Origin of the sequence: Bombella favorum (genome assembly GCF_014048475.1) — a bacterium.
GTDB lineage: Bacteria > Pseudomonadota > Alphaproteobacteria > Acetobacterales > Acetobacteraceae > Bombella > Bombella favorum.
Genome location: NZ_NWUS01000001.1, coordinates 1 through 56314 on the forward strand (window position 1 = coordinate 1; position 56314 = coordinate 56314).

Here is a 56314-nt window from a genome sequence, read left to right on the forward strand (position 1 = left end):
CCCTCGCTCACCCTCTCTCTATATATACCACCCACTACCGCGGGGTGGAGCAGCCCGGTAGCTCGTCAGGCTCATAACCTGAAGGTCGTAGGTTCAAATCCTACCCCCGCATCCAAATATACACCCCACACAATCTAAAATAATCCGGTAAAATACCTGAAGCATCAGAGTATTTAGCTTAGAGTTGCTTATGGTAGCTCCGAAAGTCATCCGCTTCCGTTTGCGGCGTAAATCCTTTCCCTTGAGTGGAAGGTATCAAGAAGGGATGGCTTTTTATAAAAATGAGAAAGGTCATAAGTGCGTCCTTTCTCTATTATGCTTTTGTAGCTCTTGTTATGGTTGGCCCTTTCACAAAACTCTCAAGAGTGTCTTGAGGAAGGAGAGACATATCCTGTTCGGGTCAGTCTCAATGTGTCTGCAACACGATACAGGCTCTTCCATAATTCTCTGATTTTATTATCATACTTCAAAGTATTTCTTAAATATAAATAGAATTATCTTATAAAAACAAAGTAAAGTTACAAATTTATCTTCTATTTCAATATAGAAAAATAACAAAATATTTATTTTTTCCTGATATTCACTCTCCGGGTCGAATTTATCGTGTAGTGCCATGCAAGGGGTTCTGACGTCTTGATGGAACCATTTCTAGTTTTGAAGAAGCAGGCGGTCCTAGCCAGTCTCCAGACTGTCCTTTCCATTCTTGTGGAATGGGACGCTGTGGAGAACGGGGATGACGTTCGTCAGTCTTTTTTAAGTCAGCCGCCATATAGTGGGACGGTTGCCCAAGCGGGACGTCTGACGTGGGGCGGGGCATGCAGGATGGTTGGTTCTGTCTTCATGGCGGGTGTGCTGTCATGGAAAGTAGGGGCGGCTACGGCTCAACCGCTGGCCATCAAGGATTTCGGACAGCTTGCCTTGCGCTGTGGGCCAAATGTGGCCCCTGTCACGCTTGCATCGATTGCGCAGACGGAGTCTGGTTTCGAGCCTTTTTTGTTGCATGATAACGATACGCAGAAAGTGTTCAGGGCGGCCGACGATCGGCAGGCTGCTGAAATGGCATCAACCCTGATTGCATCTGGTCATTCGGTCGATCTTGGCCTCATGCAGATCAATTCTCATAATCTGCCACGTCTTGGTCTGCAGGTCCGTGACGTTTTTGATCCATGCGTGTCGATAGGTGCGGCCTCCATCATTCTGTCGGATGCCTATGTGGGTGGACAGACACATGAGGAGCAGCAGGCGGCCCTGCGTGTGACGATCTCCCGGTACAATACGGGGGATGCCCAGCGTGGTTTCACAAATGGTTATGTGAGTAAGGTCGAGGCGTCTGCACGCAGGATAGTACCTGCTCTTGATGTTGGTTCAGTGCCGAGTGGTGTGAAGGTGTCTCCACCAGCTCGGCAGGTTTCGGCTGCCGCCGACCCGGACGCTCCCCCTTCGTGGGATGTGTGGGGCAGCCCCGAATACAGCTCCGCATCTGATGCGAAAAAAAATGCGGACCAGCCGCGTGCGTCTGATGCTGCGTTGTTTGTTCAGGCCACGGACAGTCCTGTGGTCTTCTCTTCTCTCCATTAAGGAATAAGACATGTTGTCACTGTCAAAAGGCGTCGTGCTTCGTGAAAGGTTCATCCGGACAGTCAGGTCCGCATGGGTGATGGGCCTTGTCGCTCTTCCGTCTGTCGCACGTGCAGCTGGCGTTACGGGCGGTCTGTCCCCGGAAACGATGATCAACAACATCTGCTCATTCATCCTTGGGGCATTCGGGCAGAGCCTTGCCATCCTCGGCATTATTGCCATCGGCCTCATGTGGATGTTTGGGCGTGCCTCGCTGATGGCTGTTTCGGGTGTGGTCGGGGGAATTATCATCATGTTCGGTGCTTCCTCCCTCGGGAAGATGCTCACGGGGGGCTGAGACGTGGAAAAGCTGGACGAAGACACTCTGTTCCTGGCTGCTACCCGGCCAGCACTGGTGGCGGGCGTGCCGCTGCCGCTGGCTGGGCTGTTTTTGATGATTGCCGGCTTCATCATCGTTTTTCTCAAGAACCCTCTTTATGAGGTCTTGATGGTGCCGCTGTGGTTCGGAGCAAAAGTGCTCGTCTCCCGTGATTATAATGCCGTCAATGTTGCCTATATTGCGATCAGAACGTCCGGGCGTGCGATCGACAGATCGGTCTGGGGTGGGGCCTCCGTCAGCCCCAATCCCGTCAGGGTTCCGAAGCGTGGAAGAGGGATCGTCTGATGTTCGGGAGGTCCGGGGGTGTCGAGCGGTCTGGTGAAATCTACCTGCCTTATGTGGGGCATATCGCCAAGGATGTCGTGCTGCTGCGTGACGGGTCGGTCATGGCCATGGGGCATGTGCAGGGCGTGCCCTTCGAGCTGGAAGAAATATCGGTAAGGAACGGGCGCAAACGGAACCTTAATACGGTCCTGCGCAACATTGCTGATGACAACGTCACCGTCTACACGCATCTCATCCGGCATCCGGATGTGCCGGAACTGCCTGACACCCAGTTCCGTTCGGAGTTTTCCCGCAACCTACATCGGGCTTTCAACGAACGTGTGCTGAAGGACCGTCTTTACCGGAATGATTATTTCTTTTCGGTAATCGTTTCCCCCCGGAATGTCCTGGGCAAGATGGGCAGCAGGATGATGCGCTTCGGCAAGAAGGCACCAGCCGAGGGGAGCAGTGCAGTCGTAAGACAGCTGGAAGACATCTGGCAGGTCGTGTCGTCTGCGCTGGACAGGTATGGTGTCCGCCGTCTTGGGCTGCGCGAGGCCAACGATGTGGTGTTTACGGAAATTGGCGAGGCCCTGCGCCTCATCATCTCGGCCTTCTGGATGCCCGTCCCACTGGTCTCTGGCTCTCTTGGGGCTTCGCTCTATACGGATCGGGTCATCTGCGGAAAGCGGGGATTTGAGATAAGGTCGCTTGACCACAGCAAGGTGGGTGGCATTTTTTCCTTCCGTGAGTATCCGGCCAAAACCCGGCCGGGAATGCTCAATACGCTTCTGAGCGTCGAGTTTCCCATAGTAATCAGCCAGTCCTTCGGGTTTCTGACACGGGCGCAGGCCGATGAAAGATTGACGCTAAAGACCAACCAGATGGCGAGTTCCGGCGACAAGGCATCCAGCCAGATGGATCAGCTGACGGACGCCGTGGATAGGCTCATTTCCAACGAGTTTGTTTTTGGAACGCATCATTTCTCACTCGCCGTGTATGCGGACAATCTGGCCGACCTGGGTGAAAGAAGTGCCCGGGCACGGGCTCGTCTTACCGATGCAGGGGCCGTGGTCGTGCAGGAGATCATGGCATTGGAGGCGGCTTTCTGGTCGCAGCTGCCGGGAAACTGGGAGTTCAGGACACGGGCCGGAAGCATAAACAGCAGCAATTTTGCCAGCCTTTCCACGTTTGACAACTTCCCGGCTGGTGCCAGGGCAGGGCATTGGGGAACCGCCATTGCCCGGTTTAGAACTGATGGTGCGACGCCGTATGATTACGTCCCACATGTGAAGGATGTTGGGATGACGGCCATTTTCGGCCCGATCGGCTCCGGGAAGACCACCATTCTCATGTACATCATGGCGATGATGGAACAGGCCCTCTCCACTGTGAATGGTGCTGTCGTGTTCTTCGACAAGGATCGAGGCGGACAGCTCCTTGTGTTGGCGACGGGGGGCACATATCTCGTGCTGAAACGGGGCGTGTCCTGCGGCCTTGCCCCGATGCGTGGCCTGAGCGGGGATGCGGACGATGTCGAGTTCCTGCGGCAGTGGATTACCGGTCTCATAGAAAGTGATGGCAAGGGTGGCATATCGTCGGAGGATGCTAAGCGGCTCCAGCGTGGCATTGCCCGCCAGATGAGTTATCCGGTGGAGATGCGGTCTCTGGCAGGGGTGCGTCAGTTCCTCATGCATGGTCCGGCGGAGGGAGCCGGGGCACGGTTGGAACGGTGGTGCCGTGGGGGAGCCCTGGGGTGGCTGTTTGATGGCGATGAGGACAGTGTGGATCTGTCCAGTGCCATCACGGGTTTTGACCTGACCGCTTTCCTTGATCACGAAGAGATATGCGCCCCCACGGCAGCCTATCTGCTCTACAGGATCGAGAAGGTGGTGGATGGACGCCGCTTCCTCATGAGCTGTGACGAGTTCAGGGCCTATCTTCTGGATCCGAAATTTGCGGCGGTCATCGACAAGTTTCTGCTGACGGTCCGGAAGAATAACGGAATGCTGATTCTGGCAACGCAGCAACCGGAGCATGTGCTGGAATCAAAGCTAGGTGCGTCTCTAGTAGCGCAGTGCATGACCAAGATCCTGTACCCATCTCCGACGGCAGACAGGGCGGCCTATATGACGGGGCTGAGCTGTACAGAAGGTGAGTACGCTGCCATCCGTGAGGGAATGGTGGGAGACCCCAAACGCTTTCTCATGAAGCGTGAGAATGGCAGCGTCATATGCGAGTTCGACCTGTCTGCCATGCCGGAATATATCGCCGTGCTTTCAGGGCGGGCGAACAGGGCCAATTTTGCCGAGCAGCTACGCATGAAATACGGCAACGATCCAAGCCAGTGGCTTGAGCATTTCATGACCCGTTATCACGAGGCCAGAGACTAAGGAGAATAAGGTGATGGGAAAGATTGTCTGTCTGGCTGCGGTCATGCTGGCCACGGTCATGGTTCTGACCGTCAATGTGCGTTCTGCCAGGGCACAGATCATGGTGATGGATCATGGCAGCATCACACAGAGTATCGCCAATACGGCTAGGGAGGTTGCTCAGCTAACCCAGCAGTATAATGAGATGGTCGATCAGTATAACCAGATGGTCGATCAGTATAAGATGTTCAAGAATGTACCGGATGTTTTCAATGGTATGCTCAGGGATTTCAAGGAGCAAATCCTGCGGCATCCGCTTCCGGGTGTTGAGAATATTGTTGATCAGATTACTGCGGATGCCGGCAAGGTGAGTGAGTATGGTCAGCGTTTTGCACGTCTGAATCGCTATGTGGTGCCAGATCAGAACAAGGACCCGATCAGCCAGTTTCTGAAGCAGGGAACAGCGTCTCTTGCCAATATTCGAGGTCTTGCAATGCAGAACCTGACATCACTCGACGAGCGGCTGGATAAGCTGACTGAGATGCAGGAGACATTGAGTGACGCCACAGATATCACACAAATTTCGGCCATAAATGGGCGGATTGCCGTCGAATCTCAGGCCGTTCAGGCGCAGCTGGCGGCGGCGCAGAACCTGCAAATACTCTCCCAGGCGCAGATAGCAAATCAGCAGATGCAGGAGAGGGCAGAGGGGCGTGCCGATGAACTCAAGGCGGCCGACTGGTGGAAGAAGGGGAACTAGCCACCAGGGAAAGGAACATGATGCCGCATATGGCGCAGGCATGTCGGTCTAGGCGAGATGTGCCTAGGTGAAGAGGGTGATGGGCCAGACGGTGAGAAGGTTCTGTCTGGGGGCGTTGGGGGAGTGAATGGTCGATGAGGATATACGCAAGAGACGTTTTTGAAGCTGTCAATGATCAGATCGTGCAGGATTTCGACAACAAGATGAATGCGCTTGTCAGCAACATACTGGGAGCACTTTCTGCACCTTTTAGTGCGCTGATTGTCCTGTGGGTGATCGTGACGGGCATTCTTGTCATGCGTGGGGATATAGACGTGCGGCGTGGCATCACGCGGATCCTTCGTGTTGCCCTTGTGTCGGCCTTCATCCTAGAGGCCGGTGTGTATAACACTTATGTCGTCCAGTTCTTTCGCAATGGACTGCCAACTTGGATTGCTTCCACCATCACGTCCGGCCAGGCCCTGAGCACGCCAGAACTGCTTGATGATATCATGGCCAGTCTCTCGGGAAATTCGGCTGCGATCAAGGCTGTTCTCTCCATCTGGCAGGTCTCCGATCATCAGAAGCTGGCCATAATTGATACCTGCAATGGTCTCATGCTCGGTGAGGTCTTTACCATCTATCTCTGCGCACAGGTGGTGATGGATGTCGTGTTGACCATTGGACCATTCGTGATTGCTGGTTTCCTTTTCGAGGCAACGCGTGGTTTTGCGGAAAAATGGATCGGGCAGATGGTCGGTCTGATTCTCCTGTCGGCCATGGTGGACATCTCCGTGGTGGTCTTTGCGCAGGGCATCAAGCATTACCTTAACAAGATCGCTGTGGAAGAGCTCGTTGAGCAGGGACTGGGAGCCGTTGCGACCGGCGCCATGTTCAATGCGACGATTTTCGTGATGATCTGCGCGTCCATCGTCAATCTTCTTCCTGCCGTCGCCGCTATCATTGGTGGTGGGATAGAAGTCAGGTCGGCTGGGTCAGCAATGGGTAGTGTTGTTGGAGGTTCGTCTTCAGGAAGCAGGACGGCGAACAATATTGCCCGCAGGATGTTTAAGTAAAGCAAACTGGATACTTGTAGATCGGGAAGGGAGTTATCCTGATGGTGAACATCAGAACAGGGTCTGTCGTTCTCATGTTGTTGGCTCTGGCGGCCTGTAGCGGACATGATCCGGTTTCGAAATGTAAGGGGCCCGTTTTCCAGCTCAATACGGAGCATTGGAAAGCGCAGCCGGCAGATCTGACGAAACAGGAAAGGGTGAGCCGCTGATGAGCAAGGACCTGTTTGTCCCGCCCGTCCCGAAAGAGAGGCTCGCCGAATATTATGAAAAGGTCGAGACGTTCCAAGAGGCACGTGCACGGGCTGTCACCCGCATCAACAAGTTTCTTGTTGTCGGCCTGACACTCTCGATGCTCGCCAATCTTGGTCTGGTCTGGTCCGTGGTGGCTCTTTTCCCGCTGGAGAAGCTTGTTCCGATGCCGCTCTGGGTCCGCCCGGATGGAACCGTGGACAGCGAGATCTCTATGTCACGCCTGCCGAAGACCATGGATGATGCGGTCGTCAACGCTGCCGTCTGGCAGTATGTGCGCCTTCGTGAAGGATACACTTATGCGACTGCCCAGTATGCCTATGACACCGTATCACTCATGAGCACGGATGCAGTGCGGGATGCCTATCAGAACTGGTTCAATTTCCCCAACCCGAAAAGCCCCCAAGTCACGGTGGGGCAGAGGGGCCAGATTGATGTCGAGGAGCTGTCGATGGCGCCGATTGGCGGAAATGTCATTCAGGTGCGTTTCCGGCGGCGGGTGTCGATGGAGGGTGCCAAACCGGTGGAAACAACCTGGATCGCGACGGTGCAGATCATGAAGGTGCAGGACATTCCCCCAAAGGCCCGCCTGAGCAACCCGGGTGGTGTGATCATCTCGTCCTATCAGTCGTCAGAGGATGGCGTACAATGAAGAGTCTTGCTGTTGTTGTTCTGGGTCTTGTGGCTGGCCTGTCTGTCGTCCCGGCCCATGCGGAGCAGGACCCACTGCCCAGCCGTCATGATACCAGAATGCGGTACGTGCCGTATGTCCCGGATCAGGTGGTGCATCTCTCGACGTCGGTCGGTGCGACGCTGGTCGTCGGTTTCGGAGCGCACGAGACTGTTGACCGGGTTGCCGTTAGTGACAGCATCCATCTGAAGGCGGCTCCGGCCGGCAGCTATCTGTTCTTCAAGGCGACAAACGGGCTGAGTCTCCAGCCGGTCATTGTCCTGACACGCAATGATCAGGGCCGTGCCCGCCGTTATGTTTTTGAGGTGGCCACCGTCCCGGCCGAAACACTCGCCAATTCGACGGATGGCATCTATTACAGCGTCCAGTTCACTTATCCGGGGGATGCCGCCGCCGCACGTCGGGCCGAGGCCGCCGCCCGTGAGAAGCGGGAGCAGGAAGAGGTCGAAGCCCGTACCCGTCAGCTTGAGATGCAGCTGGCGCATGAACGGATGGAGCGGGAAACCAAAGACCCCGACTTTGGTATAAAGAACTGGAAGTATGTGGGGCAGGGTGACCGTTCTCTGCTCCCGTTCGAGATGTGGGACAACGGCAATGTCACCGTGTTCCATTTTCCTGGCAATGTCCGGCTGCCCTCCATCTTCTTCATCGGTCCTGACGGGCATGAGGCCACGGCAAATTACAGCGTGAAGAATGATCCGGCGGGCTGGGGCACCCTGGTTATTGCGGATCATGTTGCGCCCCGGTGGCGTCTGCGTGATGGCAATACCGTCCTGTGCCTTTTCAACAAGGCATTCGACCCTGTTGGTCATAATCCTGGAACAAACACGATCAGCCCGAATGTCAGGCGGGTGCTGAAGGAGGGGGCACAATGAGCGACAGGCAAGACAATCATGACAGCCCTGAATCCATCAATCAGGGTGGCTCCATGGTTTCCGACGAGACCCGTCGGGAACTAACGTCGTTGCAGAAGGTGGGCATCGCCGCCTTGGTGGCGGTGGTTATGCTGGGTTTCGTCTGGCTGCGAGCTGGCGATGGACCGAAGAAGACTGAGCAGGTGGCCGTTCAGCGTGCCACGGTGTCGCCCGGGTACCACCTGCGTAGTGCCCCACCAGCACCGCCGCCGCCGCCACCCATGCCCATGCCCGTTCAGCCCCAGTTGCAGCGGATGCCTCTGGTAACTCCCCGCTCGACCCGTCATGAAATGAACCCAGCTGAAAGTCCGATTTTTGCGGCATCAGGCGAAGCGGGAGGGGCCGCTTCTGCGCCTGCTGCTGCTCCGCCGGCCGTGGGTGGACAGCAGGGGCCGGTTTCAGGTGGACAATTCCCGAAACCGGCGGGTGAAACCGAGGGTAGCCCCTTGGCCGCCAATCTGAAGCCGACCCTTCTTGCGGGCTCGCAGGCGCACATGCTTCCGCATCCGGATTTTCTCATCACGAAGGGGACGATCATTCCCTGCATTCTGCAGACCCGCTTGAATACTCAGCTGGCAGGCTATGCGAAATGCGTGGTTCCGATGGATATTCGTAGCACGACGGGCAATGTCGTATTGCTTGATAAGGGAACTCTTGTGACGGGCGAGATGCAGCATGGCCTGCTGCAGGGTGAGGATCGGGTTTTCATCGTATGGGATCGTGCCGAAACACCTGAACATAGCGTCATCGAGCTTGATTCACCGGCTACGGATGAGCTCGGGCAGAGTGGTATCGGCGTGACGGTGAACAATCACTGGTGGAAGCGTTTTGGCAGTGCCATTCTCCTCAGCGTGATTCAGGGTGCGCTGGATGTCGGTGTGGAGGCGGCGTCACGCATTGGTGCCTCCGGCAATAACGGCGGCTCTTATTTCAATTCGTTCCAGTCGAACGGGCAGACGGTTGCGAATTCCGCACTTCAGGCCGGTCTCAATATCCAGCCCACGGGTGAGAAGTCTCAGGGCAAGACCGTGGCGATCTTTGTGGCGCGTGACCTGGATTTCTCGGGAATTTACGAGCTGCGGACAACGGTAGGTGGCTATGGTCAGTGAGGCGGCAGTCCAGCTCCGCTGGCTGATGAAGCCACTAGCGGTATGGCTCGAGGACCCCGCAACGGAGGAGATCTGCATTAACCGGCCGGGTGAGGTGTTCGTCCGCCAGAGGGGTACGTTCACCCAGTATGAGATTCCACTTTCATATGAGGATTTGGAAGACATCGCCATTCTGGCCGGGGCCCTGCGCAAACAGGATGTAGGGGAGCGGCACCCGTTGTGCTCGACAGAACTGCCCGGTGGTGAACGTCTTCAGATATGCCTGCCTCCATCGGTACCGGCCAGGACGGTCAGTCTGACCATCCGCCGGCCAAGCAACAAGGTGGCCGAACTCGCCTCGGTGACGAAACGGTATGACATTTCACGATGGAACCGCTGGCAGAACAGGACGGAAGCCGAAGAAAAACGGCATGAGGAAGTTCTGGGCTATTATGACAGTGGAGATTTGGAGGCCTTTCTAGCGGCCTGCGTACGCAACCGCCTGACCATGCTGCTGTGTGGGGCTACGGGCTCTGGCAAGACCACGATGAGCCGGACGCTCATCTCGGCAATACCACTTCATGAACGGCCGATCACGATTGAGGATACACCGGAACTCATCATTCCGCATCCGAACCATGTGCGGCTGCTTTATTCAAAATCAGGGACAGGCATCAATTCCGTCAGTGCAGAAGACCTTCTGCATGCCAGTCTCCGTATGAGGCCTGACCGTATCCTGCTGGGCGAAATGCGTGATGATGCGGCTTGGACATACCTCAATGAGGTCGTTTCTGGTCATCCGGGCTCCATCTCCACCATTCACGGGGCCAATCCGGTTCAGGCCTTCAAGAAGCTGTTTTCACTCATCAAGGGGTCGCCGCAGGGGGCGGCCCTTGAGGATAAGACCCTCGTGGACATGCTGTCATCCGCCATTGATGTGATCGTGCCATTTGAAACGACGGGTGAGGTCTATTCCATCGGGGAGGTCTGGCTTGCTGCTGATGCACGCCGCAACAAAGAGACCGTGGCTGATCTGCTGACACGGTACTGAAGAGGGGGGATAGGGCATGGCTTTCGCAAACTGGTCTCCTATAATGACCGTCCGGCTCATAGCTGGCATCGTGCTGGTATTTGCGGGATGGACGGTTGTCGCTTCCCTTGTTTTCCTTGCAGGGACGGGGCTGTTCAGCTCGTTTGATTATCCATTCTATCAATGGTGGCTCTACCTTTATTATGGGCGGGACAATCCGGTCGTCGTGCATTGGCTGAAGATCGGGGCGGGAGCAGGCTGCGCCGCCATCTTGGTGATGGCCGTGATCATCGCCGCCGCTGCCCGCCGTAGTATGGCCCAGCTGTTTCGGCGGTCTTCCCTGCCTGGCGGTGGCGTGCGGGCGTCGGTCAGGGGCGTGACAGGGAATCATGGCCATGCGGAATGGATGACCATGAAATTCGCCCGGATGCTCTTCCCGGGGCCATCTCCTGAATATGGTGGTGTCGTCGTCGGGGAAGCCTACCGTGTGGATGAGGACAGGGGAGCACGGCTGCCGTTTATGCCCAAGGATTCCAAGACGTGGGGGATGGGGGGACGTGCACCGCTTCTGATTGATCCATGTGAGAGTGGTTCGACACACAGTCTGGTTTTCGCCGGGCCGGGGTCCTTCAAGTCCACGTCGGCAGTTACTACGTTGACGACGTGGACCGGGTCTGTGGTCGTGCTTGATCCCAGTACGGAATTGGGGCCGATGCTGAGGCCATTCAGGGAGTCGCTCGGCCATCAGGTTCATGAGCTGAACTTGGGTGGGGGAATAGGTTTCAATGTTCTGGGCTGGATTGATATCAATTCTCCGGAGGCCATCACGAACATTCAGGATGTTGTGTCCTGGATATGCCGGGAGAGTGGTGGAGGTAAAAAGGATTCCAGCAGCGATTTCTTCGACCGGCAGGGGCGCAACCTGATAACATGCCTTCTAGCGCACATGCTGTATGACCCGGACCTACCAGCGGAGCAGAAAACGCTGCGTACGCTTCGCAGTGGCCTCAGCATGCCACAGGATGACGTGCGGGCCCTTCTGAGGATCATTCATGAGACCAGTGTTTCCACCTACGCCCGTCAGATAGCAGGGGCTATCATGGGGCTTGTGGAAGAGACATTTTCAGGGGTGTATGGCAGTGCGGATGACAAGACGTCGTGGCTGTCGAACCCGGCGTTTGCCGAGCTGGTATCTGGTAGCAGTTTCCGGTCGTCAGATATCATGCATGGCGGGATGGATGTTTTTGTTCAGCTGCCCCTGCGTGCGCTGGAAAACACGCCGGAAATTGGCCGTACCATCATAGGGGCGTTGCTCAATTCTGTTTATGAGGCGGATGGCCGGATCCAAAACCGTGTGCTGTTTCTGCTGGATGAAGTAGCCCGCCTTGGGCCCATGCGCATCATGGCGACAGCCCGTGATGCGGGGCGGAAATATGGCATAACGCTGCGTCTCCTGTACCAGTCCGTCGGCCAGCTTGAAGAACAGTGGGGACGTGAAGGGAAACGGGCCTGGTATGATGCGGCAGTACACCGCACGTATGTGGCCATTTCTGACCTTGAAACAGCCAAGGAACTGGAAGAGACGTTCGGGAATTATGGCGTCGTGGCGACATCAGGCGGCAGCAACAAGGGCAGCTCCGGCAAAGGGCTGGGGGGTGGCAGCAGGTCTCATGGAACGAATGTCAGTTACAGTGAAATGAGCCGCCCGCTCATTCGTCGTGAGGAGCTGCTGAACAATACCCGTGTTGATGAGGCGTTTGTTGTTGTGCGGGGGGCCAGTCCCCTGCGGTGTGGCGTGCCCATCTATTTTAGGCGTCCGGAAATCGAGGAAAAGATTGCGGCCAGCAGGTTTGGAAAGTCTTTAGGGTGACATGGTGGAAACCGGTACGTTACCGGAGGAAAATATCTTTCCCGATAGCGTGGCCGGCTTCCGTTGTGGTGGTGCTCAGATGTGGTTTCGTGGTTGGTCAATCCGAGATATCATGCACATCAAGGATTGTCGTTTCGCTGTTTTGCCTGAAATAAGGAACGGCATCTTCGATGAAGCTGCGTAGTCCTGGTGTCTCATACCCCTTGCGGATGAATATCCAGGCCTCAAGGGGGAAATAAAGAATTGAATGCTTGCCCCTCAGCACGTCGGCGATAGCCTGTCCCGCTGCTCCGCCTTCGGCGTCGGATGGATATTGGTAGAGGATCACGCTGACCATGTTCCCATCCTTGTCGAAGATATCGGTATGGACATTGGTGACACAGGCGTGAGGCTGGCATGATGAGAACATGAGGAAATCACCCTTGCGGAAATCGCCTCCTTCAATATTGACGCCGGAGATTGATGCTTTGTAGTTTTCTATCAGATATGATTGAAGCTTCTTGTTGAGGGCACGGAATCTGGAAGAATTTTTGAAGCTCTCCTCGCATTTCATGAATTTCATGGCGTTTTTTTTGTCATAACGTCTTAGCGCACGTACATATTCGGGATAATCCAAAGCTTCTGTCCAGTCGGAGCCCGGCTCTTTAGCAAGTCTATCAAGCATGCGGTCCGGATGCTCAAAGCGGCATGAAGCCTGTGTATCTGCGGCTTTTGCCGTGACATTGGCCAGAGCGAGAAGGGTGGCTATCACAAGGAGCGTTTGGGAGCGATGGATGGTGTGATGCATGCGTTTTCTCCTGATTCTTTGTATAGAAGACTGATGTCGCCTCTGAGGACCTGTGCGTCGTTCTTGGCCCTTTGCCTCCCGATGATGTTCGGGAAGTAACGTTCTATGTCGTCGGCCGCTTTGGAGACCTTCCCTTCAAGAAATTCCTGATAGAGATGCCGCTTTATTTGGTTGTCGCCGGGGTGTCCGAAGTTTGGTCCCATGACATAAGACAGATCTACTAGGACCGTCTTGACAGGTTCAGACAGATTATCGAAAGCGTGAGGGACCTGACTGTTTCTTTCAAAGCGTTTTTGAGTATGGTTCGTAATCTGATTGAAGGTGATATTGGACAGACAGTCCACTTCATCCTTTCTAAGACGGACGGGGTGTTGTTGGATGGCTAAATAGTCATATGCTTTCTGCCCATGCAGGCCTTTGTGATTATGGTCTGTCGCGAAAAGGATATCTGGTATTCTGTCGAGTGTTTTCTCTACTCTCGTACGCAACTCCTCAGGTACATCTTTTGCAGCTCTGACGGCTCTTTTGAATTCTTCCCGTGTATGCTGCGCCAGATCCACACCATGGCCGACTGTTACGCCGGAGGATGGGCCGCCAGGGTAATAACCATGCAACTGCATACGTGGCTTCCCACCTTCGTTGAGATACACAAAGGCACGATCCCTCGTGGTCAGGCCATTTTTAGGTTCTGGAGCTAGGGAGCATGACGGTCGAGTGGACAGTTCCTGTCGAGGGTTTTCTTCCAGATGACGTTTATTTTCCGGCTGTTGGCTTCTGGCTCTTACTTGTTTTAAGAAGTAATCATGTTGCGTGTGGTCTGACATCTGAGCCTTGCCTCATCCGAAGAGAGGCAGCTTAGGTTCTATTTCGTTAAAATAGAGATAACAGGGCGTTGCTTTGGCCGTTACTTGGGACGATCGAGGCATTTTTTCGAATTCATCGATCTCCGATTTAATTTCATGGAACGTCGTAATATTAGTTAAACAAAACTGTTTCATTTAAGCTGATGTTATTTTTAATTTTATGTTTTTGGGAATTATTATTGTATAGATTGTCTCATCTATGATGAATGGATAGGGACTACCCTTTTTTGTCAGGAAGTTAATTGGGCTGGTCGGCCATGGAGGTTTGTTTTTACTGCCCTGAAAACCATGTCCCACGGCATCATATCCAGACCACGGCTCAAATACTCTGATATTGAAATACATCTGATTAGGACAGGGAAAAGATTGCGGCCAGCAGGTTTGGAAACTTTTTAGGGTGACATGGTGGAAGCCGGTCCGCCATGGTGGTGCTCAGATGTGCTTTCGTGGTTGGTCAGTTCGAGATGTTGTGAATATCAAGGAGTGTCGTGCGGCTGTTTTGCCTGAAGTAAGGAATGGCCTCTTCGATGAAGTCACGCAGTCCTGGTGTGTCATATCCCCTGCGGATGAAGACCCAGGCTTCAAGAGGATAGTAGTTTATGGAATGTCTGCCCCTCAGCACGTCGGCGATAGCCTGTCCCGCTGCTCCGCCTTCGGCGTCGGATGGATATTGGTAGAGGATCACGCTGACCATGTTCCCATCCTTGTCGAAGATATCGGTATGGACATTGGTAACACAGGCGTGAGGCTGGCATGATGAGAACATGAGGAAATCACCCTTGCGGAAATCGCCTCCTTCAATATTGACGCCGGAGATTGATGCTTTGTAGTTTTCTATCAGATATGACTGAAGCTTCTTGTTGAGAGCACGGAATCTGGCGGAATTTTTGAAGCTCTCCTCGCATTTCATGAATTTCATGGCGTTTTTTTTGTCATGATGTTCTAGTGCATAGACATATTCGGGATAATCCAAAGTTTCTGTCCAGTCGGAAACCCCTTGTTCCTTGGCAAGTTTGTCACGCATGCGGTCCGGATGCTCAAAGCGGCATGAAGCCTGTGTATCTGCGGCTTTTGCCGTGACATTGGCCAGAGCGAGAAGGGCGGCTATTACAAGGAGCGTTTGGGAGCGTTTGGGAGCGATGGATGGTGTGATGCATGCGTTTTCTCCTGATTCTTTGTATAAAAGACTGATGTCGCCTCGTAGGACTTGTGCATCGTTTTGGGCCCTTTGCTTCCCGATGATGTTCGGGAAGTAACTTTCTATGTCGTCGGCCGCTTTGGAGACCTTCCCTTCAAGAAATTCCTGATAGAGATGCCGCTTTATTTGGTTGTCGCCGGGGTGCCCGAAGTTTGGTCCCATGACATAAGACAGATCTACTAGGACCGTCTTGACAGGTTCAGACAGGTTATCGAAAGCGTGAGGGACCTGACTGTTTCTTTCAAAGCGTTTTTGAGTATGGTTCGTAATCTGGTTGAAAGTGATATTGGACAGACAGTCCACTTCATCCTTTCTGAGCTGGAGGCGGTGTTTTTTAATGGATAGATAGTCCTTTGTTTCCTGTCCATGCAGGCCTTTGTGATTATGGTCTGTCGCGAAAAGGATATCTGGTATTCTGTCGAGTGTTTTCTCTACTCTCGTACGCAACTCCTCAGGTACATCTTTTGCAGCTCTGATGGTTCTTTTGAATTCTTCCCGTGTATGCTGTGCCAGATCCACACCATGGCCGACTGTTACACCGGAGTTGCCGCCTCCAGGGTAATAACCATTCAACTGTATATGTGGCTTCCCACCTTCGTGGTCATAGACGAATCCACGATCCCCTGTAGTCAGGCCGTGCTTAGGTTGCGGGGATGAAGAACATGGATATTCGGCAAGCTGTTCCTGCTGAGGCTTTTCTCTTACATGGAGCCCATCTTCTTCTGATTGTTGGTCTTTGGCTTTTACCTGTTTTAAGAAGTAGTCTTGCGTGTGGTCTGACATCTGAGCCTTGCCTCATCCGAAGAGAAGGCAGCTTAGGTTCTATTTCGTTAAAATAGAGATAATAGGGTGTTGCTGTTGTCGTTACTTGGGATGATTAAGGAATTTTTCGAATTCATCGTTCTGCCATTTTAATTTCATGGGACGTCGTAATGTTAATTAAACAAAAATGTTTCATTTAAATTTATGCTATTTTGATTTTTTCTGTTTTTGAAAATTATTATTGTATAGATTGCATTGTTTATGACATTATAAAAAGACTGTCATTTGTCGTCAGGCCTTTAATTGGGTTGTTCGGTCATGGTAGTTTGTTTCTACTGCCCTGAAAACCATGTTCCCACGGCATCATTCTCACTCCTGGCTAGAGCTGCATTTTCTGTATCAGGGCACGTTTGCAGATAGGCACCGCGCACAGCCTTTGTTAGATCGGCATCATATCCAGACCACGGATCAAAGACTCTGATATTGAAATATATCTGATTAGGACCCACACAGGCGGGGCCACCAGACGTTCCCATACCGACGTAGGGAGCAAGGCACAGAATGGTCGAGCAAGCTGGCGAGCTGCCCCCCATTTTATTGATGTTATCCAACATCTTTCCAACTTTTTTTCGCATGTGTTTTCTTACGTACGGAAAACCATCGGGAAAGGCGTGAGCTGTCTGGAGGGTGGATACAAATAAAAGAGGTAGTAAAATAATTACCTTAATTATGTTTTTCTGATGGTATCTCATCGTATTTCTCCAGATTGACGCAAGAGACCATTTTTTCTGCCGTGCGTGGGTAATTTGTAGAGAAAAAATGTTAAATAATTTATAATTCTGATTAATATAATCGGTGAACTAATTGTAACTATAAGAGAAAATTGATTCTATTATTGAGGTTGCACGCTCTGGCGAGCGGAAAAGCAGATTATCATGGAGTTGCATGACGGCTATCTGCGTTAATTCATGAGGCATACTCAGACGGGATTGAGGGTGTATTCTTCGGGCTTCAAGAGGGCCGTTACTTGTTGTTGGTCTGGAAAATTCAAAATGTCGTCGCCTAGGAGAGGGAGGGCTTTCGTAGAAGGGGACGACATCTTGTGTGAGTCGCTCAAGAAAACCACAGGATATTGTGTCTTCTGCGCCTCAGAGTCGACGGCTTATAAAAAACTTTAATAACTCCAATAATTGGCTGTTTTCTCGACTCTTTATGCGTCCCGTTAGGGAAAGGGCGGCATTGTTCATGATCTTTCTATTGAAAGTGAGAAGAGTTCTCATCTAACGTCATTCGTGAAGCAACTCGCAGAGAGAGGGAGACGCCTCATGAATATCATTCAGATTGCAGACCGGCGTAACGGCTATGGCGCATCCATGAAGACACTGGCCCGGGAAGAGCAGACGGCCCTGTGGGCACTGCGGTATCTTTTGGGGCCAAGCTGCTGGCGGCGTTCCATGTCTCTGTCCGGGTTGTTAGGGCAGGAGGCAGAACGCCTTCAAGAGCGGTTTAAGGCGCTTTTCCTGCATGCTGTCTGCGGGACGGCTTCGTTGGAATATTCAGCAACGGAAGAGCATCTTCTTAATATTCTAGCCGATATGCAGAATGCACCAGAGGAACAAGTATTACATTCTGAGCTGGGAGAGGCTCTGATGCATCTTGGTTCGGCATTGGCTGCTTATGGGTATTGGCTGCCTGTGCGTGGGAAGGTACAGGCAGTTGCAGAGAAGATGCCGATGCCTGCGCTGGCACAGGATAATTATCCAGAGATGATGGAAGCAGCAGAATAAGTAAATTTCAGGGTACTATCTGTTGTCTCGTGCTTATTCTGCCTTGAAACTGTGGGTGTGGCAGTGTTTGTATATGGGCTTCTTATTACAAACAGCCGGAGCCAGCGGTGGAAGTTCAGTCCATAACCTTTCCTGAAGGTATAACCCTTCAATGTGGGGAGAAGGTTGCTCCGTTACGGGTTGCCCATCAGACATATGGCACTTTGTCGCCCAAGCGGGATAATGTCATTGTTATATGCCACGCCTTTACGGGAGATCAGTATGTTGCCAGCCCACATCCCGTTACTGGGAAGCCGGGCTGGTGGTCTCGTATGGTGGGGCCGGGCTTGCCGATTGATACGGACCGTTTCTTTGTCATCTGCACGAATGTGTTGGGCGGATGTATGGGAACGACAGGGCCGACAAGTGAGCGAGCTGGTACAGGGCGACCATGGGGGAAGGACTTTCCACCCGTCACCATGCACGACATCGTTGCGGCTCAGGTGAAACTTATTGATCATTTTGGCATTGATAGGCTGTTTGCCGTTATCGGTGGGTCGATGGGTGGCATGCAGGTGCTGACGTGGGCGACAGATTACCCAGACCGGGTTTTTGCCGCCATGCCGATTGCGACATCACCGTTTCAGTCTGCACAGAATATTGCGTTTAATGAAGTTAGCCGTCAGGCTATTTATGGCGACCCGAACTGGCATGGTGGAGACTATCAGGCTCATGGTGTCATTCCGGCTCGTGGGCTGGCAGTGGCTCGGATGGTCGGCCATATCACCTATCTTTCTGAAGAAGCCTTAACCAGAAAATTCGGTCGGGAGATCAGGCCCGGAACCGTGCCATCTTCTGGTGATCCATTATCGGCCCTGCCATTTGGTGGAATGTTTCAGGTGGAGAGTTATCTGCGGTATCAGGGCTCCAATTTCACACGGCGTTTTGATGCTCATTCTTACCTGACGATTTCGAGGGCTATGGATTTTTTTGACCTGGGCAGTGAACATGAGGGCAATCTCTCAGCTGCATTTCGGGGCGTAAAAACCCGTTTTTGTGTCGTGTCTTTTAGTTCGGACTGGTTGTTTCCAACGTCTCGCTCTCGCACTTTGGTGCGGGCGATTAATCAGGCCGGGGGGCATGTCTCCTTTGTGGAGATAGATAGTGACCGAGGTCACGATGCTTTTCTGCTGGAAGAGCCGGACTTTGATAGAACTATTCGGGGATTTCTAAACGGAATGGCGCGGCAGGCAGGTTTGCCGGCAGGGGAGTGCGATAATGCGGTTTGATCAAGAACTGATCGCCAGCATGGTGGCACCGCATAGTCGGGTTCTGGATATTGGCTGCGGTGATGGAAGCTTGATTGGCTATCTCTCGCGGGAAAAAGACTGCGATGCTCAAGGGCTGGAGCTGGATATGAAAGCGGTCACGCAGTCTGTGGCGCATGGTCTGCCTGTCATGCATGGGGATGCTGATGACATGCTGGCCGATTATCCCGATGGAACTTTCGACTACGTTGTGCTGCAACGCACGCTTCAGGCCGTTGATTGCCCACGGGATGTCTTACGGCATATGCTAAGGATTGGTCGCTCTGCTTTGGTTTCTTTTCCCAACTTCGGACATTGGCGGCTACGTTGGCATCTGTTGCGGACAGGGCGAATGCCAATGACGTCCGTTTGGCCGACACCGTGGTACGAGACGCCCAATATTCATCCTTGCACAATTTATGATTTTTTTGCGTTGTGCGAAGAAGACGGGTACGAGGTCTGCAAGTGGATGGTGGTTAATGGCAATCGTCAATCCCGTTTGGCAGGAGCTTCACCACATTTAGCCAATCTTTTCGGTGAACAAGGACTGTTTCTTCTACGCCGCAAAAGGTAAGGTAAGCTTGGAATTTACAGAGACGTTAATAAGGTAGAACACCAAAAAATAACATTCTGTTTTCCTTTGCTTTTTTCGAGATGGAAGAAAATTGCTCCTGTCACTAAATGAGGCGATAGAAGGGCAGTGCGTTTTTCCTCTTGTTATAAGACAAATAGAGTCCTATTTTCGGACGAGGCGAGCGGAGCCCATCGTTAGGGAGAGGCTCAAACGTCCATTTTATGCGGTGTTGCCAGATGGATTTGCTGGAATAACGCCGGTTTTGAGGAAGAATCATGAGCAGTTTTAAAGCTCTCGGTCTGGCGGCCCCCATTTTGCAGGCCCTGGATGGAGAAGGCTACACGACGCCAACCCCCATTCAGGCCGGGGCAATTCCCCATCTCATGGAGGGGAAGGACCTTCTCGGTCTGGCACAGACAGGGACAGGGAAAACAGCAGCATTCGCTCTGCCTATCCTTCACTACCTGCTGGAACATCCCCGCAAGGCTGCCCCCCGCAGTGCTCGTGTTCTGGTTTTGGCTCCGACAAGGGAGCTTGTGGCACAGATTGGTGACAATTTTGCTGCCTATGCCCGCCATATGAAATTCTCTCACGCCGTGATTTTTGGTGGTGTGGGGCAGAATCGACAGGTCGAGGCTATGAAGCGTGGCGTCGATGTTATGGTTGCTGCGCCTGGTCGTCTGCTAGACCTCGTAGGACAGGGGCATATTGACCTTTCCACGCTGGAAATTGTTGTGCTGGATGAAGCCGACCGTATGCTGGATATGGGCTTTGTCCATGATATCCGCCGGATTGTGGCTCGCCTGCCAGAGAAGCGGCAGACGCTGCTATTTTCTGCAACTATGCCATCTTCCATCCGTGAGTTGGCACATTCCTTGTTGAAGGACCCGGAGACAGTACAGGTTACGCCGGAGTCCAGCACAGTGGATCGCATCCGTCAGGCTGTTTTGTTTGTAGACTCGACCCAGAAAAAAGAAGCCCTGATGATGCTGGTTAATAGTGACCGTGTCGTGCGGGCTGTTGTTTTCACGCTCATGAAGCATGAAGCCAACAAGGTTGCAGAGTATCTCAGTAAAAATGGGATCCCGGCGGCTGCCATTCATGGCAACAAATCGCAGGGTGCTCGTGAGCGGGCCATGCAGGGTTTCCGTGATGGTAGCGTGCGTGTGCTGGTAGCTACAGATATCGCTGCCCGTGGCATTGATGTTGACGAAGTGTCCCACGTTTTCAATTACGACCTGCCTAACGTGCCAGAGGCTTACGTCCATCGTATTGGGCGGACGGCTCGTGCCGGGCGGGACGGTTGGGCGGTGTCCCTTTGTGATGCCGAACAGCGTGCATGGCTACGGGATATTGAGAAACGTATCGGTAAGGCTGTGCCGGTCATCACCGATCATCCGTATCATTCTGCCGATGCGCAGAATTCTACCCTACCGCCGCCCGTCCTCGGCGGTGGCCGTGGCGGACGTGGTGGTCGCAATGGTGGTGGTCGTGCAGGCGGCGGGCGGGGACGGTCTCCCCAGCAGTCCGGGTCTCGTTCGGCAGGGGCCGGACAGGGTGGTGCTAGGAACAGGCGGCGGCGTTCTTCCTAAAGATTCAGCTGTCATGTTTGCACGGATAAGCAGCCTCGCATTTTGCGGGGCTGTTTCTGTATGGGGCTATGCCTACATAAAATAGCGGAAAAGCCATGATGGAGGAGCTGTTACCCCATGAGTATTACGAAAATCACAAAGCCAGCTGACTTGATCTGGGGGCATGGCCCTCGGGACGTAACGTTCTTTCTGGAACCGACATGTCCTTTCAGCGTCCGTGCTTCTCGCAAACTTATGCCGTTTTTAGAGCACGTAGGGGAAGATGTACTGACCCTTCAGGTCGTGCTGCACTCTCAGCCGTGGCATTTGTTTTCTGGTGTATTGATGCGGTGCATCTTGGCAGCGGCGGCGTTACCGGATGGCCGGGACAAGGCATGGCAGACTTTACGAGCGATTGGGGACCACCGGGAAGAATTTGAGTTTTTTCATCATTGTGAGGGGGCGAATATGCAGACCACACCAGATGAGCTGATAGCCCGTCTGGAAGTTTATACTCGTCTTGCTCTGGCAAAGCCTTTTCATCTGGCAAGTGTAACAGATGCCATGAAGGCCCACACCCGCTATGCCAGAGAGAACAGCATCCATGTATCTCCGACTGTCATTTTGGATGGCAAAGTAGATGACCGTTTTCAGAGCGGGCAGTCCATTGAGGAATGGGCGACTCTTCTGAGGTGAGGGAGACCTTCCTCAGGAATAGTAAAAGAATATGTAAGTATTACCATGTCTTCATGAGTGTGTAACATGTTGGCCATGGAAGATGATGTAATGGTGACCGCACGCGGGAAGCTATTTACTTGGAAGGATATATGATGAAACGCACTGGCATTTTGATGGGCATTGCATGGCTGGGGACAATTGGTCTTGGTGCCTCGAATCCGACAGCGGTGCAGGCGGCTCCTTACGATGGGCAGATCAGGCAGGTTAGTGATGTTCGTGACCGGAACGGCTCCTATGTCGGCAGTATAGACGGGTATGGCATCATGCGGGACCGTAACGGTTCTTCCATCGGCAGCTTGGAACGGGATGGTACTATCCGTGATCGGAATGGTTCTGCTTTTGGGAGTATGGATCAGGATGGCATCGTGCGTGATCGCAATGGCTCTTCTGTTGGCAGTCTGGATAGGGACGGTACTGTCCGAGACCGCAACGGCTCTGCCGTTGGGAGCATAGATAGGGATGGTATCCTGCGTGACCGAAACGGCTCTTCTGTGGGGAGTATAGATCAGGGCAGCATGGGGGGATCGCTTTCTGGAAGTGATCGGACAACGGGAGCCCTTATCCTGCTGAACCGTCTTCCCCGATAATTCTGATCGCTATCGTGTGATAGTGGGGAGTGTTTCATGAGGTGTTTCGGAATTTTGATGATGACCGCTTGGCTCGGCATCATGGGCATGTCGTTTCATGATGCGACAGCGACGCCGTATGACTATCAGAACCCGGCAGGGTCTGGGCAGGACCGGGTAGGGGATGTGTATGGTGTTGGTGGGCAAGCGGCTGGGCGTGTAGGTCGGGACGGATACCTCACAGATGCTCACGGTATGACGGTTGGCCATATGGATAGCGACGGTTTTCTGTATGATCTACATGGAGGGCGTGTAGGGCGTATCAGTCAGGGCGGCTACCTGTCTGATGACCAAGGTTCCACTATCGGTAATGTTGATCAGGATGGGGCAGTTTATGGTCCTAACGGGGTGCCGGCTGGGCGCATTCTTCAGGATGGGACGCTGCTGGATGCATCCGGCTCTTTTCGGGGCCGTGTTCCGCCTGCGGATCGTACGGCAGGGATGTTGATGCTGCTTGGTCATATGCCGAGCTGATATGCAGGCCAGCCTTGCATGAAGTGCGCTTGTTATCTGCATGGTGGGCTTTCACCGTGGAGACGAGGCGTATGACGTCTCTCTCCAACAGGGGATAACGGCCCTGTTTAGGACAGGGTCTGTCATTCAGAGTGAAAGGCCAGAAAAATGCCGACAACAGCATCACATGAGCATAAAGCACCGCGCGCCAGCAGTTCTTTGCATGAGTTGGCCCGTAAGGCCGTTCATACGCCGAAGTTGCTGACAAAGGAGGAGATCATTCGTCTGGCGGATCATGTCCTGAAAAGCGGTGAGCATGCCACCGAAGAAGAGCATAAAATCGCCAAGAAGGCCCATCACAATCCCGAAGGGTTAGAGGCTACCCAGATTACGGCCCTTGGCAAGCGTGCCGAGCATGACCACCGGGGCTGACTGATTCTATAGGCATACGGTTTTAGGTCTGCCGTCTCCGGTGGGGAGGGCAGGCCTTTTTTACTGTTTTATTGCAGGCGCGTGCGCGCACGTACTGCTCACTTAAGTATGTGATGCCCGGTTCTAAGGCGCGCATGGGCTTATTGGTTTTGTCGGATGTAGGCACTGCTACTTGATAAAAAATCATCAACAATCAAAAGGTGGTCTGGTCTTGCGCATGTGTGGACGTGTCCATTCTGTCCAGATAAGCGGATAGATTACCGGCCTTGTAAAAGGCAGTCTTTCCCCCTTATTGTTACATGTAACGGGAGGAAGCTATGGCATCGACAACCAGAAGTTATGACCGTGTCCGCAAGCATCGGGAAGCGATGAAGCGGGCCGGTATGCGCCCTGTTCAACTTTGGGTACCCGATACAAGGCGTCCTGATTTCACCCGCGAGGCCTCGCGACAGGCGCGGCTGATACGGGCTTGCGATGAAAAGCAGGGCGATGAATTGGCTTTCTCTGAGCTGGCCGCTGCCCAGATTGAGGGCTGGGAGTGAGGCGGGGCGATCTGGTCACGGTTGCCTGGCAGGGAGACCTTGGCAAACCCCGTCCGGCTTTAATTATACAGGCAGACAGCTACCATGAGACGGCCAGTGTCGTTATTCTGCCCGTAACAGGCACCATACAGGACGCCCCCTTATTGCGGCTGACAGTGGAGCCCGATGGCATCAATGGCTTGAAGAAGACATCCAGCATCATGATTGATAAACCATCGACCATACAGCGCGGGAAAATAGGCCCTGCGTTTGGGCGGCTTCATGATTATCAGATGGTGGAGATTACGCGTCTGTTAGCTGTGTTTCTGGGAATGGCCTAGGGCAGTTCCCGCGTGGTGCTCTCAAATGTGGGGGGCGGTTATGTTGCGGGGAAAGAATCGGAAATAGCCACGCGTTTGCGTGAAGTATGGACGAAAGTAAGGACTGGAAAAGGGGTTCACCTGAAAGGTGGCAGAAAACTGCCCTTTTTAAGGGTACTTATGGCGGATGGGGTGGGATTCGAACCCACGGTACGCTTCCACGCACGCTGGTTTTCAAGACCAGTTCCTTAAACCGCTCGGACACCCATCCGTTTTATTTTTTCCCCTAACAGGGATGGCCTTCTGATACTGATTCAGCTTCGGCCCGTCAAGCTGTGAAGCAGGATATTGGTACTTGTGGCGGAGCAGGCAGAGGAAAGGCCGCTCCATTGTAGAACGGCCTTCCTTAATCCCCGCATAGGCGGGGAACAACTTATGGTGAACCAATCGATATAGTGAGCTAGCGGTTCATCCCCGCTAGGGCGGGGAACTGATAGTTTTGTTTATTTTTTGCCTTTTCTTTTGTGGGTAGGATCAAGAGTTACTGCTACAGAAATATTAATGTGTAGATTGGGATGCCTGCCCCAAATGGGAAGGAAGATAAAACTGGCATGTGACCAGCACTGTATGGTAGAATGCACGATATCATGGAGCATGATACGTCTCCTTAGTTGAGGGGATCGAGAGGGACAGAGGCGGGGGTTTCTGTCCCTTTCTGTGTTTGTATGTATCTTAGTTTGCGCTGTCAATCGATTTAATGCGCTAGCATGATGATTGTTCTCTTCTGGTTGCATCAAGAGCCTCAAACTTCGCCTTCATCGTCGCATTGCCCCGGGTGAGACGCTTGATCGTGACGTCCTGTGCTTTGTCGTTGGCTAGGCGCAGATTGTTACCTGAACTCAGCAGGTTGTCCTTGATCTTCTGTAGGTGGGAGATGGACCTGTCGATCTCCTCAATCGCCTTGCCGAACTGCCGCTGGGCAAGGTCATAATTGCGGGAAAAGCCGTTTTTGAACGTCTCCAGCTTTTCCTCGAAGTTGGTCACATCGATATTTTGCTGGCGTGTCAGTTCCAGTTCCCGCTTATAAGCCAGTGCCTTTGTGGACGCATTGCGGAGTAAAGAGATGATCTGAAGGAAGAACTGCGGGCGGATGACGTACATCTTCGGGTAGCGGTAGGAGACGTCCACGATGCCCGTATTGTATAGCTCATGCTCGGGCTCCAGGAGAGAGACGAGCACGGCGTATTCGCATTTTTTCTCCGTGCGGTCTTTGTCCAGTTCCTTCAGGAAGTCTTCATTTTTCTTTTTGGTAGCGGTGCTGTCATTCTCGTTCTTCATCTCGAACATGATGGAGATGATTTCCGTTCCGCTTTCGTCTGTATCCCGAAAGATATAGTCGCCTTTGCTGCCAGAGCGGGCGTCATTATCCTTCTCAAAATAAGCCCGTGGGAAAGCCATGGCACGAGCACGATTGAACTCCACTTCGCAATGTTGTTCCAGCGTTTCACCAACCATCTTGGTAGAGAGGCGGGCTTTCATGTCTTTCAGCCGTTCGATGTGGTCATCACGGTCCTTTAGTTGGAGTTCGTAACGCTCTTTCAGCTGGTTGGCGGCGATGCTGTTTCTCAGTTCGGTCTCTTTGAGAGTGCTTTGCAGGGCATCACGTTCTTTTTGTACGGCATCAACTGCTTTGGTGATGGCGAGCTCATTCTCTACGGCATTGGCGGAGAGCTTTGCCTGTAAAGCCTGAATGTCCCGCTCTTTTGCTTGTAATGCTTCCTGTAGCTGTGCCTTCCCTTCGGCTTCGGCGAGGCGGGCAGCTGTCTGGCGGTCAGATTCATGCCGTTCAAGCTGGCTCTTCAGAGTTTGTATTTCAGTATCACGCTCATGAAGGGCTCGGTGCATTTCTTGTTCTTGAACGAATTTGGCCTTTTCTGCAGCAAGTCGCTCTTCCTGCGCTGCCGCTTCTAACTTTTCATGCAGTTGCTTGAAAAATTCCTTGTCCCGTACTTGTTTGGCGATATCGGCATAGCCCGCATTATCCAGCGAGAATGTTTTGTGGCAGTGGGGACAGGTGATGTCATGTGTGGTCATGTCGGTGCCTTTCAAGAAGAAACGAGAAGGGAGGAATGGCTTTGGGGAAGGGTAAGCTGATTTATGGAGTTATTTTCAGATGTAGTCTGAATCCGTTCGTATTCGGGGCTTCCAGGCCGGGGCGTAGCTCTCTCGTCTTGGGAGCGTAATCGCCACTAGTGGCTGAACGGAATGGAATGGGGGCTGTTGTCTCCAGCGTGGCAAGACGCTCCCGGTAGCGGTCCACAAGTTCTGAAAAACCTTCGCCACGTTCTTCCAGCCGGTCGGCACTGTACACGAGGAAAGAGGGTAGGGTGGCAAAGCCAGTGTAGAAGAGTGTTCCGTGTGTGAGGGGGAAGAGGAGGTCATCAATGGGGCCACAGATGCCTCGGGCGGAGTAGTCATGCTCTGTACCGCCGATCGTTACGCTCAGCATGGCCCGTTTGCCCTTCATGCAGCCATCGCCGTAGCTTTTGCCTGTGCCGTAGGCAAATCCGGCAGAGAAGACACGTTCAATCCAACCTTTTAGGATAGCCGGGGCCGAGAACCACCAAAGAGGAAACTGGAAGATGACGGTATCGGCCCAACGGAGTTTTTCCTGCTCCGCCTTCACATCCTCTGTTAGCTGTCCCGCCCCATAGGCTTGTGCGGAAGCTGCTGCGACATTCAGTGGGGTGGTCGCACTATGAGGAAAATCAGCCTGATCAACGGTGGTCTTCCAGTCCATTCGGTACAGATCAGACAGCTGAACTTCATGACCAAAGGAGGTCAGTTCACGGGTGGCGATATCCACCAGGGCCCCATTGAGGGAGTGGCGTTCAGGATGGGCAAGGACGAGAAGGACATTCACGGCACAGACTTTTCTGCTTTATGCGGGGAAACTATCTCTCGGCAGGCTACGCTCCCATGCAGGGGGAGGCAACGGCTCTGGAGCAGAGCCCGTGTTCTTACAATCTTCTTGACGGAGGGCGGTGGAGGCCGTAAAGGCGTAGGAAGTTTACGGACACGTCACTCCGCGAGGGTTCGCGCAGTGGCGCGTTTGTCATGGAATTAAGGATAGCCCGTGTTCGAGCAGCTCTCTGGTAGAATGTCGAAAGTTTTCGAAGGTCTCTCCCGTGGGGAGAAGCTTTCGGAGGGTGACGTCACCGAGGCCATGCGCGAGGTCCGTCTGGCCATGCTGGAGGCCGACGTGGCCCTGCCCGTGGTGCGCAGCTTCGTCAGCAAGGTGAAGGAGCGTGCCGTTGGCGGTGAGGTGCTGGATGGCGTCTCTCCCGGCCAGGCTGTGGCGAAGATCGTCAATGATGCGCTGATTGAGGCTCTGGGTGGTGCCGGTGCGGTGCCGTTGAACCTGTCGGCCCCGGCTCCTATTCCTTATCTTCTGGTCGGTCTTCAGGGTGCTGGTAAGACCACAACCGCCGGTAAGTTGGCTCTGCGTCTTGCCAACCGTGAGCGGAAGAAAGTGCTGCTCGCCAGCTTGGACGTGCAGCGACCGGCAGCCCAGCTCCAGCTCCAGCAGATTGCCGAGCAGGTGGGCGGACGCACGAACGGGTTAGTCGCTTCCTTGCCGATCGAGCAGGGGCAGGGGCCTGTCGATATCGCCCGCCGTGCGCTGGATGCAGGGCGTCGTGAAGGGTTTGACATCGTCATTCTCGACACCGCAGGGCGCCTAGCCATTGATGAGGCCCTGATGGATGAAGTCCGTCAGGTCCGTGATGTGGCGAAGCCGGTAGAAACACTGCTGGTTGTCGATGCCATGACAGGTCAGGATGCCGTCAATACCGCACAGTCCTTTAAGGACCAGATCGGCCTGACTGGCGTCATCATGAGTCGCATGGATGGTGATGCCCGTGGTGGTGCTGCCCTCTCCATGAAGGCTGTAACGGGAGAACCCATTAAGTTCACCGGCTCCGGTGAGAAGATGGAGGCTCTCGAAGAGTTTCATCCCGAGCGTGTTGCTGGGCGTATTCTGGGGCTTGGCGATGTCGCCGGGCTGGTGGAAAAAGCGTCCGAGCAGCTCGATCAGGAAGAAGGTGAGCGTGTTGCCAAGCGGATGCTCGCCGGTAAGTTTGATCTGAATGACTATGTCTCGCAGATCAATCAGATCAATCGCCTTGGCTCTATTTCCGGCATTCTAGGTATGCTGCCGGGTATGGGTAAGCTGAAGGATAAGCTGGCGGGGAAGGATCTGGATACGTCCATTTTTAACCGTCACAAGGCGATCATTTCCTCCATGACAGCACAGGAGCGCAGCACACCGGAGATCATCAAGGCGTCACGTAAGAAGCGTATCGCTCTTGGTTCTGGTACGAGCGTTCCGGAAGTCAACCGGCTGCTGAAGCAGTTCAGTGAGATGTCCACCATGATGAAGCGTCTCAATAAAATGGGCGGTCTGACTGGTCTGATGCGTGGCATGGGGGGTGCCGGTGGTCTGGGCGATATGTTCAAGGGGATGGGAGGTCCGGGAGGACGTCCACCTTTTGGCTGAGTGTCCTCTTGGCTGTCTGTCTTTTTGTAATGTTCTGATGATGCAGGAGTTATTATGAGCCTGAAGATCCGTCTGTCCCGCGCAGGTGCGAAGAAGCGTCCGTACTACCACATCGTGGTTGCCGACAGCCGCAGCCCGCGCGATGGTCGCTTTGTTGAGAAGGTGGGTGCCTACAACCCGATGCTGCCGTCCGATCACGCTGACCGCGTGCGCCTGAATGATGAGCGCATCAAGCACTGGCTGGAGAATGGCGCACAGGCAACCGACCGTGTCGCTCGTTTCCTCGGCCATGCTGGTCTGGCACCGAAGCCGGCTTTCCGTGAGCAGCCCAAGAAGTCCGCTCCGAAGAAGAAGGCTCAGGAGCGTGCAGCTAAGGCCGCTGAAGCCGCTAAAGAAGCCGAGGCCTAATCAGGCCTAAGCGGGAGATTTCTTCTTGTCACACCGTCCTTCACAGTCGGATGTTTTGGTCGCTACGATAGGCCGTCCGCATGGCGTGCGGGGACTCGTGCGTCTGCATCCGGCAACAGAACATCCTGAAACACTTGAAGAACTCGGGTGCCTTCATGATGAGACGGGCACCGTGTGGCAAATACGCTGGAAGGCCCCGGGTATTGCTGCCGTTCTAGGACAGGACGGACAGCCTTTGCCAGACCGGACAGCGGCAGAAAAGCTGGTGAACCGCAAGCTCTATGTGCCTCGTGAGGCTCTGCCGGAAGTAGAAGAGGATGAGTTTTACCATATCGATCTGATCGGTATGGAGGCTGTCCTTACTTCTGGGGAAACTGTGGGGCGTGTTGTCAGTGTCCATGATTATGGGGCTGGCACTAGTCTGGAGCTGGAAGCAGGGCAGTTGATTCCTTTTACTATGGCTTGCGTGCCGGAAGTGGACATGAAGGCAAAACGCCTCGTGGTCGTTCCGCCGGAAGCTGTGGAGGTAGAAGGGGATCTAACTGGTGAGGTGGAAGTCCGGTCATGACATGGCAGGCCGACATCCTGACCCTCTTCCCGGAGATCTTCCCCGGCCCGCTGGGCTGCTCCCTTGCGGGGCGTGCTCTGGAGCGGAATCTGTGGGCCTGCAGAACGCATGACCTCCGTCCCTTTGGGCGGGGTGTTCATAAGGCTCTGGATGATGCCCCATTCGGCGGGGGCGCAGGGATGGTCATGCGGCCGGATGTGCTGGATGACGCTCTGACCAGCGTAAGGCAGGCAGATGATGGACGCCCGGTGATCTATCCGACACCACGAGGCCATCGTCTGGAGCAGAAGGATATTGCACGCTACGTTCAGGGAGAGGGCGTTGTCATTCTCTGTGGGCGGTTTGAAGGAGTCGATGAGCGGGTGCTGGAGAAACATGCGATCGAACAGGTCTGCATGGGGGATTTTGTCCTTTCTGGGGGAGAAATACCGGCACTGGCACTTCTTGATGGCTGTGTAAGGCTTCTGCCGGGTGTCATGGGGTCCGCTTTGAGCGGCGAGGAGGAAAGCTTCTCTGCTGGTCTGCTGGAATATCCCCAGTACACACGGCCTGCCACATGGGAGGGGAGGGATGTCCCACCCGTCCTGCTTTCTGGCAATCATGGGGAAATCGCCCGTTGGCGAGATGAGAAATCCATCGCTGTAACCCGTACACGCCGCCCGGACCTCTGGGCCGTTTACGAGCAGCAGCAACAGAGTTGAGTTTTTTTCAGGAGTTTGAAGCATGAACATCATTCAGCAGTATGAGGCGCGCGAAATGGAGCGTCTTTCCGCTATTCGTAGCGTTCCTGAATTCGCCGCCGGTGACACTGTACGTGTCGGCGTGCGCGTTGTTGAAGGTACACGTGAACGTGTACAGGTCTTCGAAGGTGTCGTGATTGCCCGCTCAAACCGCGGTCTGGGCAGCAGCTTCACGGTGCGTAAGGTGTCCAACGGCGAGGGTGTGGAGCGTGTTTTCCCGCTTTTCTCCCCGGCAATTGCTGATATTACGGTTGTTCGCCGTGGTAAGGTTCGTCGTGCGAAGCTATACTACCTCCGTGGCCGCTCTGGTAAGTCCGCTCGTATTGCCGAGCGTCCGCGCGATATCAAGAAGGAGGGCTGATTTTTCAGCTCTCATAAGGAGATGAGAGAGAATGCAGAATCCGGTTACCCCTAGAACTTTGTATGACAAGATCTGGGACGATCATGTGGTGAAAACCCTTGAGGACGGAACGAGCCTTCTCTACATCGACCGCCACCTCCTTCATGAGGTGACCAGTCCGCAGGCTTTTGAAAGTCTGCGGGCTGCTGGCCGCCCTGTACGGCGTCCTGATGCCACGATGGCCGTGGCAGACCACAATGTCCCGACTTCTGATCGCTCCCAGCCGGTAGAAGACCCGCAGAGCCGCCTCCAGATCGAAACGCTGGAAGCGAACGTCAAGGAGTTCGGCGTCCCTTATTTCCCATTACGTTCCCGCCAGCAGGGCATTGTGCATGTTGTTGGGCCAGAGCAGGGCGTTTCCCTGCCGGGCATGACAATCGTCTGCGGTGATAGCCATACGTCCACGCACGGAGCTTTCGGCTCTTTGGCGTTCGGTATTGGTACGTCCGAAGTGGAGCATGTGCTGGCCACCCAGACCCTACTTCAGAAGCGCAGCAAGAATATGCGTGTGCGGGTGGAGGGTGATGTTGCTCCGGGCGTGACCGCAAAGGATATTATGCTCAGCATCATCGGTCGTATTGGTACGGCCGGAGGCACCGGTCATGTGATCGAATTTGCCGGTTCAGCCATTCGTAAGCTGGATATGGCTGGGCGCATGACGCTTTGTAACATGTCCATCGAAGCCGGTGCCCGTGCGGGCATGGTGGCCCCGGATGAAACGACCTTCAATTACGTCAAAGGCCGTCCCTTTGCACCGCAGGGTGAAGCCTTCGAGCAGGCCGTTGCGTATTGGAAGACGCTGGCTACGGATGAAGGTGCCCATTTTGATGAAGAAGTGGTGCTGGATGCTGCCGAAATCAGCCCGTCAGTGACATGGGGTACAAGCCCTGAGGATGTGCTGCCCATTACCGGTACAGTGCCCCGCCCCGAGGATTTTGCAGACCCCGCCAAGGCTGAGCGCATCCGCCGCACGTTGGCTTATATGGGGCTGGAAGCTGGGCAGAAAATTGCTGGTACGCCGGTTGATGTCGTTTTTATTGGCTCCTGCACGAACAGCCGTATTGAAGACCTCCGGGCTGCCGCAGCCGTGCTGAAAGGCCGCAAGGTAGCAGAAGGCGTGCGCGCTATGGTTGTGCCGGGGTCTGGTCTTGTTCGCTATGCGGCGGAGCAGGAGGGGCTGGACAAGATTTTCCGTGATGCAGGGTTTGAATGGCGTGAGGCTGGCTGCTCCATGTGTCTGGGTATGAATCCCGACAAGCTGAGTGCCGGGCAGCGTTCAGCTTCTACATCCAATCGTAACTTTGAGGGACGGCAGGGGCCGGATGGCCGTACCCATCTCTGTTCCCCCACTATGGCCGCCGCTGCAGCCGTGACGGGGACACTGTGCGATGCACGGGACCTGCTGGAACCGACAATGGCAGAAGGAGCCGCCTGATCATGGAAAAATTCACCCGTCTGACAAGCGTTGCTGCCGCTCTGCCACAGGAAAATGTGGATACGGACCAGATCATTCCGGCTCGCTTCCTCAAGACCATTCAACGTACCGGCTTGGGTAAGCACCTCTTTGCTGGTCAGCGTTACGATGCCGAGGGGAATGAGAATCCTGATTTCGTGCTGAACAAGCCAGCCTATCGCAAGGCTGGTATCCTGATCACGCTGGACAACCTTGGCTGTGGTTCATCCCGTGAGCATGCACCTTGGGCGTTGTTGGATTTCGGTATACGTTGCGTGATTGCCCCGAGTTTTGCAGATATTTTCTATAATAACTGCTTCAAGAACGGCATCCTGCCGATCCGTTTGCCTCGTGAGCAGTGCCTTGCTTTGATGGAAGACGCCAGTCGTGGCGAAAATGCCCGCCTGACGGTTGATCTGGAAAAGCAGGAAATTCATCGCCCGGATGGTGAGGTCATTTCTTTCGAGATGGACCCATTCCGCCGTCAGGTTCTTCTGGAAGGGCTGGATGATGTGGCCCAGACATTGAAGAATCACGAGCAGTCTATTCGTGAGTTCGAGGCCCGGCCATCTCGTGCATGGGTGCCGTCCACAAAACAGTCGGGACGTCCGCAGAGCGTCATCGGTGCCAAAGGAGAGCAGGCATGAGCGCAAAACAGAAAATCCTGCTGCTGCCGGGGGATGGTATTGGCCCGGAGATCATGGAACAGGCCGTTAGGATCATCGACTGGCTGAAGGCTAAACGTGGTCTTGAGGTCGAGCTGTCCGAGGACGTAGTTGGTGGGGCCTCGCTGGCGAAGTATGATGTGCCCATCCGGGATGAGGTCATCGCTAAGGCGAAGGCCGCTGATGCCGTGTTGTTTGGCTCTGTCGGTGATCCAGCATGGAAGGACGTGCCGTTCGATCGCCGCCCGGAGGTGGCTATCCTGCGTCTCCGCAAGGAGCTTAACCTGTACGCTAACTTGCGTCCTGCCAAGCTGTTCGACCCGCTGCTCTCGGCCTCTGCGCTGAAGCCGGACGTCGTGCGTGGTTTGGACCTGATGATCGTGCGGGAGACGGTGGGTGGCGTCTATTTCGGTGAGCCTCGAGGAATCGAGACTCTACCAGACGGCACAAAGCGTGGCGTGAACACGGAAGTTTATACGACGGCTGAGATCGAGCGTGTGGCCCGTGTGGCGTTCGACCTTGCTCGCTTGCGTAGTGGTCGTGTCTGTTCCGTGGAGAAGGGCAACGTCATGGAGAGTGGCCTGCTCTGGCGTGAGGTGGTCACAGACTTGCATAAGCGTGAGTACTCCGATGTGACGCTGACGCACATGCTGGCGGATAACTGCGCCATGCAGCTCGTGCGGGACCCTCGCCAGTTTGATGTGATGGTCACGGGGAATCTGTTTGGTGATCTGCTGTCAGACCTCGCCTCCATGCTGACTGGCTCTTTGGGAATGCTACCATCCGCCACGCTGGGTACGCCGGAAGGAACGGACAAGCAGGCCGCCCTGTACGAGCCGATTCATGGTAGTGCGCCGGATATTGCCGGGAAGGGCATTGCTAATCCGTTGGCGCAGATCCTGTCTCTGGCTATGATGCTGCGTTACTCGCTGGATCGTGGTGCGGATTCCGAGCTGATCGAGCGGGCCGTTTCCAATGTTCTGGCCTCCGGGCTGCGGACGGCAGATATCGCTGCTGCCGGTGAGAGCCGTGTCAGCACGGCGGAGATGGGCGAAGCTGTGCTGAAGGAACTTCAGAAACTCGCCTGATCTCCGGGTGATTGTGCTATGAATTGCCATGCGCCCGCCTGTGTCTCACGGGCGGGCGTTTTTTTGAGATGTAAGAGGAACGACATGTCACTCGCTGCCGAACGGATGGGGCGTATCCTGCCAAGCCAGACCATTGCCATCACGCAGAAGGCCAGAGCCCTGAAAGCGGAGGGGCGGGACATCATCAGCCTCTCTGCTGGTGAGCCGGATTTTGATACGCCTGATTTCATCAAGAAAGCAGCGATCGAGGCCATCCAGCGTGGCGAGACGAAATATACCGATGTTGCCGGTACGCCTGCTCTTCGCAAGGCTGTGGCAGAACGGCTGAATGCTGATTTCGGTCTGGATTACCGGCCAGAGGAGGTCTGCGTGTCCACGGGGGGCAAGCAGGTCATCTATAATGCGATGGTGGCAACGCTGAATGCGGGGGATGAGGTTGTCATCCCCGCTCCAGCGTGGGTCTCTTATCCGGATATCGTGCAGTTGGCGGATGGTAAGCCGGTCATCGTGCCGACCTCTCCAGAAACAGGGTTCCGTCTGACAGCGGAACAGCTGCGGGAGGCGATCACGCCCCGCACACGCTGGCTTGTGCTGAACTCCCCCTGCAATCCAACAGGTAGTGCTTACTCCCGTGAGGAACTGAAGGCGCTGACAGATGTTCTGCTGGAGCATCCACAGGTCTGGATTCTGACGGACGATATTTATGCCAAACTGACCTACGAGGGGCGGGAAGCCTGTACGGTCGTGCAGGTAGAACCTCGCTTGCGAGAGCGGGCCCTGACGATGAATGGCGTCAGCAAAGCCTATGCCATGACGGGCTGGCGCATCGGCTTTTCTGCCGCCCCGGTATCCCTGACAAAGGAGCTGATCAAGCTACAGGGGCAGAGCACGAGCAATGCTTGTTCCATCGCTCAGGCGGCAGCCTTGGCAGCGGTATCTGGCCCGCAGGATTTTATTGGGGAGATGGTCGCCGTTTATCAGAAGCGACGTGACCTTGTGGTGGATGCTTTATCTGCCGTTTCGGGGTTGTCCTGCGCTCGGCCGGAGGGGGCTTTTTATGTGTTCGTGTCTGTGCAGCAGTTGCTAGGCAAGCGCACGGCGGGCGGGCATGTGCTGGAAAGTGACGAAGACTTCGTTAAGGCCATGCTGGAAGATGTCGGAGTGGCCGCTGTTCATGGCACGGCCTTTCTGCTGCCGGGTTATTTCCGGGTGTCCTACGCCACCAGCACAGAGCTTTTGGAAGAAGCCTGCCGTCGCATCGCTCGCTTCTGTGAAGGGTTGGTCTAATGTTTAAGCCATCTCAACGTCTCGCCACATTGCCTACGCCAGCGACGATTGCCATGGCGGCCCGTGCCCGTGAGTTGAAAGCACAAGGCAAGCCGGTCATTTCTCTAGCTCTGGGGCAGCCTGATTTTCCCTCCCCTGCGGCGGCTCTTGATGGGGCCGTGGCTGAGGTAAAGGCTGGTCATACTGGCTATCCACCCATTCCTGGGCAAAAGCCGCTGCTGGAGGCGATTGCCGAAAAGTTCCGGCGGGATAACGGGCTGGATGTATCGCTTGATCAGCTGATGGTCTGTAATGGCGGTAAACAGGCTATTTTCAATGCCTTCATGGCGTCGCTGGATGAAGGAGATGAGGTGATCGTCCCGGCACCATATTGGGTTAGCTATCCGCTCATTGCCCGGATGTTTGGTGGTATACCGGTGGAGGTAGCCTGCCAGGAGGAGGATGGATTCCGCCCGCAGGCTGAGGCCATCCGGAAGGTCATCACCCCCCGGACCCGCTGGCTCGTGTTGAATTTCCCCAATAATCCGACCGGTGCCATTTTGGAGCGGGCTGATCTGGAGGCCATTGCTGCTGTCCTACGGGATGCTCCGCATGTCATGGTGATGAGTGACGAGATTTATGAGCATCTGACATTCGATGGCAGGCATCATCTCTCCCTATTGAATGTGGCACCGGATCTGGCGGATCGTATCCTCATCATCAATGGCATGAGCAAGGCTTATGCCATGACCGGCTGGCGGGTCGGCTTTGCCTGTGGCCCTGTGCCGCTCATCAAGGCGATGATCAAGGTTCAGGGAAACACGACATCGGGTATCTGCACGCTAGCGCAGGGTGGTTCTGTGGCGGCGCTTCAAGAAGATATTGCCGGTGTGCGGGCCATGAGGGAGACCTACGAGCGGCGGCGTGCTCTCGTAGTCGGTGCGTTACGGCAGATTAAAGGGCTGAGCTGTGCCATGCCGCAGGGGGCTTTTTACGCTTACCCTGGTCTGTCAGCTCTGATCGGCAGAAAGTCCGCCGGTGGGCGTGTGTTAAACGATGATGTGGCCTTTGCGGAGGCTCTTCTAGAAGAAGCCCATGTAGCAACCGTACCGGGCTCAGCCTTTGGTTATGGGCCGCATCTGCGGCTCTCTTTTGCGGCATCGGATGCAGAGTTGGAAGAAGCCTGCCAAAGGCTGGCACACTTCGTACAGGGGATCACGGATTGATCCAAAAGGCCATTCCTTCCAACTAAGAAGGAATGGCCTTTTCATTTTAGGGACGCTGGTTCCATTCATTCAGCAGTGTGATGACGGATTGTGGGGCCATCTGGCGGGCGGAGCCAAGGGCGAGGGTGCCATCAGGATTCAGCAGGCGTCCTTGTGGGGTGAGCAGCAGAACGGTCGGCACGGCTTTGATGGTTACCCCGTACTGTTGGGCTAGGTCCATGTTGGTATCAAGATGCCCAACATTGACGGGAACGATCACGAAGTGCTCGTCTAGCCATTGGCTGACGGAAGGCACAGCAAAAATGCCAGCAAGAATACGGCAGTCTGGGCACCAATTGCCGCCGAAATCCAGAAGGACACGCCGGTTTGTTTTGGCGGCTGTTATAAAGGCCTCATGCACCTGTTTGCTGGCGAGTTCGGCAGGGGGGTAGGGCTCACGAGCTGGAGTGATGGTAGTGATTTTTCGGATATCCGGTAAAGGTGCCTGTGCCTGTGCCTGTGCCTGTGCCTGTGCCTGTGCCTGTGCCTGCGTTATGTAGGCAGAAAGTGTGATGCATAAACAGGCAATTACCCGAACAGAATGATGAAAACGCATAATGATGTCTCCTTAGTGGAAAGAGATTATGGAGAATTCGCCTCTTATTGTTAGCGTAAAGGTAACAACAGGACGTTAAATAGAGCCATAGGGGACGGGCTGTTCTTGATAACTCACGATCTCCTGATTAGGGTGGGAGGCCGAGTATGATAAGGACGGTATGCTTGTGGTGAAACGGAAACGGCCAATTTTTTCTACCTCTCCTCGGAAGGAGGTTTCGGTCCTCTCGACATTGGGGAGGATGGTCGTTTTGTTAGGGCTTACGTTCTGTTTGTTGTTGTTGGTAAGGTTCTATCAGCCGGCGACACATCTCATGCAGCATATTGTTGGGACCTCGCTCTGGCAGCAGCTTTATGGTTTCTTTCATGTTGAAACAGCATTGGGGCGGGAGCAGCTGATCCTAATGGGGATTGTCCTGTGCTGCTTCCTGTTGGCTCTGTTCATTCAGCTGGTAGGGTTGTGGATCATAAGCCGGTTCCGTCGCCGTTAGGAGTGTTTTCCGGTAGAGCGGGTGAAGGGCGCAGAAGCTACACAGAGCCATGAGAGGATAAGCAGCGTTCCTCCAGTCGGTGCTAGTCGTGCTGGAAAGAGAATTCCGAAACCGTGTAGTGTGACGGGGATGCTGAACAGAGCTGTTCCAAGTGCTAAGCCGGTACAACCAATGGTAAGACGCAGCGGATGAAGGTACTTGTTGCCTAGTGTCAAAGCGCAGAGGGCAATGCCGTGCCAGAGTGCGATATCAGCAGCCATATGCATCATGCTTCTGCCATTCGGCACGGGGAAGGCCGTATCGGGCAAGTGTGTCGCTGCAGCCTGACAGGCAACAGCTAAACTGGCATAAATGGCCCCTAGGCTGAAAAGGATTTTTAAGAAAGGGCTTGTTTGGGGCGAAAGTGGCCTGTCATGGTGCAGCATATTTATTATAACCCAGCTGGATGAGGATAAGGGTATTGTTTCAGGTACCCGGGAAGATGAGAAGAGGGACGCTGTATGAAATTTCGTTTTATGATCTGTGCGGCACTTCTGTCTCTGGGGGGCTGTGGCCTTACGCCACCTCCGGCTCCACCGGTGCCCCCTTTACCAAAAGGGCCTATGGCACCGCCGACACTGGCTGTTGATGATATCGTGCTTTTAAAGAAGATTAGCCTCCGTTCCATTTATATGAAGACGGCTACTGATTTGGCAGCAACGCATAGTAAGGATGAACTCATCAAGGGTTTTGCAGTGCAGCAGGTCAAAGATTACGATGCGCTTCGCACGGCGGCACAGAAAGTAGCCGATACCCATATGCTTACACTGGCCGGGGCATTGCCCGTGGCCCAGCAGAGCCGGTTGAGCAGGCTGGGAAAATCATATGGACGACCTTTTGACAGGGCATTGCTGTATATTCTGACTCATTCATTCACAGCACAGGAGCGGGCAGCTCTGACACGAGCGAAGAAGAATGGCAGCACAGCGGATATGAAGAGTCTGGCAGGGGCTGCGTTGGATCTTTTGGACCGTAGTCAGCAGCAAGGCGCTGGTTTAATTCGCCGGTAAGTTTCGTTGGAGGGGGAGAGCGGGCGGCCTGTCGGAGAATAGCAATATTATAACATAATTTTGACGTTTTCTTAGTGGTGTGTTACGGTGTGCAATGATCAAGAGTAAAAGACCCGTTCTGATAGTTTCTGCACAAATATCCTAGTGGTCTCATCTTTCCGTTGGGAAAGGCTGTAATGATATGAGCAGAAAATAGGGTGGTCTTTGTTGTGTCGTATTATCAAGATTGACGAATTATAGAAATGAAGAACGATTCGCCTTTAACAGAGAGTTCCATTCGTAAGGCTTTGGAGCGTATGGGGGGCGGGCAGGCGGCTGATAATGCTGACGGGCCGCAGCCTCATGGGCATGGTTTTGGTGGACGTTCGGCTGCCCGTGCCCGGCCAGCCCAGCAGGTGACCCGCCGCCGTCGCCTCCCCGGGGATGATACAGTTGTTGTAGAGCATCAGTCCCTTGGTCGTTCTTCGCAAAAGCGGGCTGCAAATCGTGTGTCTGCTGCTTCCGAAGCGGGGCAGGAGCAGGAAAGACTCAAGCAGAGTTTGCTCAGGGAAAGGCGCCGTGTCCATGATATGGAAGCGGAGCTTTTGATGTTGAATGAGCGGATCCGCGCTGTGAATACTCAGATGACACATCTGCGCCTTCAGGTGGAAGAGGGCAAAAAGGTTATCCAGCAGCGTGATGAAAATATTCTGCGCCTTCGGGCCGAGTTGCATCAGGCTCGGGAACAGCAAGTGCGCCGCGCTGCTACCACGGCCAAGGTGCAGGCTGCCTCTGCCGAGAGTGATGACGAAGGTCAGCAACCTGTGCAATGGTGGAGGGACTGATCGACCTGCCATGATGCCCGCACGTTTTACTGCCATGCTTGGGCTATCTGGTAGTAAAAAATAGGGTTGCGGAGATGGCGGATAGAATCTGGTATGGGAGTGAGTGGCAGGCTTCCCGCCCATTGAAGATCGTTCATGTCGGGGATTTTTTCTTTAGCCTGAAGAAGAAGGCACCATGTCAGTTCAGTGTGGGGGGTAAGCTCTCCAATGGGTTGATACGGAATGGCCACCATGTCATCGACTTTTCTTATAGAGATGTGGCTCGCTCCAGCGGCTGGTTTGGTAGCCGTAGAATGGGGCGGCGGCATCTCTTCCGTGCGCTGAAGGAGTTTCTGGCGTTTAGTGCGCCGGATATTCTTTTGCTGGGGCATGGTTACATGATTCCCCCTTCCGTTATCGAAGAGATACGCCAGCAACAGCCTGGTATGACGGTAGTGCAGTGGAACATTGATGCCTTGTTTGTAGAGGCCAATGCCAAAGATTTTGCAGCTCGACATCAGGTTGTGGATGCTAGTTTCATCTCTACGGCGGGGCCGATCGTGCGGCAGTTGATCGGGGATAAAGGGCATGTCGGGTATTTGCCCAATCCGGTGGACCGCAGCGTGGAAAGGGGGCGGGCTTTTGCTTTGGCCTACCCGGAGGCAGATATTTTCTATTCCTGCGGTAATCCTGCCCGGCTACGAACCATATGCGGGCGGGACTGGGATATGAACGAGTTCTGCGAGACGTTGGAAGAAAGGCTGCCACCATCAGTCCGTTTCGCCTACGCTGGTGTGCGGGGGCAACCTTATGTCAGCGGGGCGGCATATGCCCCTCTGCTGGAGCAGACAGCCATGGGGCTGAACATCAGCCGCCGGGCTGATTATTATCTGTATAGTTCAGATCGTTTGGCCCAGATGATCGGCAACGGCCAGCTTGTTTTTATGGAACGTCAGACCGGGTTCGACAGGATATTCTCTGATCAGGAGATGGCCTTCTTTAGCAGTCTGGATGAGTTGGTGGAGTTGATGGGCCAGTATCACAGTGCCCCGGAATATCGTAAGGATGTCGCCCGGGCGGGGTGGCAGCGTTATTATGCGCTTTTTAATGAATGCGCTGTGGCCGATTACATCATCGGCCAGACTTTGGGAACCCTGCCAGAAGAGGCCCACGCGTGGCGTTATCTGGTGAACCTATAAAAGCAGGGTTCTCCCGTCTTTAGGAAGACAAGGCGATTTTGTGGGCGGAGAACATGGCATTCCATCCTGCCAGTTCTTCGTCTTTGGAGCAGACATCTGGTGTTTGTGTATTGGCGAAGATCATGCGCTTGTCAGCAGTGCTGGCATCGCCGAAATTGACAAACAGGATTTTGAAATCAAGTGCAGGATAGCGGGCGGCGATAGCCTCCACCAAGGCCGTGAAATTGGCTTGGGCCGTGTGGGCAGGGCGGTGCTGCCCAGCATAGAAGAGGTTGTCCCGCCAGCTGCGAACAAAGAGAACACGCTGGGACGTATGGCAGAGCGTGTCGATCTCTTGGATCATGCTGTGGAAGCGATGCCGTAGGATGGGGAGCTGTTCGTGGAACATCTCCACGCTGGCATGTTCTCCAGCCGATTTTTCCAGACAATTATGGTAGGTAATCAGCGTGTCACGGCAGCGCAGGGCATTATGGAGCCCATAAAGGCAATTTGTTGAAAGTAGTCCTGCGAAGTCATGCTGCAATAGGGAAACCAGCGTGTGGAATGGTGCCATAAACTGGCCGAACAGGCCCGGACCGGGGCGGCCGAAGCTGCTTTCGATTGCCTGATTGACAACCTCATCACCACCTAGTGAGATGATGTTATCGAACTGCTGTGCCTCTTCCTGTGGTCCGGGAGAGGGGCGGGATAGGGCCGCAGCGATTTCTTCACGGAACTCGAACATCTGTTCATCAGTCCGCCAAGGGTGCCGATAAAGCGGGTCATGGCGGATGGCCTCGTGGATGGCCTGATTCCGCATGGCCAGCTCATGGTTGCCGTGGCTGTGAGAGGGCAGGGTGTCTAGCCCACCTCTCAGATAGAAGAGCTGTCCACGCTCCGGGCTAAGATGCTGAGCCAGCCCGCCATAGCCAGCACGGAGAAAACGCTGAGTATGTTCGACATGCTCTTCACCATACCGTTCGAACCGGACATCCAGATACCCAACATAGGAGAGGGCCTTGGCATGATAACCGATACAGAACGCCTGATGCATAGGGGCGATATAGGGGTCCTCTGGCGTGCCCTTGCCAGAGGAAATGTCATTATCAATCTCTATGGTGATCTCTGGCATGAAATTGATATGGCCATAGCGTTCAATGGCATCAATCCAAGGGCGTTCCCAGCCGAAGAAGGTGGGGAAGCAGTCATCTTCCAGAATGATCATCCAGTCGCACTGTTTTTCCTCTTTTAGGTACCAGAGGATGCGGTTGCGATTCCACGAGATGCCTTTATTCCGCCCAGTAACGCAGGGGATATTCATCTGTTTCAGCATATCTGGCGTGCCATCGCTGGACCCGTCATCAGCCACAACGAACTCGAATGACGTGCGGGTGTAACGCTGGACGCTAGCGATGACCTCTTTGAGCGTATCCCTGCGATTATAGGTAATGATGCCGATACCCAGTTTCCCAGCCATGAAACGCCTCACCAGTTTGTCTGTATTCAAGGAAAATATGCTACGGAATTTTACTGAAATGCTCTCATGACATCAGCAATTAGCCGCCGGAAATCTTCCGTATACGGGCCATCCCAGCCTGTCCACGGTTTTGGGAAACCCGTAAAGTGGACAGCAAAGGGATTAGACAGCCCTTCGTCATAGATTTTCTTCCACTCCGCCGGAAGTGCCTCACTGGCTTCAACACAACCCGGCCCCCAGCAGACATTCCAGTTTTGATGGATGAAATGGACCTTACCGAAGAAAATACGGTTGAGAATATCTTGGTCGTTCATCCAGAAGAGCGTGTTGCAGAGCTGGCCACATTCCTCTGCTTGGGCAGAGCTGATTTGTGCGAGGTTGAAGACCAGAACACCATTCTGGAAATAATTGTTCGAATCCAAGACCCCGAGTGCGCCGCGGTGATAATCGATCAGTGGAGGGGCACCAGCAATAGCTTGCGGCAGACGGAACCCGTTGGTTTGTGCTGGAATGAGGAGTAGGTCCCGTGTAGCCCCGATCTGGGCCGTAGCAGGGATGCTGTAATAAAGCAGGCTAGGGCAGGCCCGAAGCAATATATCGTCGGTCAGATAAACGAGACGCTGGAACTCGGCAAAAAGGGTTGGTACAGCGAGGCGATAGAAAGTTTTGCGGTCTGTTGTTTCGAGGTGGGTCGGGCTGTAAGCTTGCATCCACTCCGAAACATCCACAAAGTGGATTTGTGAGTGTCTGCCATCAAAAAGACGTCGACCTGCGGTTATGGTCTCGTCCGGCAAGCCCTCATGCAGCATGTAGAGGGCGAGCTTCACCCCCGGGAGAAGGTTGTTAAGCCCTGAAAGAATGGAAGCATAGGCGTTAGGGGCGCTATGTGCCGTCAAAGCGAGGGCAACCGGTATGAATTCTGCGGGTGGAGGGAGAACGGTTTGCATAGACAGGCCAAGTTATTTAACAGAGTCCTGCGGACTATAAGGGCATCATGAAGGGTAGGCAACATGATGCCAGGAGGGCATGTGGTGGCTGAGGTGGTTTTTCATTATCTGGAAACGTCACATCAGGGCTGGTTGGCAGTCCGGCGGGTTGGGGGTGGTATTTGCCATCTCAGGTCTGATGAAATGACCCGTCGGGATGAGAATGGTGTTCCCCTCTACTGCCCTTTATTGGCGATGACACTACCAGACTACCCCGACTACGTGTTTCTTGTCGTAGATTTTGGGGAGAGAGCGGCACCACTTCTTTGGATAAAGCATTTTCCCTATCGGGGGGCCGTTCTGCCTTTCCTCCGTGTTGAGAGTAGAAAGAATGAGGGGCGTGTCGGGCTGCGCAATCTTTTTCGTCCCAGCCAGTGTTGCACAGCCCAACCTTGGAACAGCCAAGGGGGTGTTAATGAGCTCCTCGGGGACTGTAACCAGATGTTCGACTGGGAGGAGTTCCAGCTTCGTGCAGTAGCGGCGACGGATAGGTTGCAGCGTCTTGGTGAGGAAATGGTCACTCACTTCAAGGCGTTTCCGTCGGCTGACTATTTGGAGCAGTTGATTATTACATATGCTGGCAGTCATCTGACGTGGCTGCTGGATGCTATGATTCCTGTGGCGTCTTGGTCTGTTGTCCGTGAAATAGGTCAGCGGCTGCTGAACCAGCCTCCGCTCCGTGAAGCTTTTTTCCGTCAGGTGGGGGAAAGCCCGTGGCGGGACGGCTGGCAGTATCTCGCCCGTTGGCTTGATGATAGGGAGAGCTATCCTGCCGCAGAACGGGGCTGCCCGCTAAGTGATGCCATACTGGCTTATGGTCAGATTGATGCATTGGCTGGTTTTGCCCAAGCGACATTGCATACGGCTCGGGCCAGCGTGGTGCCGCGTAAGCGTGTTTGCATGATGTCCACCATCCGGAATGAGGGAATCTATATTCTGGAGTGGATCGCCTATCATCGGAGCATAGGGGTCGAGCACTTCTTTATTTACAGCAATGACAATAATGATCGCTCTGACCTTCTGTTGAAGGCCTTGCATGATGAAGGGATCATCACCTTTATCGAGAACCCCGTTCAGCCGGGTATGTCTGCCCAGATGAAGGCTTATGGACACGGGTTGAATGTTCTGCCGAATATTCTGGACTATGAATGGTGTTTCATTCTCGATGGTGATGAATTTATTACTTTGTCACCATCTTATCGAACCGTTGGTGAGTATCTGGAGAGTGCTTCCCGGTGGGAGAGTGATGCCATCGCTGTGAACTGGAGATTTGTGGCTTCTGAGGTCAATCAGGACGGATTGGCTGACTTGACAAAGCCACTGACACAGCGGAACCGCAACATTGTCTCTCGTGGGGGGATCGGAGAAGGCTGGCGGCTTGTTAAATCTGCCGTTCGTCCGGGGCGAGCCATTCACTCCCGGCCTCATCATCCGATCTGGGTACAGGCAGAAAAATTTGCCTATAGGCTGTCTGATGGCTCCATCCATAGCTATCGCAATCCGCCGCCTGGTATCGGAGCGGACCCGGCTTTTGCTGATTATGATAGCTGTGCAGATATTTATATCTCGCACTATTATTATAAGTCGATCATTGAATGGGTCTGGAAATATGCCCGGAATAGCGGGCTAGATGGTGCCATGTCTTTTGGTGTGGAACGTTATGCCGATTATTGGGCTAATGCCTTTATCTGCCAGTTGAATGACCCGTATGACGGAGAGAATGAGAATATCCTGATTCGTCTTGATGGTCTGCTGGAAGAGCTGGCGAGCTTAAGGAGCATCACAGCGATTGCTCAGGCTGAAAATATTGTGCGTGAAGCGTGGCAGGAGCGGCTTCTTGCTCTGTTGGATATGATAGAGGAGGCTGATGTTGCGTCCCGCCTGAAAGAAGAGTGGCGCTATGTTCTGGATCCTCTGGTGGAGGAACGGCGCGGCAGCATTCCATTGCATCAGATATGACAAAGAAAAAGCCCTCCAGATGTAAGGAGGGCTTTTTCTTTAAGGTCTGCTAAATGGTAAGATTATTTACTGCACATGCTCATGGAACTGGGCTGTGCGCAGGTGGCTGCGGTTATAGTCCAGTTCGGCATGGCTCAGTTGTAGTCCGATTTCCATGGAGTAGGGGCTGATCTGCGGGTTATTGCCTGTTGGAACGTCGATGAAACGCAGCGGCGTGCTGCTGTGGCTGATGGAGACAGCCGGAGGCAGTTTGACCGTTTCGGTGAAGACTTTTTTGTCCACAATGGCACCATCCTGAAGGATGGCGACAAAATAGGGGACTGTCACCGTATTGTTGTTAGCAGCCGGGCCGCGTTCTAGCTGAAGGTTCAAGCTGACACGGACACGGGTCATGGGGCGTTTCTGCTCATCTTGCGGGCCGGTGCGGCAGTCGCCCTGAACACCCAGAATATGGGTGGAGGTCAGACGGTGGGCGGCATCAAGCCCTTTTCCATCATAAGTGATACGGTCTGCCACTTGGCCCGGCACATCGAACCTGGGGCAGGCCGGAGCGAAGGTATTAGTAGTATCTACATCTTCACATCCGCTGAGGAAACCAACCAGCATGAGGGAGCCGAGGCCCGCAGCAAGGCGGGAAAAGATGCGGGAAGAGGGGGAGAATGCAGGCATCGGACTCAGAAAACTCCACAAGAAAATGGTGCAGGACATTGCAGCAGACGGCAATACGGACGATATAAGGGCCCAGAGTGGTGGTGCAGGGTAGCCCATAATCTTGTATGGAGCACCACCGGACCATTCAATATCGTATCGTTCATCGCCTGCCTGGGGAAGATTATGTCAGAACAGACGACGCCTGTAACCTCCAACTCTGCCGTCCCCGGAGCAGATTCAGCGGCGGTTAAGCCATCGCTGAAGATTCTGCTGGCTGGGCCACGCGGTTTCTGTGCCGGGGTCGACCGCGCCATCCGGGTGGTTGAGGAGGCTTTGCGCCGTTATGGGGCTCCTGTCTATGTCCGCCATGAGATTGTGCATAACCGCACAGTCGTGGAAGGGCTGGAAGCTAAGGGTGCCATTTTTGTCGAGGAGCTGGATGAGGTTCCGGAGGACGGCCATGTTGTATTTTCGGCTCATGGTGTGCCCAAATCCGTCCCGGCAGAAGCACAGCGGCGCAATTTGCTCTATTTGGATGCGACATGTCCGCTTGTGTCTAAGGTCCATCGGGAGGCAGAGCGTCATTTCGCCGGTGGCGGGCCAGAGCAGCGTCATATTCTGATGATTGGTCACGCTGGCCATCCGGAAGTTGTTGGTACCATGGGGCAGTTGCCTCCGGGTGCTGTAACGCTGATCAATGATGCAAAAGAAGCCGCCGAGGTCCAACCTAAGGATGTGGACCGTCTGGCCTTTATTACGCAGACGACGCTCTCGGTAGATGATACGGCAGAGATCGTGGATATTCTGCGCTCCCGCTTCCCCAATATCGTGGGGCCGCGCCGGGAAGATATCTGTTACGCCACGACGAACCGACAGATGGCCGTAAAGGAACTGGCTGCAGAATGTGATTTGGTCATCGTCATAGGCTCGCCGAATTCGTCCAATTCGCAGCGGCTGCGTGAGGTGGCAGAGCGTTCCCTCGCAAAGCGGGCTCTGCTGGTTCCGAAGGTCTCTGATATGGACTGGAATGAACTGGAAGGCGTGAAGACGCTGGGCATGAGCGCTGGTGCCTCTGCGCCGGAAAGCCTCGTGCAGGAAATGATCGAACAGTTGTCTGTTCGCTATGATGTTACCATTGAAGAGCGTATCGTGAAGGAGGAGAACATTAATTTCCGACTTCCTCATCCGCTCTCTGATGCGGTCTGATACCTCATGGCGGTTTATACGGAACTGCACGAAGAGGATATGCGGGGCTTCCTATCCCTTTATGAGGTAGGGGAGCTCCGTTCTTTCATCGGAATTGCGGAAGGGATTGAGAACAGCAATTTTCTGGTGGAGACCACTCAAGGCCGTTTTATCCTTACATTGTTTGAAAAACGCATGAAACCGGAGGAACTACCCTGGTTTCTGGGCTTGATGACCCATCTGGCTGAACAGGGCATTGCATGTCCTCAGCCTATCGTGGCGAAGGATGGGGCTTCCCTCCGTCAACTGGCAGGGCGGCCGGCTGTTCTGGTCAGTTTTCTGGAGGGGCGGTCTCTTGAGGCTGTGACGCCGCAGGCTTGCGAGCAGGTCGGGCGGGGGCTGGCTCGTCTGCATGAAGCGGGGCGGGGCTACAAGGCCGAAAGGGCCAATGCTCTGGCCCCGGAAGGGTGGGTGAAGCTTTTCTCCCGCTGCACGGATGGCGGGGATAAAGCAGTAGCGGCTTTGATTGCCGAGACCCGCACGGCACTTTCCTCTATCGTAGAGTCATGGCCGGTGGCTGATGCTCTGCCACGTGGGCAGATTCATGCCGATCTGTTCATGGATAATGTTTTTTTTCGGGAAGATCAGCTTTCTGGCGTTATTGATTTTTATTTCGCCTGCACGGATTTTCTCGCTTACGACCTGGCCATTTGCCTGAATGCGTGGTGCTTTGAAGATGAGCGTCATTATAGGCAGGATTGGGCAGAGGCTCTTCTGCGGGGGTATGAGCAGGTCCGCCCATTGACTGCGGCAGAACATCAGATGTTGCCGGTTTTGTGTCAGGGGGCTTCCATGCGCTTTTTGCTAACCCGCCTGTATGACTGGGTGCATACGCCGGCGGGTGCTCTGGTGACCAAGAAGGATCCGTGGGCTTATCAGCGGCGGCTTCATCATTTCCAGAAGGTATCCGATGTCTGAGAGAGCGGATGAGGGGACGCCAGCTCCCACAACACAGGTGGAAATCTGGACAGATGGCGGGTGCAAGCCGAACCCGGGGCCTGGCGGGTGGGGGGTTTTGTTCCGTTGTCAGGGGCATGAACGCACTATGAAAGGCGGGGAGGCGGAAACGACCAATAACCGCATGGAGCTCACAGCTGCTGCTGTTGCGTTGGAAACCCTCACACGCCCCTGTGTAGTCAATCTTTATACAGATAGCGAATATCTACGGAATGGCATTACCCGTTGGCATACGGGTTGGGTACGGCGTAACTGGCGTAATGCATCAGGGGACCCTGTAGCCAATATGGATCTGTGGCGTCGTATTTTGGAGGCTGCTAAACGGCATAAGGTGGAATGGCACTGGGTGAAAGGCCATTCCGGACACGCTGAAAATGACCGTGTGGACCAGCTTGCGACCGAGGGGCGGGAAGAGTTGGATGTTTAATGGAAGATTTTTGCCGATAAATGTGTTCGGAGGGCTTTACCTGCCGGAAGAGATTGGCTAGATAGACCTCAGCTGATCCCGAATAGCTCAGTTGGTAGAGCAAGCGACTGTTAATCGCTGGGTCGTAGGTTCGAGTCCTACTTCGGGAGCCAGCCTTTTTCTTAGGTCCGACCGTGAGGGTGCGGGCCTTTTTTTATGTCTGATTATTTTCCAATCTATTGAAAAAAAGGGCTTTACCTGCCGGAGGAGATTGGCTAGATAGACCTCAGCTGATCCCGAATAGCTCAGTTGGTAGAGCAAGCGACTGTTAATCGCTGGGTCGTAGGTTCGAGTCCTACTTCGGGAGCCAGCTTTTTTCTCAGGTCCAACCGTAAAGGTGTGGGCCTTTTTTTATGCCTTTTGCATATAAAGATCAGCATGTTGTGGTTCTGCTTTTTCATGCCTTATCGTATGGAGAGATACGATTAAAACACGCGTGAAGGGCAAGAGCAGACCATGACAGGTGGCGTAGAGACACAGGGCTCACAGAGTATCAATTATGCGACGGTAACGTGGGATCAGCTGCACCGGGATGCTCGGTTTTTGGCTGCGGAACTGATGCGTAAATATAGGCCGTTTCGTGGCATTGTTGCTATCACACGGGGTGGATTGATTCCTGCGGCCATTTTGGGGCGGGAGTTGGGGTGCCGCCTGATAGAGAGTGTGTCCGTTGCCAGTTACGCAGGGGAGGAAGGGACCCAGCAGGAACCCAAATTGTTGAAGGCTCCTGAAGCCGCCGGAGATGGAGAAGGCTTCCTGATCGTGGATGATCTGGTGGATTCAGGGGTAACGGCTCGTTACGTACGGGAGATGCTGCCCAAAGCTGTATTTGCCTGCCTATATGCCAAACCGGATGGGCGGCCTTATACGGACCATTTTGTTACAGAAGTGCCGCAAGATACGTGGGTTTTGTTCCCGTGGGATATGGCACCGCAGTTTGTTGCTCCTCTAAATCGTAGCCATAAAGCGTAATTTTTTGAAAAAACACTTTTTTTAGGCAAGAAAGTCTCTTGCTTGTAAGAGGAAGTCCCTTTAAGAAGGGCTCCACGTCGTCGGGGCGTGGCGCAGCCTGGTAGCGCGCCTGTTTTGGGTACAGGAGGCCCCCGGTTCGAGTCCGGGCGCCCCGACCACGTTGCACAGCAAGGCGAGAGCGCCCTTAGCTCAGCTGGATAGAGCAACAGCCTTCTAAGCTGTGGGTCGCTGGTTCGAATCCAGCAGGGCGCACCATGCAATCCCATATTATTTCTAATAGAACTGTTCGTCCTGCGAGGGTATTGTCTCTTTTCGAGGCGCTCTTTCTTTCTATCTTCGGTTAGAAGAGAGTATATCTATTTTGTGAAGAAAAACATTCAAGAGACAGACCTTAAAGGTGAGTGTTCAATTCGTATCTGAATCGAGTATTTATTTTGGTGCAAATAACTTTGCCTAAATTTTGTTTCACTTCTTTATTTTTTAACTTTATAAATTAAATTTATTATTTTTATTTGTAAATTTCTCTCTCGTGAGGGGATGTTTACATTCCCTCTATCCTGTTATAACGCAGCTTATACCCTGATGTAATGAGGTGTTACCATGAGCGAGAATCGTTTGCAGCGTCTTTGGGTCATGGACTGGTTTGGTCATGTGATCGAGCAGCCTTCTGAAGATGGTCCTCTGATCCGTAGTTATTTGTCCCCTGGCTCTTACCCGGATACGTTCGTACTGGCTTCGTGGCCGTTTAAGACGCCAACTCGTGTTATGTTCCGTCATACCTCGAGTGTTGCGCATAACCTGCCAGATGCCCAGTTTGTGGATGCAGGTGCGAATCTTGTGGCTCTTGAAGATCAGGATTCCGGGACGTATTTCTCGATCAATCCACGGAACCAGGATACGCATTGGAACTCTCCAGCCGTATATGATTGGGAGCGTTTCATTCTCTTGACTAAGGAAATGCTGGACGGTCTGTCTGTCCTGCAGGATCACTCTTACGGTGAGGTGGAGATGAACGGACAGCCTGTCCCGACTCTTACCTGGCCTTCTGTGGTCGAGAATATTGGCAATTTTGCGTGGCTGGGTGGTTTTGCCTTCTCCATTACCCGCAATCTGGAGAATTTGGCCAAGATTGGTGCGACGGCACCGGGTGCATCCGTGGAGGTAACGCTGGTCAGCTCTCATGGCGATGTGGCCGAGCTGGTTATCGTTCGCTCAGAGAAAGAATTGTAAGACTTTTGCCCCATCCTTCTTCAAGAGGGATGGGATTTTTTCTGTTACATAGACCTGTCATCTGCACACCAATAACTCTCAGGCGAAGAGGTTTCAGGTGACCTGATATTGTTTTTTAGGAAATGGGTGATGCCCGGGGAAGTTTTACCTTACTCGTTTGATAAAGTCTGGTTCATGGACTGTTTTGGGCATGTCTTATGCTACACGCCCCATCGTAAGGCACTGGCCCGGGTACCGCTTCAGGGGGCTTTTGTTAGTGGCTTTGTGGCTAGCCCTTATCCTTTCCCACAGAATTTTGTGCCGCAATGGCGTAATATTTTCAATATGATGGTTGAGTTGGCCCCCCTTAGAATATGTCCGCAGGATAGGGGGCTGGTAGCTTTGTGTAGTGAGGAAACCGGCGACTATCTCAGCATCAACCCCTCGAATAATAAGACCACTTTTGCTGGAGGTATAGCAGACTGGGAGTTGTTCTGCCCCCTTCCTTATGATGTTTATATGGGGCTTCTAGCGATTACAGACCCTGGTGTAAGTCATATTGTCTGTCATAATGATAATGCGGAAATATCTGGTCTGCAATTTCTCTCCCCGGGAGAGAATAAGCCTTTTGTTGCCTCTTTGGACAGGAAGCGTATTAGTTTTCTGGATAATCTAGATAATTTTGCGAAAATAGGCCGTATGAAGAAAGGCGATATGGCGACTTTTGCTTTCGCAGGTTTTGTATCCGACAAGCAATATAATATACGCATTAAGCGTCTTAAAGATATAGCGTTTTGAGGGCTGCATGTTCGTCTCTTGTTATAATACCTATCTAGCCCTTGTTGATTGCAAGATTGTACAGAAGTTTCTTTGTGAATATTATGAGGATGATGCCCCAGCACCGGCGACAGAAGATGATCTCATCGCTGCGGGGTTTGAGATACATCGTCAGGTTGTTACCCGTGTAGGGGTCTTTAAGGCGGGTGAGGGTTATCTTTCTGCGTCTCCTGCTCTTTCTGATGCTTATCATCCTCATATGGAGCGGTGCGAAACATTCCGTGTTATCGAGCTTGACATGCTGCCGCCCCCAGTACCGAAATTTCCCGAGCAGGAACATATTGCTCATCAAATCCATCAAATCGGTATTTTCCCTAAATCACCGGGCGTTTATCCGAATGCTTTTATAGAGAATAGAAATAATATTGTTTCTTTAAACCAGAACTATACGTTTTATTTCTGGTCTGAAGGTGGATATTACGACATAGAGAAATTCATTAAAGAGCATTATGGCGATGATTTTCTGAAATATTATCAGGCGATTAGCCCTGATTATCTGGCAGCCAGAGCTGATCTCTTCCGTTATCTGTGTTTATATGCGGTTGGTGGTGTCTATCTCGACCTAAAAACGAGTATGTCCTATCCTCTTGATCTGATTATACGTCCAGATGACCGGTTCTTGCTTTCCTTCTGGTATCATGGGGCCCGTATGCATAGGGAGGTTGAACATATCCCTTATGGTGAATACGAGCAGTATTATATAATTTGCGCAGCAGGCCATCCTCTAATGCGCCGCATCATACAGCAGGTTATGTGCAGTATTGCCCTTTATAAAAAAGCTATTCATGGGGTAGGGGCCTACGGTATTCTACGTGTGACGGGGCCTCTCTTATATTCCATGGTGCTTCACGAATATCGTGGGCAGTATGAGGATAGCGTAAGGCAGATTCATAGTTACTCGAATGGTGTTGAATATACCATTTTTGAGGATAATGCGGCACATCATGAGCCTGTAGGGAAAGAGACGCATTATAGTAAGCGCAACTCTAATATCATCAATACCAGAGTGTTAATTTAGGGTATCATCAGGAGGCGGGGGAGTATGCTTGCCATGAAAATGATTCGGCCCATATATCGTTTTTTTAGAACCCTATGGGTAGGGACTGTAAGTGTTGCTCTTGCCCTGCCGTTATCTGGGGGTATGCCGGTGGTAAAGGCGGCAGCCTATCCTCTGTCCCCTAAAGAACGTATTTTTATAAATGATCTGGAACATCGGACGTTTAACTGGTTTTGGGAGACAGCCAACCCTCGTAATGGGCTTGTGCCAGATCGTGCGCCGTTGCCGCATGGTGCTGCCAGCATAGCCAGTGTGGGGTTTGGTTTGACCGCTTATGGAATTGGGGTAAAGCGGGGCTATATCACACGGCAGCAGGCCGTGGAGCGGACCCTTCTTACATTACGTTTTCTTGCGGCATTGCCTCAGGGTGATGCCGCTAGCGGCACGGCAGGCACTCACGGATTTTTCTATCATTTTTTGGACCCAGAAACAGGATTGCGGGTAGCGGACTGGTCGGAACTTTCCAGTATAGATACAGTCTTGTTGATGGGCGGGGTGTTGTTTGCCCAGTCTTATTATGATGGTTCAAACCAGCAGGAACAGGAAATCCGAGCACTGGCAGATGGGCTTTATCGCCGGGTAGATTGGCAGTGGATGACTGGTGGTAAAAGTTCATGGTTGAGTATGGGCTGGATGCCGCCAGATCATTTTCTGTCCTCACAATGGACGGGGTATAATGAGGGGCTGATGCTTTATTTGTTAGCTCTCGCTTCACCTACCCATGCTTTGCCCGCTGATACATGGGACCGCTGGACAGAAACACATAAGGGGCAGCAGGGCAGTTTTTATGGGCATGACATGCTTAACTTCGCTCCCTTGTTCGGGCACCAATATAGTGAATGCTGGGTGGATTTTCGCAATCTTATGGATAAAGCGAGCCGTCGGCGGGGGTACACTTATTTCCAGAATAGTCGCAGAGCGGCTTATGCGCAGCGTGAGTATGCACGCCATAATCCGGGGCACTGGAAAGGCTATAGTGCAGATATCTGGGGCCTGACGGCCTCGGATGGCCCAGGGGATGCGTATAGGGATGTGGACGGCCAGCACCGCCATTTTCTTGCTTATAGTGCCCGTGGGGCTGGGCGAGATTATGTGCTTGATGATGGAACGATTGCTCCCACGGCGGCGGGTGGGTCTGTGGCCTTTGCGCCAGAAATTGCTTTGCCTGCACTTCAAGCCATGAAGGCCCAGTATGGCAGTAAGGTCTATAACCAGTATGGCTTTTTAGATGCCTTTAACCCCAGTTTTGCCGATGGCGATAGCTTCTGGGTTGATAATCAGCAGTTGGGGATTGATCAGGGGCCCATTCTACTGATGATAGAAAATCTACGGAGCGGTTTGGTCTGGAAGGTCATGAAGAAGAATGCTTACCTCCAGAAAGGGCTCCATCTGGCAGGGTTCCAGAAACAATAACGGTTCTTAGAGGGTATGGGCGAGACGTCCGCAAGCTCCGGCATTGCTCAGTAGAGTATGAGCTGTTCTTCATGCAGGGAAGCGGGCAGGGCTCCGATCCCTGCTGAGGCCCGTTGCAGGATGTATGTCTCAAAGCCATCTCGGACAGCATGGCGGGCCGTGGCAAGCACGCAGACATCCAAGGCTACACCGCATAGAAAAACCCGTGTGATGCCAAGGCCCCGCAGTAGAGCGGTTAGGCCTGTGCTAATGCCATGATCATCATAAAAGGCAGAGTTTGCATCTGCCTTTAGGGCCGTGCCTTTGCGAATAATGTGGGTGATGTTCTGTTGATTCAGCCCCTCTACCAGAGCAGCACCGAATGAGCCTGCAAGGCAGTGTATGGGCCAAGGTCCGCCTTGTTCTTCAAAGGAATAATGCTGCGCCGGGTGCCAGTCCTGCGAGGCAATGACAGCACGGAAGCCGCATTGGGTTAGGTGGTTGATGATTGGCAGACATGCCGGCCCGCCGGAGACGGGGAGAGCCCCACCCGGCATGAAGTCGTTCTGCATATCAATAATGAGTAGAGCATCCCGTTGGGTGATAGCATCGGGGAGCAGGGGAGGATGGGAGGTCATGATAGGGCAGAATTCATCCGTTTTTGTTGGCGGACTTCATGCGGGTCACCAGAAGCTGGTTAATGCGGAACCGTTCGACATCCACGACCTCAAACCGGAAACCGGCAATCTCGACACGGTCTGCTTTACGGGCCATGCGGCGCAGGCGGTGTGTGATGAAGCCGGCGATCGTGTCAAATTCGGCATTGTCGTGGAAGAGGGGAATATCCAGCTCACGAATGACATCCAAAATGGGAGCCGCTCCATCAATGAGCCATGAATCATCATCACGGCGGACGATGGCCTGCTCTTCAAAGGGGTTGGCCAGCCCATCCATCAGGGCACCCATAATATCTTTATAGGTGATTAGCCCGACCACAAGCCCATATTCATTGAAGATAAGTGCAAATCCGGCCCCGTGAGTATCGAATTGAGCCAGAGTTTCCCAGAGATTCAGCGTATCAGGCAGAGACAGGACATCCCGGCGCATGTTGAATATCTGTCTGGGAGGAGCCTTCTGTGGGTTGGTTAGCGTGGCTGGTTCGTCCACCACGGCGACCAGAACGTCTTCTGCGCGGATAGAACCGACCACTTTATCTAGCGATCCATCACAGAATGGGTAGCGGGAATAAGGGCGAACACGCACTTTATCACGCTGGCTTTCTAGACTTTCATTAACATCTAAATAAACAATTTCATCCCGTGGGGTCATGGCAGATGTTACGGAACGGTTCTGTAGTGCCATGACATTTTGGATCATCTGGTGTTCTTGCTCCAGCAGGATACCGGAGGCTGTTCCCGCAGCAAGAATGGCCCGGAGATCCTCCGGCGTTACAGCCTCTACTGTGGCTGTAGCAGGAATACGCAGCAGCTTTAGGATCAGGTCGGCGATATGGGAAAAGACCCATACGGCAGGATAAAGCAGCTTCAGGATCAGGGCAGGGAACCAACCTACAGCCAGAGCAATCTTATCGGGGGCATTCATGGCTGTTCGTTTGGGGAGAAGGTCGGCAAAGAGCACGAACAGCCCTGTCACGAGAATAAATGAGGTAAAGGACCCAGCCTTTTCCGACAGAGGAGCGGATAGTCCCAGATAATGGAAGCCAGCCGCGAAAGGTTCACTCAACAGAGCATCCCCGACAACACCCCCCAGGATGCCAACAGCATTGAGGCATATCTGTATGGCTGTCATCACCTGCCCGCTATTGCGGCGGAGACGTAAGAAAGCCCGTGCTCGTCTGTCACCTTCTTTAGCCAGAGCCCGCATACGGGTTTCTCGTGCTGCGGCAAAAGAGATTTCCGAGAGGGAAATAAGAATGGAGACCCCGATCAGTACAACGGTGACTAGCAGGCCAACGACCAGCATGATGAGGGAATGGTGACTGGATGATGTGGTGGGCATATGCTCTCTCTATGGCCACCCTGCCAAGGCAGCGATTATTGGCGGCATGATAATGGAGTTGGTACAGGTTTCAATTGCTTTATGCGGTTAGCAGGAAATAATTTTTTTAGGTTGGGTAATGTTTAAGGAAGAGATCTTTTTTGAAGAGGTAAAGAATATATTACAAGACATGTCTTTGAAATTATTATAAAAAGCTTCACAAGATGTAGAATGTGATTTTATGAGGGAATAATGAGTGTTTTTCCAATAGTTATTTCGTTCGATAAAAAATATGTGATACCGGTACTCATCACGATAAAATCCATATTGAACAATTGTTCTGATACTAGCAAGATTGAGTTCTTCGTACTTTATAAGCACCTTGATAAAACACTGATACAACTTGTAGAGCGTGTTGTTTTTTCTTTTGGGAGTGTTGTCTCATTTATTGAT

General features: G+C 53.5%; 58 protein-coding genes and 6 tRNA genes (1 of these 64 cut by a window edge). 51 read left to right on the forward strand and 13 right to left on the reverse strand.

What is annotated here, in order from left to right; translation table 11 throughout:
- The first annotated feature begins 38 nt into the window (after positions 1-38).
- The 13 genes from CPA57_RS00005 (at position 39) to CPA57_RS00065 (ending at position 12250) form a co-directional block, all read left to right on the forward strand.
- Positions 39-115 (forward strand) — tRNA-Met (locus CPA57_RS00005).
- Positions 116-636: 521 nt separating this feature from the next.
- Positions 637-1578 (forward strand): lytic transglycosylase domain-containing protein, encoded by a 942-nt coding sequence (locus CPA57_RS00010; RefSeq protein WP_229709228.1) that lies wholly within the window; start codon positions 637-639, stop codon positions 1576-1578.
- 10 nt (positions 1579-1588) lie between these two features.
- Entirely contained in the window at positions 1589-1915 is a 327-nt protein-coding gene (gene virB2 / locus CPA57_RS00015) for a pilin major subunit VirB2 (RefSeq protein WP_182080433.1), read from the forward strand.
- Positions 1916-1918: 3 nt separating this feature from the next.
- Positions 1919-2242, forward strand: a complete 324-nt coding sequence (locus CPA57_RS00020) for a type IV secretion system protein VirB3 (protein ID WP_077395798.1) — start codon at positions 1919-1921, stop codon at positions 2240-2242.
- Positions 2242-4614, forward strand: coding sequence for a VirB4 family type IV secretion/conjugal transfer ATPase (locus tag CPA57_RS00025; RefSeq protein WP_182080435.1), 2373 nt, complete (start codon positions 2242-2244; stop codon positions 4612-4614). Before CPA57_RS00020 ends, CPA57_RS00025 begins: the two co-directional genes overlap by 1 nt.
- 13 nt (positions 4615-4627) lie before the next feature.
- Positions 4628-5353 (forward strand): type IV secretion system protein, encoded by a 726-nt coding sequence (locus CPA57_RS00030; RefSeq protein WP_229709119.1) that lies wholly within the window; start codon positions 4628-4630, stop codon positions 5351-5353.
- Between the two features lie 134 nt (positions 5354-5487).
- The gene (locus CPA57_RS00035) at positions 5488-6408 is read left to right on the forward strand and encodes a type IV secretion system protein (protein WP_182080437.1); all 921 of its coding nucleotides are present in this window, start codon (positions 5488-5490) and stop codon (positions 6406-6408) included.
- 74 nt (positions 6409-6482) lie between these two features.
- Positions 6483-6617 (forward strand): type IV secretion system lipoprotein VirB7, encoded by a 135-nt coding sequence (locus CPA57_RS09040; RefSeq protein ID WP_182081731.1) that lies wholly within the window; start codon positions 6483-6485, stop codon positions 6615-6617.
- Positions 6617-7309 (forward strand): type IV secretion system protein VirB8, encoded by a 693-nt coding sequence (locus CPA57_RS00045; RefSeq protein WP_182080439.1) that lies wholly within the window; start codon positions 6617-6619, stop codon positions 7307-7309. The genes CPA57_RS09040 and CPA57_RS00045 overlap by 1 nt, the downstream gene beginning before the upstream one ends.
- On the forward strand, positions 7306-8223 hold the full coding sequence (locus tag CPA57_RS00050) for a TrbG/VirB9 family P-type conjugative transfer protein (RefSeq protein WP_182080441.1): 918 nt from the start codon (positions 7306-7308) through the stop codon (positions 8221-8223). Before CPA57_RS00045 ends, CPA57_RS00050 begins: the two co-directional genes overlap by 4 nt.
- Positions 8220-9371, forward strand: coding sequence for a type IV secretion system protein VirB10 (virB10, locus tag CPA57_RS00055; protein ID WP_182080442.1), 1152 nt, complete (start codon positions 8220-8222; stop codon positions 9369-9371). The genes CPA57_RS00050 and virB10 overlap by 4 nt, the downstream gene beginning before the upstream one ends.
- Positions 9361-10401: a P-type DNA transfer ATPase VirB11 gene (virB11, locus tag CPA57_RS00060; RefSeq protein WP_182080444.1), complete on the forward strand. Its 1041-nt coding sequence runs from the start codon at positions 9361-9363 to the stop codon at positions 10399-10401. Before virB10 ends, virB11 begins: the two co-directional genes overlap by 11 nt.
- A gap of 16 nt (positions 10402-10417) precedes the next feature.
- Positions 10418-12250 carry a type IV secretory system conjugative DNA transfer family protein gene (locus CPA57_RS00065; protein WP_182080446.1) on the forward strand — a complete coding sequence of 611 codons (1833 nt, stop codon included), beginning with the start codon at positions 10418-10420 and terminating at the stop codon, positions 12248-12250.
- A 97-nt stretch (positions 12251-12347) separates the two neighbouring features.
- Here CPA57_RS00065 and CPA57_RS00070 read toward each other — a convergent pair whose 3' ends face one another.
- From CPA57_RS00070 to CPA57_RS00080, 3 genes are all read right to left on the reverse strand, one after another.
- On the reverse strand, positions 12348-13037 hold the full coding sequence (locus tag CPA57_RS00070) for a hypothetical protein (RefSeq protein ID WP_182080448.1): 690 nt from the start codon (positions 13035-13037) through the stop codon (positions 12348-12350).
- A complete protein-coding gene (locus tag CPA57_RS00075; RefSeq protein WP_182080450.1) occupies positions 12998-13861 on the reverse strand; it encodes a pesticin C-terminus-like muramidase in 864 nt (287 codons plus the stop codon). Before CPA57_RS00075 ends, CPA57_RS00070 begins: the two co-directional genes overlap by 40 nt.
- Before the next feature lie 493 nt (positions 13862-14354).
- Positions 14355-15881 carry a pesticin C-terminus-like muramidase gene (locus tag CPA57_RS00080; protein ID WP_182080452.1) on the reverse strand — a complete coding sequence of 509 codons (1527 nt, stop codon included), beginning with the start codon at positions 15879-15881 and terminating at the stop codon, positions 14355-14357.
- 1304 nt (positions 15882-17185) lie between these two features.
- On the opposite strand from CPA57_RS00080, the gene CPA57_RS00085 reads away from it, so the two are divergent.
- From CPA57_RS00085 to CPA57_RS00130, 10 genes are all read left to right on the forward strand, one after another.
- The gene (locus tag CPA57_RS00085) at positions 17186-17647 is read left to right on the forward strand and encodes a hypothetical protein (RefSeq protein ID WP_077395774.1); all 462 of its coding nucleotides are present in this window, start codon (positions 17186-17188) and stop codon (positions 17645-17647) included.
- 107 nt (positions 17648-17754) lie between these two features.
- On the forward strand, positions 17755-18915 hold the full coding sequence (metX, locus tag CPA57_RS00090; RefSeq protein WP_182080454.1) for a homoserine O-acetyltransferase MetX: 1161 nt from the start codon (positions 17755-17757) through the stop codon (positions 18913-18915).
- Positions 18905-19507: a methionine biosynthesis protein MetW gene (gene metW / locus CPA57_RS00095; protein ID WP_077395770.1), complete on the forward strand. Its 603-nt coding sequence runs from the start codon at positions 18905-18907 to the stop codon at positions 19505-19507. The genes metX and metW overlap by 11 nt, the downstream gene beginning before the upstream one ends.
- A gap of 275 nt (positions 19508-19782) precedes the next feature.
- On the forward strand, positions 19783-21099 hold the full coding sequence (locus CPA57_RS00100; protein WP_182080456.1) for a DEAD/DEAH box helicase: 1317 nt from the start codon (positions 19783-19785) through the stop codon (positions 21097-21099).
- A gap of 117 nt (positions 21100-21216) precedes the next feature.
- Positions 21217-21774 carry a DsbA family protein gene (locus tag CPA57_RS00105; protein WP_182080458.1) on the forward strand — a complete coding sequence of 186 codons (558 nt, stop codon included), beginning with the start codon at positions 21217-21219 and terminating at the stop codon, positions 21772-21774.
- Positions 21775-21905: 131 nt separating this feature from the next.
- Entirely contained in the window at positions 21906-22403 is a 498-nt protein-coding gene (locus tag CPA57_RS00110; protein ID WP_182080460.1) for a 5-fold beta-flower protein, read from the forward strand.
- A gap of 36 nt (positions 22404-22439) precedes the next feature.
- Complete coding sequence (locus tag CPA57_RS00115; RefSeq protein WP_182080462.1) at positions 22440-22916, forward strand: 5-fold beta-flower protein; 477 nt, start codon at positions 22440-22442, stop codon at positions 22914-22916.
- 147 nt (positions 22917-23063) lie between these two features.
- Positions 23064-23327: a hypothetical protein gene (locus tag CPA57_RS00120; RefSeq protein ID WP_182080464.1), complete on the forward strand. Its 264-nt coding sequence runs from the start codon at positions 23064-23066 to the stop codon at positions 23325-23327.
- Between the two features lie 317 nt (positions 23328-23644).
- Positions 23645-23869 (forward strand): antitoxin MazE family protein, encoded by a 225-nt coding sequence (locus CPA57_RS00125; protein WP_182080465.1) that lies wholly within the window; start codon positions 23645-23647, stop codon positions 23867-23869.
- Entirely contained in the window at positions 23866-24189 is a 324-nt protein-coding gene (locus CPA57_RS00130; RefSeq protein WP_182080467.1) for a type II toxin-antitoxin system PemK/MazF family toxin, read from the forward strand. Before CPA57_RS00125 ends, CPA57_RS00130 begins: the two co-directional genes overlap by 4 nt.
- Positions 24190-24349: 160 nt before the next feature.
- On the opposite strand, the gene CPA57_RS00135 is transcribed toward CPA57_RS00130, so the two are convergent.
- From CPA57_RS00135 to CPA57_RS00145, 3 genes are all read right to left on the reverse strand, one after another.
- Positions 24350-24439: transfer RNA gene (locus tag CPA57_RS00135), tRNA-Ser, on the reverse strand.
- 491 nt (positions 24440-24930) lie between these two features.
- Positions 24931-26262 (reverse strand): DUF2130 domain-containing protein, encoded by a 1332-nt coding sequence (locus CPA57_RS00140; protein ID WP_182080469.1) that lies wholly within the window; start codon positions 26260-26262, stop codon positions 24931-24933.
- A gap of 61 nt (positions 26263-26323) precedes the next feature.
- Positions 26324-27091, reverse strand: a complete 768-nt coding sequence (locus CPA57_RS00145; protein ID WP_182080471.1) for an NAD(P)H-dependent oxidoreductase — start codon at positions 27089-27091, stop codon at positions 26324-26326.
- A 213-nt stretch (positions 27092-27304) separates the two neighbouring features.
- Here CPA57_RS00145 and ffh point away from each other — a divergent pair, with 213 nt between their 5' ends.
- From ffh to CPA57_RS00195, 10 genes are all read left to right on the forward strand, one after another.
- Positions 27305-28726, forward strand: coding sequence for a signal recognition particle protein (ffh, locus tag CPA57_RS00150; protein ID WP_182080473.1), 1422 nt, complete (start codon positions 27305-27307; stop codon positions 28724-28726).
- A gap of 54 nt (positions 28727-28780) precedes the next feature.
- Complete coding sequence (gene rpsP / locus CPA57_RS00155; protein ID WP_182080475.1) at positions 28781-29134, forward strand: 30S ribosomal protein S16; 354 nt, start codon at positions 28781-28783, stop codon at positions 29132-29134.
- 25 nt (positions 29135-29159) lie between these two features.
- A complete protein-coding gene (gene rimM, locus CPA57_RS00160) occupies positions 29160-29702 on the forward strand; it encodes a ribosome maturation factor RimM (protein ID WP_182080477.1) in 543 nt (180 codons plus the stop codon).
- Positions 29699-30403 carry a tRNA (guanosine(37)-N1)-methyltransferase TrmD gene (trmD, locus tag CPA57_RS00165; RefSeq protein WP_182080479.1) on the forward strand — a complete coding sequence of 235 codons (705 nt, stop codon included), beginning with the start codon at positions 29699-29701 and terminating at the stop codon, positions 30401-30403. Before rimM ends, trmD begins: the two co-directional genes overlap by 4 nt.
- 22 nt (positions 30404-30425) lie before the next feature.
- Positions 30426-30803, forward strand: coding sequence for a 50S ribosomal protein L19 (gene rplS / locus CPA57_RS00170; RefSeq protein WP_077395743.1), 378 nt, complete (start codon positions 30426-30428; stop codon positions 30801-30803).
- A 31-nt stretch (positions 30804-30834) separates the two neighbouring features.
- Complete coding sequence (gene leuC, locus CPA57_RS00175) at positions 30835-32277, forward strand: 3-isopropylmalate dehydratase large subunit (protein WP_077395742.1); 1443 nt, start codon at positions 30835-30837, stop codon at positions 32275-32277.
- A gap of 2 nt (positions 32278-32279) precedes the next feature.
- Positions 32280-32942: a 3-isopropylmalate dehydratase small subunit gene (gene leuD, locus CPA57_RS00180; RefSeq protein ID WP_182080480.1), complete on the forward strand. Its 663-nt coding sequence runs from the start codon at positions 32280-32282 to the stop codon at positions 32940-32942.
- A complete protein-coding gene (leuB, locus tag CPA57_RS00185; RefSeq protein ID WP_182080482.1) occupies positions 32939-34048 on the forward strand; it encodes a 3-isopropylmalate dehydrogenase in 1110 nt (369 codons plus the stop codon). Before leuD ends, leuB begins: the two co-directional genes overlap by 4 nt.
- Positions 34049-34132: 84 nt before the next feature.
- On the forward strand, positions 34133-35335 hold the full coding sequence (locus CPA57_RS00190; RefSeq protein ID WP_182080484.1) for a pyridoxal phosphate-dependent aminotransferase: 1203 nt from the start codon (positions 34133-34135) through the stop codon (positions 35333-35335).
- A complete protein-coding gene (locus tag CPA57_RS00195; RefSeq protein WP_182080486.1) occupies positions 35335-36540 on the forward strand; it encodes a pyridoxal phosphate-dependent aminotransferase in 1206 nt (401 codons plus the stop codon). The genes CPA57_RS00190 and CPA57_RS00195 overlap by 1 nt, the downstream gene beginning before the upstream one ends.
- Before the next feature lie 46 nt (positions 36541-36586).
- Here CPA57_RS00195 and CPA57_RS00200 read toward each other — a convergent pair whose 3' ends face one another.
- Positions 36587-37135: a thioredoxin family protein gene (locus CPA57_RS00200; RefSeq protein WP_229709121.1), complete on the reverse strand. Its 549-nt coding sequence runs from the start codon at positions 37133-37135 to the stop codon at positions 36587-36589.
- Between the two features lie 241 nt (positions 37136-37376).
- Between CPA57_RS00200 and CPA57_RS00205 the strand changes: the two genes are divergently transcribed.
- A complete protein-coding gene (locus tag CPA57_RS00205; RefSeq protein WP_229709123.1) occupies positions 37377-37625 on the forward strand; it encodes a hypothetical protein in 249 nt (82 codons plus the stop codon).
- On the opposite strand, the gene CPA57_RS09045 is transcribed toward CPA57_RS00205, so the two are convergent.
- Positions 37622-37885, reverse strand: coding sequence for a DUF423 domain-containing protein (locus CPA57_RS09045; protein WP_229709125.1), 264 nt, complete (start codon positions 37883-37885; stop codon positions 37622-37624). The genes CPA57_RS00205 and CPA57_RS09045 overlap by 4 nt on opposite strands.
- Positions 37886-38125: 240 nt before the next feature.
- On the opposite strand from CPA57_RS09045, the gene CPA57_RS00215 reads away from it, so the two are divergent.
- The 3 genes from CPA57_RS00215 to CPA57_RS00225 all read left to right on the forward strand — a co-directional run bounded on the left by CPA57_RS00215 (position 38126) and on the right by CPA57_RS00225 (position 40676).
- Entirely contained in the window at positions 38126-38674 is a 549-nt protein-coding gene (locus tag CPA57_RS00215; RefSeq protein ID WP_182080490.1) for a DUF4142 domain-containing protein, read from the forward strand.
- A 242-nt stretch (positions 38675-38916) separates the two neighbouring features.
- A complete protein-coding gene (locus CPA57_RS00220) occupies positions 38917-39498 on the forward strand; it encodes a hypothetical protein (RefSeq protein ID WP_182080492.1) in 582 nt (193 codons plus the stop codon).
- 74 nt (positions 39499-39572) lie between these two features.
- Entirely contained in the window at positions 39573-40676 is a 1104-nt protein-coding gene (locus CPA57_RS00225; protein WP_182080494.1) for a glycosyltransferase, read from the forward strand.
- Between the two features lie 19 nt (positions 40677-40695).
- Here the strand turns inward: CPA57_RS00225 and CPA57_RS00230 are convergent, their stop codons facing one another.
- The gene (locus tag CPA57_RS00230) at positions 40696-42132 is read right to left on the reverse strand and encodes a glycosyltransferase family 2 protein (RefSeq protein WP_182080495.1); all 1437 of its coding nucleotides are present in this window, start codon (positions 42130-42132) and stop codon (positions 40696-40698) included.
- 50 nt (positions 42133-42182) lie between these two features.
- Positions 42183-43028, reverse strand: a complete 846-nt coding sequence (locus CPA57_RS00235) for a glycosyltransferase family 8 protein (protein ID WP_182080497.1) — start codon at positions 43026-43028, stop codon at positions 42183-42185.
- Between the two features lie 135 nt (positions 43029-43163).
- On the opposite strand from CPA57_RS00235, the gene CPA57_RS09020 reads away from it, so the two are divergent.
- Positions 43164-45077 (forward strand): glycosyltransferase family 2 protein, encoded by a 1914-nt coding sequence (locus tag CPA57_RS09020; protein ID WP_182080498.1) that lies wholly within the window; start codon positions 43164-43166, stop codon positions 45075-45077.
- Positions 45078-45143: 66 nt separating this feature from the next.
- On the opposite strand, the gene CPA57_RS00245 is transcribed toward CPA57_RS09020, so the two are convergent.
- Positions 45144-45746 (reverse strand): hypothetical protein, encoded by a 603-nt coding sequence (locus tag CPA57_RS00245; protein ID WP_182080500.1) that lies wholly within the window; start codon positions 45744-45746, stop codon positions 45144-45146.
- Positions 45747-45911: 165 nt separating this feature from the next.
- Between CPA57_RS00245 and ispH the strand changes: the two genes are divergently transcribed.
- The 12 genes from ispH (at position 45912) to CPA57_RS00305 (ending at position 53884) form a co-directional block, all read left to right on the forward strand.
- A complete protein-coding gene (gene ispH, locus CPA57_RS00250; RefSeq protein ID WP_182080502.1) occupies positions 45912-46934 on the forward strand; it encodes a 4-hydroxy-3-methylbut-2-enyl diphosphate reductase in 1023 nt (340 codons plus the stop codon).
- A 6-nt stretch (positions 46935-46940) separates the two neighbouring features.
- The gene (locus CPA57_RS00255; protein WP_182080504.1) at positions 46941-47891 is read left to right on the forward strand and encodes a homoserine kinase; all 951 of its coding nucleotides are present in this window, start codon (positions 46941-46943) and stop codon (positions 47889-47891) included.
- A complete protein-coding gene (rnhA, locus tag CPA57_RS00260) occupies positions 47884-48357 on the forward strand; it encodes a ribonuclease HI (RefSeq protein WP_182080506.1) in 474 nt (157 codons plus the stop codon). Before CPA57_RS00255 ends, rnhA begins: the two co-directional genes overlap by 8 nt.
- Before the next feature lie 76 nt (positions 48358-48433).
- Positions 48434-48509 (forward strand) — tRNA-Asn (locus tag CPA57_RS00265).
- A 121-nt stretch (positions 48510-48630) separates the two neighbouring features.
- Positions 48631-48706 (forward strand) — tRNA-Asn (locus CPA57_RS00270).
- Between the two features lie 146 nt (positions 48707-48852).
- Positions 48853-49368 carry a xanthine phosphoribosyltransferase gene (gene gpt, locus CPA57_RS00275; protein WP_182080508.1) on the forward strand — a complete coding sequence of 172 codons (516 nt, stop codon included), beginning with the start codon at positions 48853-48855 and terminating at the stop codon, positions 49366-49368.
- An 81-nt stretch (positions 49369-49449) separates the two neighbouring features.
- Positions 49450-49526, forward strand: a tRNA-Pro gene (locus tag CPA57_RS00280).
- A 20-nt stretch (positions 49527-49546) separates the two neighbouring features.
- A tRNA-Arg gene (locus tag CPA57_RS00285) sits at positions 49547-49623 on the forward strand.
- A 345-nt stretch (positions 49624-49968) separates the two neighbouring features.
- Complete coding sequence (locus tag CPA57_RS00290) at positions 49969-50598, forward strand: hypothetical protein (protein WP_182080510.1); 630 nt, start codon at positions 49969-49971, stop codon at positions 50596-50598.
- A gap of 126 nt (positions 50599-50724) precedes the next feature.
- On the forward strand, positions 50725-51375 hold the full coding sequence (locus CPA57_RS00295; protein WP_182080512.1) for a hypothetical protein: 651 nt from the start codon (positions 50725-50727) through the stop codon (positions 51373-51375).
- A 7-nt stretch (positions 51376-51382) separates the two neighbouring features.
- A complete protein-coding gene (locus CPA57_RS00300; protein ID WP_182080514.1) occupies positions 51383-52432 on the forward strand; it encodes a glycosyltransferase family 32 protein in 1050 nt (349 codons plus the stop codon).
- A gap of 33 nt (positions 52433-52465) precedes the next feature.
- Positions 52466-53884 carry a glucoamylase family protein gene (locus CPA57_RS00305; protein ID WP_407647548.1) on the forward strand — a complete coding sequence of 473 codons (1419 nt, stop codon included), beginning with the start codon at positions 52466-52468 and terminating at the stop codon, positions 53882-53884.
- Between the two features lie 47 nt (positions 53885-53931).
- Here the strand turns inward: CPA57_RS00305 and CPA57_RS00310 are convergent, their stop codons facing one another.
- Together CPA57_RS00310 and CPA57_RS00315 are read right to left on the reverse strand one after the other, a co-directional pair.
- Positions 53932-54501 (reverse strand): isochorismatase family protein, encoded by a 570-nt coding sequence (locus tag CPA57_RS00310; protein WP_182080518.1) that lies wholly within the window; start codon positions 54499-54501, stop codon positions 53932-53934.
- Positions 54502-54514: 13 nt separating this feature from the next.
- Positions 54515-55882 (reverse strand): hemolysin family protein, encoded by a 1368-nt coding sequence (locus CPA57_RS00315; protein WP_182080520.1) that lies wholly within the window; start codon positions 55880-55882, stop codon positions 54515-54517.
- Between the two features lie 231 nt (positions 55883-56113).
- Here CPA57_RS00315 and CPA57_RS00320 point away from each other — a divergent pair, with 231 nt between their 5' ends.
- Positions 56114-56314, forward strand: partial view of a glycosyltransferase family 8 protein gene (locus CPA57_RS00320; protein WP_182080522.1) — the 5' end (the start) only. The gene runs 708 nt beyond the window's last position; the window shows 201 of its 909 coding nt (coding positions 1-201); its start codon is at positions 56114-56116; the stop codon falls past the right edge of the window.

Bases quoted from the DNA above. Each gene is read 5' to 3' on its own strand.
- CPA57_RS00315 (WP_182080520.1), bottom strand. From the start codon at position 55,882: ATGCCCACCACATCATCCAGTCACCATTCCCTCATCATGCTGGTCGTT.
- trmD (WP_182080479.1), top strand. From the start codon at position 29,699: ATGACATGGCAGGCCGACATCCTGACCCTCTTCCCGGAGATCTTCCCC.
- CPA57_RS09040 (WP_182081731.1), top strand. From the start codon at position 6,483: ATGTTGTTGGCTCTGGCGGCCTGTAGCGGACATGATCCGGTTTCGAAA.
- CPA57_RS00115 (WP_182080462.1), top strand. From the start codon at position 22,440: ATGAGGTGTTTCGGAATTTTGATGATGACCGCTTGGCTCGGCATCATG.
- leuC (WP_077395742.1), top strand. From the start codon at position 30,835: ATGCAGAATCCGGTTACCCCTAGAACTTTGTATGACAAGATCTGGGAC.
- CPA57_RS00050 (WP_182080441.1), top strand. From the start codon at position 7,306: ATGAAGAGTCTTGCTGTTGTTGTTCTGGGTCTTGTGGCTGGCCTGTCT.
- CPA57_RS00065 (WP_182080446.1), top strand. From the start codon at position 10,418: ATGGCTTTCGCAAACTGGTCTCCTATAATGACCGTCCGGCTCATAGCT.
- virB10 (WP_182080442.1), top strand. From the start codon at position 8,220: ATGAGCGACAGGCAAGACAATCATGACAGCCCTGAATCCATCAATCAG.
- CPA57_RS00110 (WP_182080460.1), top strand. From the start codon at position 21,906: ATGATGAAACGCACTGGCATTTTGATGGGCATTGCATGGCTGGGGACA.
- leuD (WP_182080480.1), top strand. From the start codon at position 32,280: ATGGAAAAATTCACCCGTCTGACAAGCGTTGCTGCCGCTCTGCCACAG.
- CPA57_RS09045 (WP_229709125.1), bottom strand. From the start codon at position 37,885: ATGGCTGCTGATATCGCACTCTGGCACGGCATTGCCCTCTGCGCTTTG.
- CPA57_RS00310 (WP_182080518.1), bottom strand. From the start codon at position 54,501: ATGACCTCCCATCCTCCCCTGCTCCCCGATGCTATCACCCAACGGGAT.
- virB2 (WP_182080433.1), top strand. From the start codon at position 1,589: ATGTTGTCACTGTCAAAAGGCGTCGTGCTTCGTGAAAGGTTCATCCGG.
- CPA57_RS00255 (WP_182080504.1), top strand. From the start codon at position 46,941: ATGGCGGTTTATACGGAACTGCACGAAGAGGATATGCGGGGCTTCCTA.
- CPA57_RS00070 (WP_182080448.1), bottom strand. From the start codon at position 13,037: ATGCATCACACCATCCATCGCTCCCAAACGCTCCTTGTGATAGCCACC.
- CPA57_RS00215 (WP_182080490.1), top strand. From the start codon at position 38,126: ATGAAATTTCGTTTTATGATCTGTGCGGCACTTCTGTCTCTGGGGGGC.
- CPA57_RS00230 (WP_182080495.1), bottom strand. From the start codon at position 42,132: ATGGCTGGGAAACTGGGTATCGGCATCATTACCTATAATCGCAGGGAT.
- CPA57_RS00100 (WP_182080456.1), top strand. From the start codon at position 19,783: ATGAGCAGTTTTAAAGCTCTCGGTCTGGCGGCCCCCATTTTGCAGGCC.
- gpt (WP_182080508.1), top strand. From the start codon at position 48,853: ATGACAGGTGGCGTAGAGACACAGGGCTCACAGAGTATCAATTATGCG.
- CPA57_RS00125 (WP_182080465.1), top strand. From the start codon at position 23,645: ATGGCATCGACAACCAGAAGTTATGACCGTGTCCGCAAGCATCGGGAA.
- CPA57_RS00030 (WP_229709119.1), top strand. From the start codon at position 4,628: ATGGGAAAGATTGTCTGTCTGGCTGCGGTCATGCTGGCCACGGTCATG.
- CPA57_RS00075 (WP_182080450.1), bottom strand. From the start codon at position 13,861: ATGTCAGACCACACGCAACATGATTACTTCTTAAAACAAGTAAGAGCC.
- CPA57_RS00140 (WP_182080469.1), bottom strand. From the start codon at position 26,262: ATGACCACACATGACATCACCTGTCCCCACTGCCACAAAACATTCTCG.
- rpsP (WP_182080475.1), top strand. From the start codon at position 28,781: ATGAGCCTGAAGATCCGTCTGTCCCGCGCAGGTGCGAAGAAGCGTCCG.
- CPA57_RS00300 (WP_182080514.1), top strand. From the start codon at position 51,383: ATGTTCGTCTCTTGTTATAATACCTATCTAGCCCTTGTTGATTGCAAG.
- CPA57_RS00305 (WP_407647548.1), top strand. From the start codon at position 52,466: ATGAAAATGATTCGGCCCATATATCGTTTTTTTAGAACCCTATGGGTA.
- metW (WP_077395770.1), top strand. From the start codon at position 18,905: ATGCGGTTTGATCAAGAACTGATCGCCAGCATGGTGGCACCGCATAGT.
- virB11 (WP_182080444.1), top strand. From the start codon at position 9,361: ATGGTCAGTGAGGCGGCAGTCCAGCTCCGCTGGCTGATGAAGCCACTA.
- CPA57_RS00120 (WP_182080464.1), top strand. From the start codon at position 23,064: ATGCCGACAACAGCATCACATGAGCATAAAGCACCGCGCGCCAGCAGT.
- CPA57_RS00080 (WP_182080452.1), bottom strand. From the start codon at position 15,881: ATGTCAGACCACACGCAAGACTACTTCTTAAAACAGGTAAAAGCCAAA.
- CPA57_RS00290 (WP_182080510.1), top strand. From the start codon at position 49,969: ATGAGCGAGAATCGTTTGCAGCGTCTTTGGGTCATGGACTGGTTTGGT.
- CPA57_RS00195 (WP_182080486.1), top strand. From the start codon at position 35,335: ATGTTTAAGCCATCTCAACGTCTCGCCACATTGCCTACGCCAGCGACG.
- CPA57_RS00025 (WP_182080435.1), top strand. From the start codon at position 2,242: ATGTTCGGGAGGTCCGGGGGTGTCGAGCGGTCTGGTGAAATCTACCTG.
- CPA57_RS00245 (WP_182080500.1), bottom strand. From the start codon at position 45,746: ATGCCTGCATTCTCCCCCTCTTCCCGCATCTTTTCCCGCCTTGCTGCG.
- CPA57_RS00200 (WP_229709121.1), bottom strand. From the start codon at position 37,135: ATGCGTTTTCATCATTCTGTTCGGGTAATTGCCTGTTTATGCATCACA.
- CPA57_RS00010 (WP_229709228.1), top strand. From the start codon at position 637: ATGGAACCATTTCTAGTTTTGAAGAAGCAGGCGGTCCTAGCCAGTCTC.
- rnhA (WP_182080506.1), top strand. From the start codon at position 47,884: ATGTCTGAGAGAGCGGATGAGGGGACGCCAGCTCCCACAACACAGGTG.
- CPA57_RS00035 (WP_182080437.1), top strand. From the start codon at position 5,488: ATGAGGATATACGCAAGAGACGTTTTTGAAGCTGTCAATGATCAGATC.
- CPA57_RS00225 (WP_182080494.1), top strand. From the start codon at position 39,573: ATGGCGGATAGAATCTGGTATGGGAGTGAGTGGCAGGCTTCCCGCCCA.
- ispH (WP_182080502.1), top strand. From the start codon at position 45,912: ATGTCAGAACAGACGACGCCTGTAACCTCCAACTCTGCCGTCCCCGGA.
- CPA57_RS00220 (WP_182080492.1), top strand. From the start codon at position 38,917: ATGAAGAACGATTCGCCTTTAACAGAGAGTTCCATTCGTAAGGCTTTG.
- CPA57_RS00085 (WP_077395774.1), top strand. From the start codon at position 17,186: ATGAATATCATTCAGATTGCAGACCGGCGTAACGGCTATGGCGCATCC.
- CPA57_RS00045 (WP_182080439.1), top strand. From the start codon at position 6,617: ATGAGCAAGGACCTGTTTGTCCCGCCCGTCCCGAAAGAGAGGCTCGCC.
- leuB (WP_182080482.1), top strand. From the start codon at position 32,939: ATGAGCGCAAAACAGAAAATCCTGCTGCTGCCGGGGGATGGTATTGGC.
- CPA57_RS00190 (WP_182080484.1), top strand. From the start codon at position 34,133: ATGTCACTCGCTGCCGAACGGATGGGGCGTATCCTGCCAAGCCAGACC.
- CPA57_RS00105 (WP_182080458.1), top strand. From the start codon at position 21,217: ATGAGTATTACGAAAATCACAAAGCCAGCTGACTTGATCTGGGGGCAT.
- CPA57_RS00205 (WP_229709123.1), top strand. From the start codon at position 37,377: ATGGTCGTTTTGTTAGGGCTTACGTTCTGTTTGTTGTTGTTGGTAAGG.
- rplS (WP_077395743.1), top strand. From the start codon at position 30,426: ATGAACATCATTCAGCAGTATGAGGCGCGCGAAATGGAGCGTCTTTCC.